Annotated in this window: 53 protein-coding genes, 1 pseudogene and 2 other annotated features (1 of these 56 running past the window's edge); of the genes and pseudogenes, 14 read left to right on the top strand and 40 right to left on the bottom strand. The window is 28.3% G+C overall.

The features are described 5' to 3' along the window. On the top strand, positions 1-22 hold the 3' portion of the coding sequence (locus ACQ3F0_RS19175) for an NAD(P)H-dependent oxidoreductase (protein ID WP_428867201.1). The gene continues 536 nt to the left of window position 1, outside the view; only the last 22 of its 558 coding nucleotides appear in the window; the start codon falls outside the window, past its left edge; it ends in the stop codon at positions 20-22. Positions 23-56: 34 nt separating this feature from the next. Next, positions 57-716 (top strand): hypothetical protein, encoded by a 660-nt coding sequence (locus ACQ3F0_RS19170; protein ID WP_428867199.1) that lies wholly within the window; start codon positions 57-59, stop codon positions 714-716. A 112-nt stretch (positions 717-828) separates the two neighbouring features. Here the strand turns inward: ACQ3F0_RS19170 and ACQ3F0_RS19165 are convergent, their stop codons facing one another. Then, positions 829-1,986, bottom strand: a complete 1,158-nt coding sequence (locus ACQ3F0_RS19165) for an SEC-C metal-binding domain-containing protein (RefSeq protein WP_428867198.1) — start codon at positions 1,984-1,986, stop codon at positions 829-831. A gap of 259 nt (positions 1,987-2,245) precedes the next feature. Between ACQ3F0_RS19165 and ACQ3F0_RS19160 the strand changes: the two genes are divergently transcribed. Then, positions 2,246-3,196 carry a M15 family metallopeptidase gene (locus tag ACQ3F0_RS19160; protein WP_428867196.1) on the top strand — a complete coding sequence of 317 codons (951 nt, stop codon included), beginning with the start codon at positions 2,246-2,248 and terminating at the stop codon, positions 3,194-3,196. Between the two features lie 246 nt (positions 3,197-3,442). On the opposite strand, the gene ACQ3F0_RS19155 is transcribed toward ACQ3F0_RS19160, so the two are convergent. After that, positions 3,443-4,765, bottom strand: a complete 1,323-nt coding sequence (locus ACQ3F0_RS19155) for an aminotransferase class V-fold PLP-dependent enzyme (protein ID WP_428867195.1) — start codon at positions 4,763-4,765, stop codon at positions 3,443-3,445. Between the two features lie 273 nt (positions 4,766-5,038). Between ACQ3F0_RS19155 and ACQ3F0_RS19150 the strand changes: the two genes are divergently transcribed. The 4 genes from ACQ3F0_RS19150 to ACQ3F0_RS19135 are packed head-to-tail and all read left to right on the top strand — an operon-like array spanning position 5,039 to position 7,574. Then, positions 5,039-5,416 (top strand): GntR family transcriptional regulator, encoded by a 378-nt coding sequence (locus ACQ3F0_RS19150; RefSeq protein WP_428867194.1) that lies wholly within the window; start codon positions 5,039-5,041, stop codon positions 5,414-5,416. A 5-nt stretch (positions 5,417-5,421) separates the two neighbouring features. Next, positions 5,422-6,276, top strand: coding sequence for an ABC transporter ATP-binding protein (locus ACQ3F0_RS19145; RefSeq protein ID WP_428867193.1), 855 nt, complete (start codon positions 5,422-5,424; stop codon positions 6,274-6,276). A gap of 4 nt (positions 6,277-6,280) precedes the next feature. Next, positions 6,281-6,916 (top strand): ABC-2 transporter permease, encoded by a 636-nt coding sequence (locus ACQ3F0_RS19140; protein WP_428867191.1) that lies wholly within the window; start codon positions 6,281-6,283, stop codon positions 6,914-6,916. Between the two features lies 1 nt (position 6,917). Continuing rightward, positions 6,918-7,574 (top strand): ABC-2 transporter permease, encoded by a 657-nt coding sequence (locus ACQ3F0_RS19135; RefSeq protein ID WP_428867189.1) that lies wholly within the window; start codon positions 6,918-6,920, stop codon positions 7,572-7,574. Positions 7,575-7,641: 67 nt separating this feature from the next. On the opposite strand, the gene ACQ3F0_RS19130 is transcribed toward ACQ3F0_RS19135, so the two are convergent. From ACQ3F0_RS19130 to ACQ3F0_RS19110, 5 genes are all read right to left on the bottom strand, one after another. Continuing rightward, on the bottom strand, positions 7,642-8,262 hold the full coding sequence (locus ACQ3F0_RS19130; protein ID WP_428867187.1) for a hypothetical protein: 621 nt from the start codon (positions 8,260-8,262) through the stop codon (positions 7,642-7,644). Between the two features lie 30 nt (positions 8,263-8,292). Continuing rightward, complete coding sequence (locus tag ACQ3F0_RS19125) at positions 8,293-9,009, bottom strand: DUF624 domain-containing protein (RefSeq protein WP_428867185.1); 717 nt, start codon at positions 9,007-9,009, stop codon at positions 8,293-8,295. A gap of 35 nt (positions 9,010-9,044) precedes the next feature. Beyond that, positions 9,045-9,734 (bottom strand): tetratricopeptide repeat protein, encoded by a 690-nt coding sequence (locus ACQ3F0_RS19120; RefSeq protein ID WP_428867183.1) that lies wholly within the window; start codon positions 9,732-9,734, stop codon positions 9,045-9,047. Between the two features lie 742 nt (positions 9,735-10,476). Continuing rightward, the gene (locus tag ACQ3F0_RS19115; RefSeq protein WP_428867181.1) at positions 10,477-11,289 is read right to left on the bottom strand and encodes an NADase-type glycan-binding domain-containing protein; all 813 of its coding nucleotides are present in this window, start codon (positions 11,287-11,289) and stop codon (positions 10,477-10,479) included. 187 nt (positions 11,290-11,476) lie between these two features. Beyond that, positions 11,477-11,701: a Spo0E family sporulation regulatory protein-aspartic acid phosphatase gene (locus tag ACQ3F0_RS19110; RefSeq protein ID WP_428867179.1), complete on the bottom strand. Its 225-nt coding sequence runs from the start codon at positions 11,699-11,701 to the stop codon at positions 11,477-11,479. Positions 11,702-11,917: 216 nt separating this feature from the next. Between ACQ3F0_RS19110 and ACQ3F0_RS19105 the strand changes: the two genes are divergently transcribed. Further along, positions 11,918-12,163, top strand: coding sequence for a helix-turn-helix domain-containing protein (locus ACQ3F0_RS19105; protein ID WP_428867177.1), 246 nt, complete (start codon positions 11,918-11,920; stop codon positions 12,161-12,163). 135 nt (positions 12,164-12,298) lie between these two features. Next, positions 12,299-12,517 carry a helix-turn-helix domain-containing protein gene (locus ACQ3F0_RS19100; RefSeq protein ID WP_428867176.1) on the top strand — a complete coding sequence of 73 codons (219 nt, stop codon included), beginning with the start codon at positions 12,299-12,301 and terminating at the stop codon, positions 12,515-12,517. 26 nt (positions 12,518-12,543) lie between these two features. Here the strand turns inward: ACQ3F0_RS19100 and ACQ3F0_RS19095 are convergent, their stop codons facing one another. The 3 genes from ACQ3F0_RS19095 to ACQ3F0_RS19085 form a co-directional block, all read right to left on the bottom strand. Beyond that, a complete protein-coding gene (locus ACQ3F0_RS19095; protein ID WP_428867174.1) occupies positions 12,544-14,721 on the bottom strand; it encodes an EAL domain-containing protein in 2,178 nt (725 codons plus the stop codon). 191 nt (positions 14,722-14,912) lie between these two features. Further along, positions 14,913-15,926: a UDP-glucose 4-epimerase GalE gene (gene galE, locus ACQ3F0_RS19090; RefSeq protein WP_428867172.1), complete on the bottom strand. Its 1,014-nt coding sequence runs from the start codon at positions 15,924-15,926 to the stop codon at positions 14,913-14,915. Between the two features lie 190 nt (positions 15,927-16,116). Next, positions 16,117-17,226, bottom strand: coding sequence for a phosphotransferase enzyme family protein (locus ACQ3F0_RS19085; protein ID WP_428867313.1), 1,110 nt, complete (start codon positions 17,224-17,226; stop codon positions 16,117-16,119). 343 nt (positions 17,227-17,569) lie between these two features. On the opposite strand from ACQ3F0_RS19085, the gene ACQ3F0_RS19080 reads away from it, so the two are divergent. Further along, a complete protein-coding gene (locus ACQ3F0_RS19080) occupies positions 17,570-17,866 on the top strand; it encodes a DUF4339 domain-containing protein (RefSeq protein WP_428867171.1) in 297 nt (98 codons plus the stop codon). A gap of 174 nt (positions 17,867-18,040) precedes the next feature. Here ACQ3F0_RS19080 and ACQ3F0_RS19075 read toward each other — a convergent pair. The 10 genes and pseudogenes from ACQ3F0_RS19075 to ACQ3F0_RS19030 form a co-directional block, all read right to left on the bottom strand. Beyond that, positions 18,041-18,391 (bottom strand): annotated as a pseudogene (locus ACQ3F0_RS19075) (methyl-accepting chemotaxis protein); the annotation flags it as partial. A 403-nt stretch (positions 18,392-18,794) separates the two neighbouring features. Beyond that, a complete protein-coding gene (locus ACQ3F0_RS19070; RefSeq protein WP_428867169.1) occupies positions 18,795-20,858 on the bottom strand; it encodes a methyl-accepting chemotaxis protein in 2,064 nt (687 codons plus the stop codon). Between the two features lie 90 nt (positions 20,859-20,948). After that, positions 20,949-21,440 (bottom strand): chemotaxis protein CheW, encoded by a 492-nt coding sequence (locus ACQ3F0_RS19065; RefSeq protein WP_428867168.1) that lies wholly within the window; start codon positions 21,438-21,440, stop codon positions 20,949-20,951. Positions 21,441-21,753: 313 nt separating this feature from the next. After that, positions 21,754-22,791 (bottom strand): methyl-accepting chemotaxis protein, encoded by a 1,038-nt coding sequence (locus ACQ3F0_RS19060; RefSeq protein WP_487250445.1) that lies wholly within the window; start codon positions 22,789-22,791, stop codon positions 21,754-21,756. After that, a complete protein-coding gene (locus tag ACQ3F0_RS19055) occupies positions 22,773-22,934 on the bottom strand; it encodes a hypothetical protein (RefSeq protein WP_428867167.1) in 162 nt (53 codons plus the stop codon). Before ACQ3F0_RS19055 ends, ACQ3F0_RS19060 begins: the two co-directional genes overlap by 19 nt. 100 nt (positions 22,935-23,034) lie before the next feature. Continuing rightward, on the bottom strand, positions 23,035-24,297 hold the full coding sequence (locus ACQ3F0_RS19050) for a helix-turn-helix domain-containing protein (protein WP_428867166.1): 1,263 nt from the start codon (positions 24,295-24,297) through the stop codon (positions 23,035-23,037). Between the two features lie 97 nt (positions 24,298-24,394). Then, the gene (locus ACQ3F0_RS19045; protein WP_428867164.1) at positions 24,395-25,690 is read right to left on the bottom strand and encodes a helix-turn-helix domain-containing protein; all 1,296 of its coding nucleotides are present in this window, start codon (positions 25,688-25,690) and stop codon (positions 24,395-24,397) included. A gap of 248 nt (positions 25,691-25,938) precedes the next feature. After that, positions 25,939-26,115: a YtxH domain-containing protein gene (locus ACQ3F0_RS19040; RefSeq protein WP_428867162.1), complete on the bottom strand. Its 177-nt coding sequence runs from the start codon at positions 26,113-26,115 to the stop codon at positions 25,939-25,941. Positions 26,116-26,421: 306 nt separating this feature from the next. After that, entirely contained in the window at positions 26,422-27,345 is a 924-nt protein-coding gene (locus ACQ3F0_RS19035; protein WP_428867161.1) for a ribonuclease H1 domain-containing protein, read from the bottom strand. Position 27,346: 1 nt separating this feature from the next. Beyond that, a complete protein-coding gene (locus tag ACQ3F0_RS19030; RefSeq protein WP_428867159.1) occupies positions 27,347-28,390 on the bottom strand; it encodes a YkvA family protein in 1,044 nt (347 codons plus the stop codon). 678 nt (positions 28,391-29,068) lie between these two features. On the opposite strand from ACQ3F0_RS19030, the gene ACQ3F0_RS19025 reads away from it, so the two are divergent. Then, the gene (locus ACQ3F0_RS19025) at positions 29,069-30,811 is read left to right on the top strand and encodes an ATP-dependent metallopeptidase FtsH/Yme1/Tma family protein (protein ID WP_428867157.1); all 1,743 of its coding nucleotides are present in this window, start codon (positions 29,069-29,071) and stop codon (positions 30,809-30,811) included. Between the two features lie 106 nt (positions 30,812-30,917). Here the strand turns inward: ACQ3F0_RS19025 and ACQ3F0_RS19020 are convergent, their stop codons facing one another. The 6 genes from ACQ3F0_RS19020 to ACQ3F0_RS18995 all read right to left on the bottom strand — a co-directional run bounded on the left by ACQ3F0_RS19020 (position 30,918) and on the right by ACQ3F0_RS18995 (position 37,448). After that, positions 30,918-32,546 (bottom strand): SulP family inorganic anion transporter, encoded by a 1,629-nt coding sequence (locus tag ACQ3F0_RS19020; protein WP_428867312.1) that lies wholly within the window; start codon positions 32,544-32,546, stop codon positions 30,918-30,920. A gap of 270 nt (positions 32,547-32,816) precedes the next feature. Then, positions 32,817-33,815 (bottom strand): rhomboid family intramembrane serine protease, encoded by a 999-nt coding sequence (locus tag ACQ3F0_RS19015; protein ID WP_428867156.1) that lies wholly within the window; start codon positions 33,813-33,815, stop codon positions 32,817-32,819. A gap of 77 nt (positions 33,816-33,892) precedes the next feature. Then, positions 33,893-35,683 (bottom strand): oligoendopeptidase F, encoded by a 1,791-nt coding sequence (gene pepF / locus ACQ3F0_RS19010; protein WP_428867154.1) that lies wholly within the window; start codon positions 35,681-35,683, stop codon positions 33,893-33,895. 257 nt (positions 35,684-35,940) lie between these two features. Then, complete coding sequence (locus ACQ3F0_RS19005) at positions 35,941-36,348, bottom strand: DUF6762 family protein (RefSeq protein WP_428867152.1); 408 nt, start codon at positions 36,346-36,348, stop codon at positions 35,941-35,943. Between the two features lie 131 nt (positions 36,349-36,479). Further along, positions 36,480-36,830 carry a single-stranded DNA-binding protein gene (locus ACQ3F0_RS19000; protein ID WP_428867150.1) on the bottom strand — a complete coding sequence of 117 codons (351 nt, stop codon included), beginning with the start codon at positions 36,828-36,830 and terminating at the stop codon, positions 36,480-36,482. A gap of 66 nt (positions 36,831-36,896) precedes the next feature. Then, positions 36,897-37,448: a manganese efflux pump MntP gene (locus ACQ3F0_RS18995; protein ID WP_428867149.1), complete on the bottom strand. Its 552-nt coding sequence runs from the start codon at positions 37,446-37,448 to the stop codon at positions 36,897-36,899. A gap of 393 nt (positions 37,449-37,841) precedes the next feature. Next, positions 37,842-38,025 (top strand) — a binding site (T-box leader). Positions 38,026-38,206: 181 nt separating this feature from the next. Between ACQ3F0_RS18995 and leuS the strand changes: the two genes are divergently transcribed. Then, on the top strand, positions 38,207-40,657 hold the full coding sequence (leuS, locus tag ACQ3F0_RS18990) for a leucine--tRNA ligase (RefSeq protein WP_428867147.1): 2,451 nt from the start codon (positions 38,207-38,209) through the stop codon (positions 40,655-40,657). Positions 40,658-40,742: 85 nt separating this feature from the next. Here the strand turns inward: leuS and yjbM are convergent, their stop codons facing one another. The 6 genes from yjbM to ACQ3F0_RS18960 form a co-directional block, all read right to left on the bottom strand. Beyond that, positions 40,743-41,534 carry a GTP diphosphokinase gene (gene yjbM / locus ACQ3F0_RS18985; RefSeq protein WP_428867145.1) on the bottom strand — a complete coding sequence of 264 codons (792 nt, stop codon included), beginning with the start codon at positions 41,532-41,534 and terminating at the stop codon, positions 40,743-40,745. A 124-nt stretch (positions 41,535-41,658) separates the two neighbouring features. After that, positions 41,659-42,345 (bottom strand): metallophosphoesterase, encoded by a 687-nt coding sequence (locus ACQ3F0_RS18980; protein WP_428867144.1) that lies wholly within the window; start codon positions 42,343-42,345, stop codon positions 41,659-41,661. A gap of 234 nt (positions 42,346-42,579) precedes the next feature. After that, complete coding sequence (tyrS, locus tag ACQ3F0_RS18975) at positions 42,580-43,800, bottom strand: tyrosine--tRNA ligase (protein WP_428867142.1); 1,221 nt, start codon at positions 43,798-43,800, stop codon at positions 42,580-42,582. 253 nt (positions 43,801-44,053) lie between these two features. After that, positions 44,054-44,319: a binding site (T-box leader), on the bottom strand. 183 nt (positions 44,320-44,502) lie between these two features. After that, positions 44,503-44,913, bottom strand: a complete 411-nt coding sequence (locus ACQ3F0_RS18970; protein WP_428867141.1) for a hypothetical protein — start codon at positions 44,911-44,913, stop codon at positions 44,503-44,505. A gap of 140 nt (positions 44,914-45,053) precedes the next feature. Then, on the bottom strand, positions 45,054-46,208 hold the full coding sequence (locus ACQ3F0_RS18965; RefSeq protein WP_428867139.1) for an AlbA family DNA-binding domain-containing protein: 1,155 nt from the start codon (positions 46,206-46,208) through the stop codon (positions 45,054-45,056). Between the two features lie 252 nt (positions 46,209-46,460). Next, the gene (locus tag ACQ3F0_RS18960) at positions 46,461-47,012 is read right to left on the bottom strand and encodes an ECF transporter S component (protein WP_428867137.1); all 552 of its coding nucleotides are present in this window, start codon (positions 47,010-47,012) and stop codon (positions 46,461-46,463) included. A 378-nt stretch (positions 47,013-47,390) separates the two neighbouring features. Between ACQ3F0_RS18960 and yidA the strand changes: the two genes are divergently transcribed. Further along, positions 47,391-48,206, top strand: coding sequence for a sugar-phosphatase (gene yidA / locus ACQ3F0_RS18955; protein WP_428867135.1), 816 nt, complete (start codon positions 47,391-47,393; stop codon positions 48,204-48,206). 93 nt (positions 48,207-48,299) lie between these two features. Here yidA and rpsA read toward each other — a convergent pair whose 3' ends face one another. From rpsA to ACQ3F0_RS18930, 5 genes are all read right to left on the bottom strand, one after another. Further along, positions 48,300-49,481 carry a 30S ribosomal protein S1 gene (gene rpsA, locus ACQ3F0_RS18950; protein ID WP_428867133.1) on the bottom strand — a complete coding sequence of 394 codons (1,182 nt, stop codon included), beginning with the start codon at positions 49,479-49,481 and terminating at the stop codon, positions 48,300-48,302. Between the two features lie 111 nt (positions 49,482-49,592). Continuing rightward, on the bottom strand, positions 49,593-51,050 hold the full coding sequence (locus ACQ3F0_RS18945) for a 4Fe-4S dicluster domain-containing protein (protein ID WP_428867131.1): 1,458 nt from the start codon (positions 51,048-51,050) through the stop codon (positions 49,593-49,595). A gap of 14 nt (positions 51,051-51,064) precedes the next feature. Next, positions 51,065-52,240, bottom strand: a complete 1,176-nt coding sequence (locus ACQ3F0_RS18940; protein ID WP_428867129.1) for a SpoIIE family protein phosphatase — start codon at positions 52,238-52,240, stop codon at positions 51,065-51,067. Beyond that, positions 52,237-53,949, bottom strand: coding sequence for a [Fe-Fe] hydrogenase large subunit C-terminal domain-containing protein (locus tag ACQ3F0_RS18935; RefSeq protein ID WP_428867127.1), 1,713 nt, complete (start codon positions 53,947-53,949; stop codon positions 52,237-52,239). The genes ACQ3F0_RS18940 and ACQ3F0_RS18935 overlap by 4 nt, the downstream gene beginning before the upstream one ends. Position 53,950: 1 nt before the next feature. Further along, entirely contained in the window at positions 53,951-54,238 is a 288-nt protein-coding gene (locus ACQ3F0_RS18930; protein ID WP_428867310.1) for a (2Fe-2S) ferredoxin domain-containing protein, read from the bottom strand. A gap of 437 nt (positions 54,239-54,675) precedes the next feature. Here ACQ3F0_RS18930 and uvsE point away from each other — a divergent pair, with 437 nt between their 5' ends. Then, entirely contained in the window at positions 54,676-55,914 is a 1,239-nt protein-coding gene (gene uvsE, locus ACQ3F0_RS18925) for a UV DNA damage repair endonuclease UvsE (protein ID WP_428867125.1), read from the top strand. Positions 55,915-56,015: 101 nt separating this feature from the next. Here the strand turns inward: uvsE and ACQ3F0_RS18920 are convergent, their stop codons facing one another. The 3 genes from ACQ3F0_RS18920 to ACQ3F0_RS18910 form a co-directional block, all read right to left on the bottom strand. Then, positions 56,016-56,144, bottom strand: coding sequence for a hypothetical protein (locus ACQ3F0_RS18920; RefSeq protein ID WP_428867123.1), 129 nt, complete (start codon positions 56,142-56,144; stop codon positions 56,016-56,018). A gap of 351 nt (positions 56,145-56,495) precedes the next feature. Then, positions 56,496-56,813, bottom strand: a complete 318-nt coding sequence (locus tag ACQ3F0_RS18915) for a HesB-like protein (RefSeq protein WP_428867121.1) — start codon at positions 56,811-56,813, stop codon at positions 56,496-56,498. A 92-nt stretch (positions 56,814-56,905) separates the two neighbouring features. Beyond that, positions 56,906-57,298, bottom strand: a complete 393-nt coding sequence (locus tag ACQ3F0_RS18910; RefSeq protein ID WP_428867119.1) for a hypothetical protein — start codon at positions 57,296-57,298, stop codon at positions 56,906-56,908. Positions 57,299-57,671: the final 373 nt, after the last annotated feature.

The raw sequence follows: 57,671 nt of genomic DNA, 5'->3' as shown, positions 1-57,671 counted from the left end.
ATTGCAAAATATGTTATTATAACAATCACCTCAATTATTAAGTAGGAGGATGTATAATGAAAAAAATAAGTCTCGTTAATGCAAGTCCAAAGGGTCAAAAAAGTACTTCAAATTACCTTTTAAAAGAGTTTAGTAGATTATTAGATGCTGATGAGTATGAAGAAAATTTTATTAATATTACTTCTTCTAACAACAATAACACCTTTGACACTCTTGCAAATAGTACAATTATAATTTTAGCTTTTCCTCTTTATATTGATTGTCTTCCGGCTGTTTTAATTAACTTTTTGAATAAATACGAAAGTCACTTAAATAATCACAATAATTTGCCCAAAGTATATGCTATAGTAAATATGGGTTTTCCTGAACCTGAACAAACCAAAACAGCTCTAGAAATTGTAGAAAATTTTTGTATAAAAACAAATCATTCATATCAATACGGACTTGGTATTGGTATGGGGGGAGCAATAGGAACAAATCCAAAATCTCGTTTGAATAAAGGTATTACAAAGCCTATTTATTCTGCTTTTGTGGAGATGGTTAATAGTTTTAATGCGGATAATACAAATACTTGTACTGATTGCATAAAAGAAAATCAATATGTTACTCCAAGCGTCCCAAAATTCTTATATATTTTTTTAGGGTCTCTAAGCTGGATTAGACAAGGTCACGAAAATGGACTAAAGAAAAAAGACTTACTAAGAAAACTTTACTAAATCAAAAGAGAGCAATAAATTATTGGAGATATAGAATAATTTATTGCTCTCTTCTATCAATTAGATTCAATTTTCGAAAGTTATGAAAAGTTGAGAACTGTCCCTAATTAGTTTAACCGCAGCATTTTTTGTATTTTTTACCACTTCCGCATGGACATTTTTCATTTCTACCTATTTTTTTCTCTCTTCTAATTGGTTTTGTAACTGGTAGGGGTTTTCTATTCGTTAAAGTATATTTAGATTTTTTTTGGAATTTTTCTCTGATTTCTTTTGGCGTATTGCCCTTTAGATTCCACATTCTTAAATTATCACTTAAACCATTTACGAGATTTCTTAATTTATTTTTTTCTTCTTCACCATTTAACTCTATATTTTCAGTTAGAATTTCAATAGCTTTTTTAGTTTCAACTGAATTTTGAACTCTAAATATAAATTCCCATATTAATGTTTTTGCTTTTACTTCGTCAACATTCTTTTCTCCAACTAAAAAACTATAAAGCTCTTCCCCTTGAAAATTAAAATTATTTTCATAGTGTTCTTCAAATAACTTTGGTGTAAGAGGATAATATTCTAATTCTTTTCTAACAGTTTGTTCTTTTAAAGTGCTTAAAATGTTTTCCAGGTTTACATGGTATATATAAGGAGAATTAATTTTGAAATTTTCACCATATTTATCTTCTAAAATTAAAGATGTATTATAGTTAATATCATTAGCTAAATCTATTGAATCAAAGCTTGTCTCAATAATTTTCTCTAAATCTAGTTTATTTATAATTCCATAGTAATGAATATAAGCTGCTATTAGAATAGTATATTTTTTTCTCTGTAACATATACTCTTCTATTTCTTTAGATTTTACTATGTCCTTTATTGTTCCCATAATATTTATAGGTACTATTATTATTTTTAAATTATCTTCTATTGTGCCGTAAAAAGCTAATCCTAATTCTTTAAGGTTAATAGCTATTCCATACATATCTTCATTATAAGGTATGTAATTTCCTTGGCCTTTTTCGAATTTCTCTATGATAGTCTTTAAAGCTTTGTAAGCATCATAAATTAAATTTCCAGTTATGTATTCTTCATCAATTTCCTTTGCTTTGTTACCCAGTACTTCTACTAAATCTGCTTTTTTTAGCTTACTAACATTAGTAAGTTTTAAATGCTTTCTAATTTCAATTAATTCATCTTTTTTTAATTTAATTAGACATTCTTCATAAGTCAAATTTAAATCAATTTCTTTAAATATCAAATTTCTTTCAGTACTCATTAATCAATTCCTCCTATATTCTTTCGTTAACCTGTGTGTCAAAAATTTTTTGATACTTTAATACAATACATATTTTATCTTGTATCAAAATATCTTTAGATTTTTTCCACCCTAACTATTTAATCATATTACATAGAATTTAACAAGGTAGTCAATAGTATTTAGTTTATGTTATCATGTAAGTAATATAATTATAGATTTATATTTTGGGGATTATTTATAAAAATATAAATTATTTACTGCCATCGGAGGAAAACTAATGAATCTTATTTTAAGGAAATACTCAATATTACTATTTATACTTCTCATTTTAACTAGTTGCTCAACTAAAAATGAAAAGAATTCAAACCAACTTACTAATTATAAAGAAAATGTATTATCAAAAGAGGAAAACCATTTACTAAGCGAACAAACTGTAAATAATAATGTTAATTCTAAAGATTTATCTACGCTTCATAAATATCTTAATTCTAGTGTAATTGATATTATTTTTCAATTTAATAATGATTTCAATAAAAAAAATATTGAAGATACTAATGAAAATCTCTCTTTGGATAACGAGGAAGAAGATGAAACCCCTACAATATCTAAAGCTTACGAATTACCTAAAGGTTTCGTTTATATAGATGATGTTATTCCAAATATTCTTATTGATGCTAAATACTATACTGGCGATAATTTTATAGGTAGAAAAATCGACGGATATGAAGCTAACTTAGCTATATTGAGCGTACAAGCTATAGAATCATTAGCTAAAGTTCAAAATGATTTAAATTCAAAAGGGTTAGGACTAAAAATATATGACGGCTATAGACCTCAAGTGGCAGTAGACCATTTTGCAAAGTGGGCTGTTGATTATGATGATACATTAATGAAAGCTGAACATTACCCTAGAGTAAAAAAATCCACTCTGTTTAAATCAGGATACATTGCGCACAAATCAGGACATTCTAGAGGAAGTACAGTTGACTTAACAATTATTAATTTAGATACAATGGAAGAATTAGACATGGGAACTTCTTTTGATTTTTTTGGAGTAGAAGCTCATTTTTACTATAAAGGATTGACTAAACTACAAAAAGAAAACCGAAATTTATTAAAATCTTCAATGGAAAAATACGGTTTTCGTTATTATAAAAATGAATGGTGGCATTATACTTTAAACAATGAACCTTATAAGAAAAAATATTTTAATTTTGCTGTAAAATAATCATATTCTTTAATGTAAAAAGTAAAATCATTTTTTTATACACAAATACAACAATATTTCATAATGTAATGGTGTAAATAACTTATGTGGGATTAGAACATAGACTATATTATACAAGATTATTAAAAATCGAAGATGCAGCAGCGGAATCTTCGAAAAATAAAAAGAAATGATAAAATGCCAGGTTAAGTATAAATTAATACTTATACCTGGCAATAATTAATACTATCTAAATATGGTTTACATTTATTGATAATACTTTTCTCTATTCTTAATGAGTTTTTCTAAATGATATATAAATCTATTTATTTCTTCAAAAGTATTATAAAATCCAAAACTTATTCTTACCATACCAGGTTTATGACTATTTGTTCTAATTCTTTCTTTAACTTCTTCATCAGTCATCTTTAATAATCTTTGTACATATGGATGTGCACAAAAACATCCATCTCTAACAGATATACCACCTTTGTATGATAAATATTTTGCTACAGTTTCGTGAGAAAGTCCTTCTATATTAAAAGTTATAATACTAACTCCATCACATTTTTCTCCCGAATCTTTTCCATAAATTTTAGAACCCTTACAGAAAAATTTTATATGCGGTAATTGTTTCATCTTATTTACTGCATATTTTGTTAATTTCTTTTCGTATTCTTCAATATTTTTCATACCAATTTCTGATAATGCATTCATTGCAGAGGCCATTGCCGCTGCTCCAACTGCATTAGGTGATCCTGGTTCATCTTTTAAAGGACTCTTATCCCATTTTATATAATTATGTGTAACTATTTCTACATTTCCACCACCTGGATAATCAGGTGCTACCCCTTGAAATATATCCTTTGGACCAATTAACACACCACATCCAAATGGCGCATACATTTTGTGTCCTGAAAATACCAAAAAATCAAGATAATCATTTTTGCTTTTTCCGCTCATATTAACATGTGCATGTGGAACTAATTGTGCTCCGTCCACCATAATCATAGCACCATATTTATGAACTATGCTTGCTATCTTATAAATTGGATTTTTATACCCTGTTACATTTGAAGCTCCTGTTACAGTAACCAATTTTACAGCTCCATTATAATATTGTAGTTTTCTTTCCATATCTTCTAGAGATAAAACACCGAATTCATCTATATTAATATAATCAATCTTAAATTTTCTCCAAGGCAAGTCATTAGAATGATGTTCCATATCTGTAGAAAGTATCACTGCATCTTTATGATTTGTATATAAAATATTGGAGAGCTTGTTTATAGCTTCTGTAGCATTTTTCACAAAAATAACTGTATTCTTTTTAATATCTGCACCTACGAATTTCGCTACAATTTTTCTACATTCATCATATAGTTTGGTAGATGCCTCTGATTTGAAGCCAAATCCTCTATGAGATGAAGAATATATAATTAGAAACTTAATTACATCACTTATGACCGTTACTAAAGCTGGCGTAGTTGCAGCGTTATCAAAATTAACAGCTTGTATTTTTTCACCATTTTCTAAAGGGACTTCGTAATCTACTCCATAAATTAACTTTCTAAAATCTCTAATTTTCATACTATCACAGTCCTATTTTTTATTAGCCTAATTGACTTAATACTTTATAAGTTCTATTAACATTTTGAAAAATTTTTAAAGTGCTTAGTATATACTATTATAATTATTAAGGGACGGTTCTTAACTTTCCGTAACTTTCATAGAATTCTTTGTTCTTTTCTGATTTATTCAAAATTCATATTGACAACAGTATATTATTGCGTGTATACTGTTAATAGACATTATATACAGTATATATAATATATACGGAATTTAATTGTAAAGGAGATAAATATGCGAATTTTAATATCTAATTCATCGGATAAACCCATATATGACCAGATTGCAGAACAAATCAAAAACCTGATAATTAAGAATGAATTAGAGGAAGGGATTGCACTGCCGTCTATAAGAAGTCTAGCAAAAGAGCTCCAGATAAGTGTAATTACTACCAAACGTGCTTACGAAGAACTTGAAAAAGAGGGTTTTATCGAAACTGTGAGGGGCAAAGGCTCTTTTGTTGCTGCTCAAAATAAAGAACTATTAAGAGAACGAAAATTAAAAATAATTGAAGATCAATTAGCAGCTGCAGTAAGAGAAAGTAAATTATTAGGATTAACATATGAAGAAATCGCTGATATGCTAAAAATATTATTTGAAGAGGTGGAGTAAATTTTATGGAAAATATTTTAGAAATAAATGATTTGAGAAAAGTATACGATGGTTTTACTTTAAAAAATATTAGTTTTGATGTTAAAAAAGGTTACATTATGGGTTTTATTGGACCTAATGGAGCTGGCAAAAGCACAACAATTAAGCTAATAATGAATTTGATAAAAAGAGATTGTGGTAATATTAAATTATTTGGTCTTGATAATATGAAGGATGAAAGAGCTATTAAGGATAGGATTGGTTTTGTGTACGATGAAAGCCGTTTTTATGAAAATTTTTCTATCAAGCGAATGAGTAGCATGATTGCTCCTTTTTATAGCAAATGGAATCAATTTACCTTTGAAAAATACCTAAAAGACTTTGATTTAGACCCAAAAAAGAAAATTAAAGATTTGTCAAAAGGAATGAAAACCAAATTTTCTTTAGCTATTGCTCTATCACATGATGCTGAGTTTATAATTATGGATGAACCTACTTCTGGACTAGATCCTGTTTTTAGAAGAGAAATATTAGAAATTCTCCATTCAATTATTGAAGATGAAAACAAAAGCATATTCTTCTCAACTCATATTACTTCTGATCTTGATAAGGTTGCTGACTATATTACTTTCATTAATAACGGAGAAATTATTTTTTCTCAAGAAAAAGATATTGTAATGGATAATTACGGTTTAGTAAAAGGTGGTTTAGAGTTATTGAATGAAAAAACTAATAAAAATTTTGTGGGCATTAGAAAAAATTCTTTCGGTTTTGAAGCTTTAACACCTAACAAGAGAGAAATTAGAAAAATTTTTAGGGATAATATTTTAATAGAAAAACCAACTTTAGAAGATATTATGGTTTATTCAGTTAGGAGGTAAAATAATGTTTAAATTAATATTCAAAGATTGGTCCTTAATGATTGAGAAATACTCTATTGTAATGTTGATTTTCTTTACTTTAGTAATACTTGCTTCAGGAAATTTTGATCTAACATCTAAGATTAATATAATACTTGTTTATGGTGCTTTCTTAATACCAATAACATCATTTACTAATGATGAAAGACAAGGTACAGATATATTTTTAGTTTCTCTTCCTCTAACTAAAAGTGACTTGGTATTATCAAAGTATGTTGGACTGCTTTTGAATCTATTAATAGGTATGATATCTGTTTTTATTATTTCCAAAATAGGAACATTCATAGGCTTTACCAGCTGGTCATTTGTCGACTTTAATAAACTTATTAAATCTGCAGCTGGAATTATAATAATGAGCTCAATTCTATTTCCTGTAATTTTCAAGTTTGGCTATAACAAAGCAAAGATATTTAATATGATAGTATTTATTAGTATATTTTGTTTTTTCAACTTAATTTTTAGTGATAATACATCTTCTAGTTTAGTAAAACTAATGAATTCTCCATTCATCAGTTTTGGATTTTTCCTTTTGGCTGGTATCATGTTTTATGTTTCAATAAATATTTCACTTAAGATTTACGATTTAGGAAAGGAGCGATAAAATGCTGAATTTATTATCTAAAGACTTGATTTTAACTACAAAATTTAATGTTTTTATCCTTTTATATCTGGCAGTTATTTCATTTTGGGGAGCCACTACCCCTATGTTATCTTCTTTGATATATATTATTATGATAGTTTTGACTGTGTATATTTTCAGCTTATATTCTAATGGATATGAGGACAAAAATAACTCATATATAATGTTAAATAGTCTTCCCTTAAATCGTGCTCAAATTGTTTTATCAAAATATTTTTCTTTGTTGATATACACCTTAGTTGGATGCAGCTTATTAATAATATTAACTAGAATATACCCTCTTCTTGGATTTAATTTAAAAGGACGCCCTGCAAACCTTACTGATTGTACAGTGGCATTTATAATAATATGTATTGGTTTTTCATTTTACTATCCAGTTTATTTTAAATTTGGAGGAGATAAACTTAGATTTTTTAATACTTCAGTCTATCTGACATTAATTCTTTTACCAACTTTAATAAAAAAAGTTATTTCCTTTGACAAATTCATGAGTTTTACTAAATGGATCTCCACATTTAATTTAGATGTTATTAAGATAATTTTTCTTTTAATATCAATTAGTTTATTAATTCTTTCGTCCTTTGTGTCTGTTGTTGTTTTTGGTAGAAGAGATTTATAGGGGACGGTTCTCAACTTTTTAACTAGTATTAAAAGTTGAGAACCGTCCCTAGCGTGTCCTAATTAAATTAAGTAGTAAATATATAATCAAAAAAATCTACTATTTGTTCTTGTCTAGTTGAGGATAAAGGAACACATACAATATACTCTCCATTAGTATATTCTGATTTATTAAATATTTTGTTTCCTTCTAGATAGACTCCAAAAATTTTACCATCCTTCTCCACTAACTTAACTCCATTTAAATCTAAATTATCAATCTCCCCTAAATCAAAAAAGAATTCTTTAGGCTCATATTGTTTAAAAATTTCTTTATGCATTAATATCACATCCACTTGTTGAGTTGCAATTTTAGCCATAAATTTTTGAACCATATTATAATCCATTTCTAACATGTTATTATTTTGTTTTTTAGTTAAAGAATAATAATCCACATAAGCTATTTTTTTATTTTCATTTTCTCCATATATTAATGAAGTTATCTCTTCATCAATTTCATTAATCTCATCAGCACTAAGATATCCCCCTATTACTGAAACATTGAATTCATATTCTTTAGCAGTTATCATATTATGTATAAATGATCCCACCACAATTATTACTATTAAGCTTCCAATTATGTGTAATTTATAATAATCCCAAATATACTCTCTTTTTTGTTTTTTTGTCATTTTACTTAAATCAACCATTATACCATTCCTTCTATTTATGTAGACTTATTATTGAAGTAGGTTATCTTTATCTTCATCTTTATCATTTTGGATAGTTTCTAAATTTTCTTCAATATCATTTAATATTCCTTTTTCAAGATACATTATCGCAAAACAAATTAAGCTTGCTATAACTAACATTAGATAGCTTATTTTAAAAACCATATAACCTAAAATAACAACTATACCCAAATTAGTTAATGCTATATGTATATTCTTTATAAAATATTTTATTGATATTCGTAAAAGGTCCTTTACTTTAAAATAAAATCTTGAAATAATAGGAAAAATAAATAACCCTAGCGATACTACAAATACTCCTAATATTTGTGCTAATATTAATAAAATCTTGGAATTAAAATTTGTTTTAACATATATGATATCAATATATACTATAGTTAATGTGATAATATATAATAACCAATAAAAAATTCCTTCGAAAAAATTAGTTTTATAGGCTTTAAAAAAGAATTTCGTGAAATTAATATCTTTTTCACGGACTATTTTTCCCATACTGCTCAATAAAGCTATCAATGCAGGTCCTATCGGAATGCTTGCCAATAAAAAGAATAAGGTAAATCCCGGTTGTGGATTTAACATGAAAGTAATGAATATAAAAATAAATGGTATATTTAGTAATACAAAGTAAATGTTCCCTAAAAGAAACCAATAAAGATAATTAGTTATAGTAAAAATAGGCCCTTCTCCGAACTGTCTTTTATTCATATAACCCTCCTGAAAGTTTTATTTAATTTAGTTAATTATTTTATTTCCGCAATTTTATTTTCGATATCTTCTTCTGTCAAAGTACACAAGAATGAAATTTTTGTCTCCAACGCTTTATTTAACATTTCTACCGCTTGCTCTTTCTTGCCTTGTTCTAAAAGAACTAATCCATAATTGTAAAAAGGCTCTGGAAAATTAGGTTTTTTTTCGAACAATATTTCATAAATTTCTTTTGCTTTATCGTATGATTTATTTAGATAGTAGCTCTGCCCTAAATTATCTAGTATTACATTATCAGAATTATCGTAATCGTATGCCTCCAAATTAAATTCCAAAGCTTTATCATATTCACCGTTCATCATATAAAAACATCCTAGATTTTGGTATATATACGTAGCTTTAATATTGTTATAATGCAGTTCTTCAAGTATATTTATCGCTTCATTCAAATCCCCTTTTTTGTATTGAATAACAGCTAAGTTTCCTTTTAGGATTATCTCATCTTTTACACTTAGTTTTATTTTTGATATTTCATGAAAAATTTTTTCTGCTTCATCAAGTCTTGCGTTTTTTAATAATAAATTGCCATATATAAGTCTTGTATTATTTGAAGCTAACTTAGGTTGTGAAGCTTTTTTATAATTTTCAATGCATTCCTCTATTTTACCTTGAGAATATTTTCTATTTCCTTTTATTTTCATAATCCAAGAATATAAACTAAACATCATTATTCTCCTAACTTCAATTACTTTATTATGTTCAATTATCTCAATATTATATTAATATTTTAATGCTATCACTATTATATCAGTATTTCAATTGGATAAACTTACAGAATTAAATCTCTATTTTTGGTGACGGTTCTCAACTTTTTGTATTAAGTAATGAGTGATTAAAAAAAATACAAAAGAGAAGAACCTGTTTTAGAGGAAGATTTTAGAGTAAACTTTCTACGAAAGACAAACATACTATTGCTATGTCTGTATATATTCATAACAATCCAAAAGATATTAGAGGTTACCGAAAAACCGCAGAAGAATATAAATTCTGCAGCTTTGGCATTTATGCTGGTAAAACTCAAAATAAGCATGACATTCTTGATCCTCTTGTTATATTAAGTTATTTCAGCAATAAAATCACACTTAAGAGAAATATCTCTTATAAAAAAATCATTACATATGTTAGTACTAAACTCGGAATCAGTAGTTATAATCTATATATTAAATATAACAGGAATTCCTGTGAGTTTTGAGCATTTTGTATCTATCTTATGCGTTGTTTCGGAAATCTAAAATTATATGATTTCGCTTTTACATTCACTTACTTTTATTTTGTTTATGCTGTGTACAAGCTATAAAATTCATACATTGTAATAAATCCTTAGCTTAATACAATTTAATTTTTCATTGTATATATTCACTTTTAGTAAATTTTTGAGTAAAAAATAGATAAAGTTAAGAACAGTCCCTATTTCTTATAAACGAATTTTAGTTCTGAAATACAAGTGTCTTCATATTTCGAACCTTCGTAAACCGCTAAAATTGTTACAGTAATTCCAGTTGTTTCATAAGTTTCAGGAAATTTTATTAAAAACCCATCATTATAATTATCATTAAAGTCTACATAAAAGCTTTCATAATCAGCAACATCTATTCTCAAAGTTTTTGGACGATTGTTCTGATAATATAGCTCTTCAGTTTTTTTATAACCATTTTGAATAAGAATTCCATTAATCTTTTTAGGAGAATTCAACTTAATCTCAATCCATTCGCCAACACCATCACCTTCAACCCCTTCATTCCATGCAGTACTATTTTTGAAATCATTAATATAGTCTGCTGGATATGATTTACCTTTATATATTAAGTGTGACGATGAGTTATTATTGTATTCTTTATAAATGTTATAATCATCTAAAGATATTTCTGACTTTTCAATAGGTGTTAATGTTATTATACTAGTATTCTCCGTTTTAGATTTATCAATATTTTCATCTCCCTGGGAGTCAATATCGTTACTATTGCTGTTTTGCTGTTTTTTTGATTCACTGGTTTCAGTAGATTTATCAATTTTTGTAGAGAAGTTATTGTCATTATTTGATGAACTTGCTAACCATTTACTAGAAGTTACACCATATGCAATAGCAAAAACAATTACTGCTGCAAAAATTACACTTATAAAAATTTTTATAGTTTTATTACTCCTCTTAGATTTCTTATTTTTGTTTCTTCTATTTTTTCGACCTCTTCTATTTCTATGATAACTTTCATTATTGTCCATCTTATCAACTCCATCAAGTATATTTATTCTGAATCCACTGCTTATTTTATTTTATTCGACAATATTTTTTATTTTCCTTCTTAATATTTTTTTCTTAATTAAAAAAAAGTGGTTTCTAAATACCACTGGAATGAAGAGATTTCAAAATACATCAATGTTAGGACAAAAACTAATGATCTAATTTTAGTCATATATGGAAAACATTATTATTTGTTATTTTCATATATATTATTATTAATCTATCTAATAATTGACTTATATATAAAGTTTCTTTTTGGCATTGATTAGGTTGTATAACTAAATCATTCAATATATCTCTAAATGCTTCTATAAATATTTCCAGTTCTTTTATAGTAATCATCAAATCTAAAATAACTTTTTTCTCTACTTCTTTTATTTCCTTAACACTCACCTAATCCTCCTCCAAAACTCTATCTAAATTAAACTTAACTAATATCTTGTGAGATTATATAACAAATCATTCATAATAATATAAAAAAATTGTTTTTATTATAAATTTTTCCACTATACTATATTATAACAAATTTTTCTTATGATGACTATAGTCTGTAGACTAATTTTTACATTTATTTTAAAATTAAAGTTAAAGGATAAAGGAGATGAGTATATGAACATAGCAGAAGCATTTTCGATACAATTAAAAAAATATAGAAAACTTCAAAATTTAACCCAGGAATCGCTTGCTCTCAAATCCAACCTCGATAGGACTTATATCAGCCTATTGGAACGTCAAAAAAAAAAACCAACATTAAATGTTGTATTTAAAATTTGTAACTCTTTAAATGTTAGTACTAGTGATTTCATAAAAGAGATGGAAGAATATATGAAATCACCTATTTTTGAAATGAAATAATGATCAAATTTGCTAACAAAATTATTTATGGATAAATTTAACTTGTTTATTACAACAAAATCTATTATATAATTATAATATAAGAAATTATACTCTCCCAATATAACTACACACTTTATTTCTGGAGATGGTAATATGGATACTAATACTAAGTTAGCAATATCTTTAAAAAAGTATTTAACTGATAAAAATCTATCTTTAGATGCTTTATCTACTAAAAGTGGTATTGAAAAATATTACATTAAAGACATACTTACATGTAAAGTTGACCCTTCATTGGATATATTAATGAAATTATGTCATTCACTAGACATAGAATTAAGTACCTTAATCAAAGAGATTGAAAGATTTTAAAAAATAGCCTTGATAGCTTTTTATTCTTATATGTCTAAATTTTTAATAATTGAAATTATAAAAGCTAAAGTTCCATTTACATCATAAATACATTCACTATACCATTGACATCGAACAATACCGTTATTTTTTGTGATATTATTATTGATTGAATTTATATTTGTGCCACTTAATGTTTTGTGAACAAAATTTAATATTTCTTCCTCAGAAGATTTATGCGCTAATAATTCTAAAATATTTTTCCCAACTGCTTCAGTTTCGGTCCATCCAAATACTATTTCTGCATGCTTATTCCACTCTTGAATTATCATATCCTTGTTCCATTTTATAAATGCTAATGGAGCATTATAAAACATCATTTTATAAGCATCATTTTTTACCATAATTTCTTTAGTATCATTATAAATAGGGGTTTTCCCTATATTTTTTTGCTCGGAATAATCTATACACCTTTTGTGAAAAGAAAACTCTTTAAAAAATAATTTTTCAATTTCTTTAGCTTCGCAAGGTTTACTAATAAGAAATCCTTGTAGCATATCACAATTTTTATTTTTCAGAAATTCAAACTGTTTTAAATTTTCAACACCTTCTGCAACAATATTCATTTGAAGATTTTTTGCCATTGCAATTATTGCTGAAACCATTAAAGCAGTATCTACGTTTTCATTTATTTCACTTACAAAAGCCCTATCTATTTTTAATGTATCCAATTTTAAATCTTTTAATTTAGTCAAAGATGAATATCCTGTTCCAAAATCATCCATAGCCCACTTAATTCCCATTTTCCCAAGTTCATTTATTATAGCCAAAGTTAAATTAAGATCATTTATGGCAACACTTTCTGTTATCTCAAACTCTAAGTTATTGGGATTTACACCTGTATCATTTATTATTTTCTTTACATTCTTTACAAATGACTTCTGTTGAAATTGCTTTGGAGATATATTTATAGACATAGTAATGCCATCAATTCCTTTATCATTCCAACTTTTAAGCTGCATAGCTCCCTGCTCAATAACCCACATTCCTAAATTAATTATTTGATTGCTCTCTTCAGCTAAAGGTATAAAAATCCCTGGTGAAATAAACTTCTTTTCAGGATGTATCCACCTAAGTAGTGCTTCAACTTTTATAATTTTTTCAGAATTAGCATCTATTATAGGCTGATAATATAATACCATTTCATTATTTTCTATCGCTTTATTCAAATCTTTTTTCAGTCTTATTGTTGACTCAATATCTGGATTATACAAGAAAATATTTTTATTCGACATATACCCACTTTTCATAGAAATACGCAATTTTTGAATTAACGAATCGCAAGACCTTCCTTGTTCAGGATATACTGCAATTCCCATACTCAGTACAATTGACAGTTCAGTATCATCTATATATATGGGATTACTAAAAGCATCTTCAATTTTATTGCAAATCTCAACTATGCTTTCTATGCTTGAATAATTAAAAATTCCCAAAAGAAATTCATGATCATTTAAAAGTATATTTACATCTTTTTTAGAGACATGTTTTTTGATTATAGTATCTAAAATTCTTAAAATCTTATTTAATCTAGCTTGTCCACTAATTTCATATATTTCATCTATATTTTTTATAACAATATATACAACTCCATATTGATTACCCTCTTCTTTAAGAAATTCTTCAATTTTCATCTCTAAAAATTTTAGATTATACAATTCTGAATCTTGGTGTCTATAACATAAATCCTTTAATTTTTTCTCCGAATTCTTTATTTCAGTAACATCAAGACATGTGCCACCAATAAGCATTCCATGCTCATTACTATTAATAGGAAATTTTGTAGTCCAAAGTACTCTTACTTCTTTTTTTTTATCATCGTAAATCTTATTTTCATAGCTAACTATTTTATTTTGTAGTACTTCCTTATCTAAAGTACTGAAATTACAATTATTGGACATAGGCATTTTATTATCATAATGGTTAACTTCAAAAAAAGTTTCTTCTTCATACTTTAAGAGATTTTTCAAATAATTATTAACAAAAATTCTTTCCCCTTTAGAATTTTTTATAAACATACCAGCCCCAATGTTATCTGAAAATTGTTTGAATTTTTTCTCACTATCTTCTAAAGCTGTTTCTAATTTAATCTTTTCCTCCGAGTCTTTTTTTGAAGAAGTTAGATAATTTTTTATGTTTTTTGATTTCATACTATTTTTACCCATATTTCCTCCAATTTGAATATAATTTTTAATAATATTATAATATACCCCTTACTATTTTGTCAATTTAAAGTAATTAGTAGAAATTATAGTAATATTAAATTTTCATATCATTTAAATAACTCTTTTTATCTTAAGTTGAAACAAATGCTTAAAATTTTTCAAAAAAAACCGACCTTATTGGGTCGATTTTTCTATTCTCCATATCCATTAGGGTTCTTTGATTGCCAACGCCACGAATCCCTACACATATCATCTAATGTTTTAATTGCTTCAAATCCAAGTTCCTTCTTTGCAAGAGTATTATCTGCATAGCATGCTGCTATATCTCCAGGTCTTCTATCTACAAATTCATATGAAATATCCTTACTTGATTCTTTTTGAAACGCTTCAATCATCTCTAGAACACTATACCCTTTTCCTGTACCTAAGTTATAAGTAACTATTCCTGGATTGCTGTTTAGTTTTTGTAATGTCTTCAAATGTCCTATAGCTAAATCTACTACATGTATGTAATCTCTAACTCCAGTTCCATCATGTGTTTCGTAATCACTTCCAAATACACTAAGTTTTTTTAGTTTACCAACAGCAACTTGAGATATATACGGAACCAAATTATTCGGAATTCCATTTGGGTCTTCACCTATCATTCCACTTTCATGAGCTCCTACTGGATTAAAATAACGTAAAATTCCTATATTCCAACTACTATCAGATTTATATAAATCCCTTAAAATCTCCTCTATCATTAACTTCGTTCTCCCATAAGGATTAGTTGCACTCAAAGGAAATTCTTCATTTATAGGTACTGTGTGAGGATCCCCATAAACAGTTGCTGATGAACTAAATACTAAATTATTCACATTATATTTTTTCATAATTTCACATAAATTCAATGTACTAATTATATTATTATTATAATACTTAAGTGGTATAGTTACCGATTCTCCCACAGCCTTAAGACCAGCAAAATGTATAACTGAATCTATATTATTAGATTTAAAAATATCTTCTAGAGCTTTTTTGTCAAGCAAATCTACTTCGTAGAATTTAAAATCTTTGCCTGTAATCTTCTTAACTCTCGACAAAGCTTCAATATTACTATTAATAAGATTATCAACAATAATTATTTCATATCCTTCTTTTAGTAATTCTACACAGGTATGACTTCCAATATAACCTGCACCACCTGTTACTAATATCACCATATAATACCTCCTGTTATTGTGAATAAATACTATTTAAACAAAAACATTTTTTAACGATATATAAATTATTTATTAGGGTTATTTGTAAATTCGTCCCATATACAACAATACTTTACCATGGTTTGATTAAGATTGTAAAGATTCATATTTTACTTATTTATACAGTCCTTTAGTTACTACAGTTAATAAACTAAGCTAAATAATTTACGATTTTCTTCATTTCTTCAAATTTTTCTTCCATATCTTCCACCATCTTAAACTGTGTTCTAGCTCTGTCTAAATTATGATTTTTCCTATGAATTTTGAAGTATACATCCCCATTAATGTAATCCGTTAAAAATCTCATCCCACATTCGAAAGTCATAAGTTTAGCTGAAAAAGGTAAGTGTTCTAATTCTATTTTAGAAAGAGCCTGCCCAAAAACTTCAAGATAACCTTTTGTATAGCTTTCAAATAGATTAATATCCATGCACACTTTTGATAAATCTCTTTCATCTTCTTCTGCTGGGTTTGCTCCAGAGCGTATAGAATCCCCAAAATCATATAATGATAATCCAGGCATCACCGTATCAAGGTCCAGAATGCATATTCCTTCTCCTGTAATATCATCAATCATGACATTATTAAATTTCGTATCATTGTGTGTAACCCTAGTTTTAAGTTTCCCTTGCTTTTGAAGACTTATAAGAACATCAGTCTCTTCAGCTCGTTTCATAACAAAATCTATTTCATTTCTAATATATTTAACCCTATCCATTACATCATTACTAACTGCCATTAAGAAATCCTTATACCTTTTTTTAGTATTATGAAAATCTGGTATACTCTCGTGTAATGTTTTAACTGGAAAGTCTAGAAGCATTTCCTGAAACTTTCCAAGAGCCCTTCCTGCATTATAAAAATGGTCTAAATTTTCAACTACTTGATATGTTTTAGCACCTTCAATAGCAATATAGCTTCTCCAATAGTCACCTTCACTACTTTTATATAAATTACTACCATTTATCGTTTTAATTACATTTAGAGTCTCACGGTTACAATCTCCTCCTTGTTCGATTATCTTTTTCCTTAAATGATTAGTTACATTCTCAATATTTTCCATTAAGTTTTTAGGAGATTTAAATACATCTATATTGATTCTTTGAATTATATATCTATGAATTAAATTATTTTCTTTCTTAAAATGTACTTCAAAGGTATCATTAATATGTCCTTTACCAAAAGGTTTTACATCTATAAATTCACCCACAAATACAAACTTGTCAACAATATCTTTAAAAATAAAATAATCTTTATTAATCATTTATCCCTCCATTATGATTTAAAGCTAAAAATGACTTTTTTAACTCCTCGATATCTTAACATTAAATATTATACCATATTTAGTCTTTTTTTGTATAAAGTACTTTTGTAAAACTTCTGTATTTGTATAAAAATTGGTATTTTTTTAAATAATAAGCAATATATTTCTACAAAATTTAATTTAGGCAAATTTTAAATACTAAATTCAGTGTATCTATAACAAATAGAAAATATTATTTAAATTTTTTTCTGTATTTGACAAAAGCAGATAAATTACATCGTAGTAAATTTATTGAAATTAAGGTATAATTTTTTTAGGAGTTTTATTAAGAGGTGATTATATGATAGAAAAGAAATGGTTTTATTATTTGAATGAGCATAAATATGGTCCTTTATCAGAAAATGAACTTAAAGAGAAATTCAAAATGAAAGAACTTGAGCATATTACGTTAATATGGAAAGATGGAATGACAAGTTGGCTACCTGCACACAAAGTAGATATCTTCTTGGAATGCTTGAACTTACCTGAAGAATTCAAGCTAAAGAAAGCCAAGCTTTCTATTCAAAAACTTTTTTTTGTAATTTTAACATTAGCTTGTGTATCAATACTAGCTTTTTTAGCTATTAGTAAGTTTTAGTACAGAAGGGGACGGGTCTCAACTTTCTGCAAAGTTGAGATCTGTCCCCTTCTGTTTTCAAATTAGTTTTAGCTTAATTCAATTCTAGATAAATGTGTTATATCTTTGTCTCTATTTTCAATATTATTAGTGGTATCACTATTATTCTTTTTAAGTTTAAATGCGTTAATTTGCTATTTGATTAACACCGATGGCTTGTTCATTAGATGCTTCCGCAATATCATTTACTAAATTTGTAGCTTTTGAAACACCTTCAACTATTTTATAAAGAGCCTCTGCTGTATTGTTAGCAATTTTAGAACCCTCTATTAATGCTGTTGTTTCTTTTACTGCATTTGCTGAGCGCGCTGCAAGATTTCTCACTTCTTCTGCAACTACCGCAAAACCTTTACCATGTTCTCAGGCTCTTGCAGCTTCAACCGCAGCATTTAAGGCAAGTATATTTGTTTGGAATGCTATTTCATCAATATAATTTGCAATCCATGTACCAGATAAAAAATCTTCTGACTCTTTTATATCCTTAAGTCTTTCTTTCACCGGTTCATATAATGGATGTGTTCAAATCTTTTCTCTACGACTAACTCCTTTTATATACTCAGTTATTTGTTTATTTGTTACAGATTGATTAGATATGATTTCAACTGCCTCAAATACATTAGATATATCATCAACTATTCTTTTCGAATTTAAAGATATTTTTTCTTCAATATCTTTTCTTAACTGATTTTTCGTATTGTCACTCCTCTGATTATGCTATCTAATAAATATTGAAATTTATTTTTAAATTACTAAGTTGTCCTAAAAATAGGGCACCAAAATCGATGCCCTACTATCCTACAACTTCTATTTTATATAATGTACCTTTTAAATCTTCCTTAAGAAGTGACCCTTTCACTTTTCAAGAATCGTACCATCTTAACGTCCCCTATTAATATTTATCAAATTCATTATCACTTAATTCAATTTTTACAGGTTGTGTTAAATCTTCATTTTTGTTATCAAATTCCTTAGAAACACTATTATTCTTTTCCCTCATACTTTCAATCATTTTCAAAACATCAGGGTTTAAATCCTTCAATTCTTTCATTTTTTCAAAATCGGATGATTGATTATTTTTTTTAAGTTTAAATGCACTAACTTGTTCTTTAAGCATTTCAGCTTGGCTTGAAAGCTGTTCACTTGCAGAAGCCGTTTCTTCAGATGTTGCCGAAGTAGTTTGTACAACACTTGCTATTTGATTAACCCCTTGATTTACTTGATCAACCCCAATAGCTTGCTCATTTGATGCTACCGCAATATTTCCTACTAAATTTGTAGCTTTTGAAACACCTTCAACTATTTTATAAAGAGCTTCTGCTGTATTGTTAGCAATTTTAGTACCATCTTGAACTTTATCAATAGAGCCTTCTATTAATGCTGTTGTTTCTTTTGCTGCATTTGCTGAACGTGCTGCAAGATTCCTTACTTCCTCTGCAACTACTGCAAATCCTTTACCATGCTCTCCAGCTCTCGCAGCTTCAACTGCTGCATTTAAAGCTAATATGTTAGTTTGGAATGCAATCTCATCAATAACCTTAATGATTTTTGAAATATTTTTTGAAGAATTATTTATTTCTCCCATTGCTTCTAACATTTTCTGCATTTCTAGATTACCTTCTGCAGCATTCACTTTAGCTTCCTCAGTAATCCCCTTTGCTTCATTAGCATTTTCCGCATTATGTCTTGTTTGTGAAGCAATTTGTTCGATAGAAGCTGTTAATTGTTCGATAGAACTTGCTTGCTCAGTAGCTCCTTGGGATAAAGCTATACTAGAATCAGATACTTGTCTAGAACCCGAAGCAACTTGTTCCGAAGCTTCATTAATATTCGAGAGTACTTCATTCATATTATTTGCCAAAGATTCAAAAGCCTTAGCCAAATCACCAACTTCATCTTGTCTATTTAAAAATACTTTTGGAATGTCTATAGTAAAATCACCACCAGCCATCATTTTACTATGCTCTGTTGCTTGCTCTATAGCTTTCATATTTTTTGCTATAATAAAATAATTTAAAGCAATTAATGCTAAACAAGCAATTATAAATGAAACAATTAAATTTAGTATTGTACGATTTAAGGGAGTCATCATCTCATTTTCATTTACAAGAGATAAAACTGCCCATCCATTAATATTTATTGGTTCATATGCCAAATAATATTTTACTTCATTATAAGTTACTTTTTTGATATCACTTTCTCCATTAAGAGCCGCTGTTACATATTCTTTTAAAACGCTATCATCTGTAGCTTTTTCATTAATTACTTTAGAGGAATCTTCTGTGTAAATATACGTCCCCTCAGCTGATACTAAAATATTTTTTCCTTTTTTCCCAATTTTATATTGCTCCATGATACCCGGTATACTGTCTAATGCTATAGACGAACTCACTACACCAATTATTTCATTATTGTCTCGTATAGCTTGTACTCCTGTAACCATAACTTCTCCTGTCGCTAAATCCTTATAAGGGTCAGTAAATCCTACCCCATTAGTAGAATTTGCTATATTATACCACGGTCTTACCTTAACATCATAATCTTTATTGGATATTTCTCCATTGTCACCAATAAAAAAGTTTGTTTCGTAGTTTGCAATCCATGTAACCGCCAATAAATCATTGGATTCCCTTATACTTTTAAGAGTTTTTGCTATAGAATCATGCAATGGGTGAGTTATAATTTCCTCTCTATTACTAACTTCTTTCAAATAGCTTGTCAATTCGTTATTTGTTGCCATTTGCTTTGTAATAGCTTTATTTTGTTCAAATATTGTTGCTATATTGTTAACCACCACTTCTGAAGTCAAATCTATTTCTCTTTCTATATCTTCTAATAATTCTGTTCGTACACTATTATATATAAGAAATCCAGTTATAATAAATATACTTACTATAGATATTGCAATCATCGCACTTAATTTTCTGGCAATTTTTCTTTTAAAAAATTTCAACATTTTAAGTCCCCCTTCTAATTTCATCATATTACAATTATTTACGAGCATTATATTTATAATCAATAAGCTTTGAAACTTCGTTATCTAAAATCATAAATTCGAGAGACTATCTACTACTTCTTCATCTAATAGTTTTTCACAATCTAAAATCAATATGATATTATTTTCTATTTTTCCTATATTTTTAATATACTTTTTCCCTGATTTATTGATTTTTGGCGGCGAAATAATATCTTTATCTGGAATAGAAAGAACTTCTGATACTTCATCAACTATTAGCCCTATAGCTATTTTCCCAGTATCTATGACAATAATACAGGTTCTGTCATTATACTCTACTACATTTTTTTTGAATTTCACCCTTACATCCATAACAGGAATAATGTTTCCCCTTAAATTTATAATTCCTTTTATATATTCTGGCAATTCTGGAACTTCTGTAACTGGTTGAATTCCGACTATTTCTGTAACATGCAAAATTCCAATACCATATAATTCTTTTCCCAATGAAAAAGTAAGAAATTTACCCTTTTGTGTATCCTCATTTTGTTCAAACTGCTCTTCAATATTTTTTCGTCGCATAATGTCACCCCTTTTCGCGTTTGTTTAATTTTTTTTTAAATTATATTAAAGATACTATTATTTAATATTATATTATATAATTTAAACTATTCCAAGACATTTGTTACATATTAATGAACTTTTTATGAATTTTTGAACTTTATCATTCTCATAATTTTCTTAGTAATCTTTACATTACGGCTATTATAATATAGCTAAACTAATACGCTAAATATTATTAAATATAAATAAACTAATTTCTAAAAACTTAGTTTCAAGTTTTCAAAAATTAGTTTTCTTAATTTCTTTATAAATCAATAAGAATAATTATCTACTAGTACTTCTCAAATTCTGAATCACTTAATAAGATTGTCTGTACATCATCCTTTGTTTTTTCTTTTCCAGATTGAATACAGATATCCTTATATTCTATACTCATATCTTGGAGAATTCTAAGTACTTGAGGATTAATCTCGTCCATACCTTTATAATCAAATGTTTCATTTTGATTTTTTAGTTTAAATTTACCCACTTGATTTTTGAGCATTTCTGCTTGACTTAAAAGCTCTTCACAAGCTGAAGCTGTTTCTTCTGATGTTGCAGAAGTATTTTGTACAACATTAGCTATTAGATTTATTCCTTCATTTACCTGATTAACTCCAATAGCTTGTTCATTAGAAGCAACTGCAATGTCTCCCACTAAATTTGCCGCTTTTGAGGCACCTTCCACAATTTTATAAAGAGCTTCCGCTGTATTGTTAGCAATTTTAGTACCCTCTTGAACATTGTTAATAGAACCTTCTATTAATTGTGTTGTTTCTTTTGCTGCATTTGCTGAACGTGATGCAAGATTTCTTACTTCTTCAGCCACTACAGCAAACCCTTTCCCATGTTCCCCTGCTCTTGCAGCTTCAACTGCAGCATTAAGAGATAATATATTTGTTTGGAAAGCAATTTCATCAATAACTTTAATTATCTTAGAAATATTTTTTGAAGATTCATTAATTCCTTCCATTGCTTCCAGCATTTTTTGCATTTCAACATTCCCACTCGCTGCTCCTACTTTAGCTTCCTCTGTAATTTCTTTTGCTTTATTTGCATTTTGTGCATTTTGTTTTGTTTGAGCAGTTATCTCTTCTATAGTCGCTGTCAATTCCTCAACAGAACTTGCTTGTTCTGTAGCTCCTTGAGAAAGCGCTACACTTGACTGAGAAACTTGTTCTGATCCTGAAGCCACTTGCTCTGCTGCAGTATTTATATCCGATAAAATTTCATTTAAAGAACCAATTATATTATTTAAAGAAGTTTTTATTTCAGCAAAATCTCCTTTATATTCTATCGTTGTCTCTACCTCTAAATTACCATTAGATATTTCAGTAAGTATATCAACTTGCCTTCAGCTAGGTTTTCTATATCTTCAAGAAGCTTATTTACTTCTACCTTTTGGTATTTTGCTTGCTTCTCAGCAACTTTTGCAGCTTGTTTTACATCAGTATGATCAATTATAGATTCCATAGCCCCAATTATCTCACCGCTATGATTCTTAATTGGGATATTAGTTGTTTTTGAATTTTTATAATACCTAAAAACACAAAAGAAGCCTTTCGGCTTCTTTTTATAGTTTATCTTTAATATTTCTAGCTAAAGTAAAATATTTCACTGAATCATTTACATTTTTCATATCATAATAAAACTTACCCATTTCCATGTATCTAAAATATATTTCTTTTAAATTGGCAAATTTCTTTAAGAAATCTAAGGAAAGATTTAAATACATTTCTGCATAATATAAGTTTTTCTGCCTTATTAAATATTTTGATTTAAAATAATAAGCTCGTTCAATTAATCTTTCTCTATCTATTTGAATTGCTAAATCTAATGCAGTTTCTATATATGTAGACGAATCTTTATCCATATCAAATTCAATCAATATTTCAATAGTTTTTATCAGAAATTCTGCATACTTTTCCTTTTGTGTTTTATCATATTCTGCTACTGACATTTCTATGTATTCTAACCCTTTTTCATATTGCCCTGTCTTAATAAATTCAATTGCAAAATCTAAAGAAGCTTCTGCTTTACGACATTTATCATTATCATAGCACTCGTATGTTAATTCAATATACTTTTCACATTTTGACTTGTCCATTCTTATTGCCAAAACTCCTAATATTTGAGCTGTTTGTCCTTTAGTTATTTTACAGTCTACCTTTTTATTTAACTCCTCTAATAACTTTCCTAGTTCAAATGCTTCATTATAGTTTTTTAAATGAAAATGACACATTAATTCATAATAATTAGCTTGATTAATAAGCTTGTCATTATTTAATCCTTTTTCTTTTAATTGTTCTTTAATAGATTTATAATAATTTAATGCTTGAACATATTCTCCACTTTTATAAAAATATGTTGCAGCATCAAAATAATAAACCATCATATTATGCTCAGATGTTTTATTACTAAGCTCATAATGTAATCTAAAAATGTCAATCACTTTACAAAAATTCTTCTTTTCTATCATAAATTCAAAAAGTTTATGAGTTAAATCAAAACCCAAAAAATAAAATTTGTTTTTATGTGCTAACTCAGCATATTCCATAAGTTTTTTTATATAGTTGTTTTCATCGAAATTTATATTTTTTTCAATTTGGGTAATGTTTTCTACTATTTGTTCATCAATACCCTTCTTTAATTTTAAATAGTCAATACCTAATTTTTTTGACAACGTTTTTAATATCCATTCTTCTGGTTTAACTTTACCATTTTCAATACAGCTGAGTTTTGATACAGATAAGTCTTTTCCACATAGATTTTTTAATGTTAATCCTTTATATACTCTTGCTCTTTTTATCTTTTCCCCTACGGTTAAAACTTCCATCAAATCACCACTATCCCAATAAACTTATATTTTAAAGATTGGCTAAAAAATTTCGTTATTATTTGTGTAAATATTATTTTAACAATCCTTAAAATTCTTACAGAATACCTAAATCCTTAAATTTTTCTACTCCTGAATTCAAGAATCTTGCTGCTGCTTCACTATTTCCTATCTCTATATAAAATTTCCCTGCTTGAATAGATATATCAGCATAATCTTCTTTAAGCTCTTTTTCTTCTGCAAACTTTAAAGCTTCCATTAAAGTATTTTCAGCTTCTATAATATCGCCTTCTAGCATATCTATTCTATGCTTTAATGTATAATACTGTATCATTTTATTTTCATCTATTTTGTTCGAAGTGTTTTTTATATTTTCCAAAGTTTCTTTTGAATTTTCTACATCTTTTATTTTTATATAGTTTTCACAAATATTTATTAGTGTTTCTATGAATTTATCATCTTGATACTCAGATCTAATTTTAGCAGCAACTTTATAATGAATAAATGATTCTTCAACATTATCAAATTCGTAAAAAAGTTTCCCTAAACTATTCTCAATTTCTGAAACATAAAGCAAATCATCTACTTCTCTAAAAATCTTCAATGCTTTATTTGAATATTCAACCGCTTCGTCAATATTACCATTTTTATTTGAACTTTCGGCTAAAAGTAACAATGATTTTGCATATTCTTTTTTATTGCCCACTTGTTCAAACTTTTGCTTTGCAAGAAATGAATAATTAACTGATTTTTCCACATCATCCAGTTTGAAATAAGTAACTGCTATATAATAATAAATTTGCCCAATGGTAAGATCATGAGTTAGGTGGTTATCTAAATACACATTTTCTGCTTGTTTAAAATAACTACAAGCCGAATGGTATGCTTTCATATCCAGAGTAATTCTTCCTAACTTAATATATGCTTTTACTATATCTTCGAAAAAATTGTACTTGATAAATATAACATTAGCTGAGAGAAATAATTGTTGAGCTTGTGCATGATTATCTCTCAAAAGTTCAATTTTTCCTTTTAAATAAAGTGCTCTAGCTTTTTTATATTCCAAAATATACTTATCCGCATAAAATAAAGAGCTCTCTATGTATTGCTCTGCAAGGTCAAAATTCCTGGTTAGTATATGTGAGTCCGCAATATTTTCAAAATAACCACAAATTTTCTCAGCTTGACTCTCTTCTGTTTCCATCAAATATTCAATAGATACATTCAGGATATCAGCCAAATACTCTAATAAATCCATACTAGGATTTGATTTACCTGATTCTACCAAACTGATTTGTCCTGGAGTTATTCTGTCACCAGCTAAATCTTTAAGTGTCATATTAAGTTCTTTTCTTCTTCTTTTAATTTTCTCTCCTAAAGACAGTATCTCCATACTCTAATTACACTTCCTGTTCATATAAATTTGGAATTAAGTTTAAAATCCAACATATATTTTAAACTTAATATTATTTTTTCTTTCAAATATTTAGCCTTATAGCTCCTTTTTTAATGAAATTGAAAGAAGGCCTTAAATTAACTATAATTATACCATAATAAAGTATTATTCTGCAAAATAATAAGAAAATTATTCCATAAAACATAAAAAGAAGAGCTATAACTCTCCTCTTTTTATGTTTTTGGTTATTTCATGTAGTTCATCATACTATCATATACATCTTCAGCAGTATTTAGAAATCTTTTACTACCACGAATTATTCTTTTTCTTGTAGATCTTTTCATTTTTGGTGCAGCCATAAGTCCTGCTGCTGCGCCTATTACAGCTCCTGCTGTTATACCTTTTATAAATCTTGCACGCATTTTGCTCACTCCCCAAGTTAATTTAGTTGCAAGTTTTAAATTATAAGTTTTGTATTCCTTTCAATAAAACGAAAGCTATTGACTCAAAATAAATATTCTTCCCCTTTTACGAAGTAAAAACACCTTATTTTAGCCAGTAAAGTAATTCCTTAACTAAGTTAAGAAATTTAACATAAACTTAATTAATTAGCTTTCTAAAAAAAACTTCTAAACTTACCACTACTACTTACAACTTGTATAAAAATTTTAACTAAAAATTCTTATATACCTAGTTTGTGTATTTTTCATGAAAAAATGCAATTCTATTTAGATTAATTCCAAAATAATATTGTGTAATTTTTCCCTATCTAATCCTTGTAAATATTCTTTAACACTTTCTTTACTATCAATTTTTTTTAGATTATAAATTATTTTAATAATTTCATCTAAATCTTCTTTTTTTTCTTTTTCACATTTATTATAATTTGTATCTACAATTTCTATTCTTTCACTTAACTTTGTTCCAATTATTTTTTCTATATTAGTTTTTTGTTTTTCATCTATAACTTTTAAATTTTCATTATTTAAATATCTTTTAATTTCACCAGTTGATTTGATTCCAAGTGCATACTTTGCTAATTCATCTGCCATTTCATTAAACAAATCTCCTGTGTGACTATCAACTTTTACAAAAGATACATTAATATAGTTATCCTTCATCAATTTGTTGATTTTTTCATAATACTCAACTGATGATGTTTCTTTTCTCTCCCAAAACCCTGTAGCATGATATGCTACACCAACATAATCGTGAAATATAGCAATTTCATTAATACTATTATCTTTTGCAAATTCTACAGCTTTTATCGCTCCTTCTAGTTCGCCAGCAACTTGTCTGTTATTATCCTCTTCTTTATTTTTGCAAGCTTTCATATCTAAATGATATATAACTCCTTTATACGTTATAACAAGCCCATATGAATATGCTTTTGTATCATTATGATAACTTCCATCTACATATGCGTGGAAAATATTCTCATTATATGTGTCATCCTTTTTATTTAGCAATTTATTACCAAGTTCTAAAAATTGAAGAGCTTCTTTTTCTGTTTTAAAACTTTTATATTTAGCCCCTTTAACCCCTTTTACAGCCGAAGAGCACTCCTTCCATGTTTTAAAAATTTTATCTTTTATCTCTTCTTTTGTTTTAGGATCAATCCCATATTTTACAGCATAAAACTTTGTTGTCATCCTATCTTCTCCTCTTTTTTTTGCGAATTGAAAATACTGTTTTAATAATTTTAATAGCCTTATCTTTTCCTAGAAAAGCACTAATATATTTGCTTCCTTCTCTTACCTTTGCTATTATATCATCATCACCCTGCCAGTTGTCAAAAACAATTTCCTTGTCTAAATTTTTTAGTATTTTTTCTAAAACTATAAACACTATTGCAACATCGTCTATTTGACCTAGTATAGGAATTGCATCTGGTATTATGTCTATTGGCAGTGCTAGATAAGTTATTAACCCACCAATCATAGCTCTAGTCTTTAAATTGATTCTCTCATCTTTAATTAGCCTGTATAGCAAAACAATAATATCTGGTATTATCAATACATATTTAGTTATTTTTTTATATTTTTCTGGCGTTTTATCTTTAAACTCTACTCTTATTTTTTGATATGCTTCATTTTTATTATTAGTATTTTTATCTTTAATATTATCCTTCTCCTTATCATCATTGCTATCAGAAGATTCCTCTTCATTACTATTAATTTTGTCACCATTATCTGAAGAATTACCATTTAATAATTCTTTTTTTAGCTCGTCCAGAGTCATTGCTTTTTTATCTTCAGAATAAACGATTTTATTTAGTTCTAATTCCATTATATTATTGAAAAGGAATATATGTTTTATTATAAAATCAACTTGCGGTATCATCCTAGACATTTTATTAAAGTCTATTTTTAACAGTCCATCTTCAAATCCTATACCTACACTATCCGTATTAGCAAGTCCTTTTTTTAGTACCAAGTTAATAAGAGGCATACATATAGGTATCACTCCAACTTTTGCACTACATATTTTCACACTAAGAATATTGTCCACTGCCCCAGCAAAAGCAACTGCTGCTTTAAATCCAATTTTAATTTTTTTATTATATGACCCATAAATATTTAGGCTATTATCAATTTTAATTTTGCTTATTTCTAATCCTTCTTCTTCTATATTCTCTTTTATCATTCCTAATAAATCATCTTCAGTTAATCTTACTACTACGTTCGATATGTTCATTGCCGTTCCCCCTATTTATAAATTGCGAAGTATTTTATAGTTAAGAGTTATAGATACCTCTCGCAAGTGAAAGCTTTTAATTATACAAAAGATTAAATGACTTCCTTTTACATCAGCAAAAGTTCCTTATTGCCGTTAGCGAAGCTAACAAAAGCTTAGTTAAAGATTTTCTCCATGAAAATCATCATTAACTCTTAACTTTTAACTCTTAACTAATCTATTTTGCCTTTTGTTTCAATTATAAAAATATAGCTAATCTTTACAACTAATAATTCCATGCTTTTCTACAATTCTACCCATATTAATGTAATTTAATCAAGTTTTAACATACACTTCTATTATAGATAATATAGTTTGCTGTGGCAAACAAAATTATCTATAAATTAATTTGTATTTCCAATAATTACATTGGTAATAGTTATGATATTCATTGGACAAGTAAATAAAAATATTATATTATGTTTATGACATAGTTGATCTAGTTTGTAGTTCACAATTTATTTGTGCCCAAATTTAGATTAATTTTTTTAAGACTCGAATTACATTTTTAAACATATTTTACCTTATATGTTATAATCGTTTTTTCATGCAAACCTCGGAAATCAGTTGTAAATTATAAATTTTGAAGACTTTCAACTAAAATACCACGCGCTCTGCGTATTAAAGGATGGTGCTTAAATGAACAAACTGAAGAAAAAAATTCTTATTTTACCCATTATAGTAGCTACAATATCCATTATCTCTTTAGTTATATTTTCATTTATTTATGAGCCTGTAGGCTATAAACCTTACAATGAATTCTTAACAGATTTGAATAAGAACACTATTGAAAGTGTATATTACACAAGTTCACCAAAAATCACAGTAGAGCTCGCCGACGGAACATTTTATGAAACTGATAATCCAAGAGTTGATACTTTTAAAGAGTCTGTTTTAACAAAAGGTGTTGAAGTGTTAGAACAATCTTATGTATCTCCATTTAAAGTAATACCTGTAGCATTATTAGGAGCTTCAGCTGCATTTATGTTAATAATGATGTTGAAAGGCTCAAAACTTTCCGCTAAAAAACTTAGATCCGTTGATACTCTCCAAGCTGAAGCTGTAGAAGGTATGATACTAAATTTTGAAAGTGTTGCTGGAAATGATGAAGCTAAAGAAAGTGTGAAAGATATAGTAGATTTTCTGAAATCACCAGAAAGATATGCTTCCTATGGCGCTAAAATGCCAAAAGGAATAATTCTCTATGGTGAACCTGGAACCGGTAAAACTTTGCTTGCAAAAGCAGTAGCCGGTGAAGCTGATGTTCCATTTTACGCAGTTTCAGGATCTGATTTTATCCAAGTATACGTAGGGGTCGGGGCTTCTAGAATAAGACAACTTTTTAAAAAAGCAAAAGCTCATGGTAAAGCAGTTATTTTCATTGACGAGATAGATGCTATTGGTAAGAAAAGAAGTGGTAGCGCTTCTGGTGGTTCTGATGAGAGAGATCAAACTCTAAATGCACTTTTAACTGAAATGTCTGGTTTTGGTGAGCAAGAAGGAATCGTTGTAATTGCTGCAACAAATAGATTGGACATGCTCGACAACGCTTTATTACGTCCTGGCCGTTTTGATAGACATATTGAAGTTACACTCCCAGATATCGGAGCTAGAGAAAAAATAATGAAACTTCATATGAAAAATAAACCTTTTAATGAAATTGACCTTAATAATTGGGCTAGAAAAACTTCTCATTTTTCTGGTGCAAAACTTGAACACCTTATGAACGAAGCTGCAATTTGTGCTTGTAAAGAAGGTAGTGAATTTATAGATGACATGCATATAGATAGAGCTTTCAATATTGTTATAGCAGGACATGAAAAGAAAAACAGATCTCATTTAAGAGAAGAAGATAGAAAAATAACTGCTTATCACGAAGCAGGTCATGCATTAATATCTTTAAAAATGCTTCCTGAAGAAAAAGTATCTAAAGTTTCAATAATTCCAACCACAAAAGGTGCTGGTGGTTATACAATGAGTATTCCTGAAGATAAAATGTACCAAAATAAAGATTATATTATGAAAAGAATTATGGTTCTTTTAGGTGGAAGAGCTGCTGAAGAAATAATTTTCGGTAAAGAAAAGATTACAACTGGCGCATATAGCGACCTAAAAAGAACTACTGCTACAATCAAGAATATGGTTACAAGCTACGGGATGGGAGATTCACTAGGATTACTTACCGAAGAAGAACTAGGTCAATTATCACATGATGACAAGAAATCCATACTAGATGAATGTAAAAACACCGTAGACAATCTATATTCTGATGTAAAAGACATATTAATTAATAACATAAATGGACTCCATTTAACTGCAACAACCCTACTAGATAATGAAACACTTGGTGGGGAAGAATTAGAGAAAATACTCCAGAATTAACATTCTGGAGTATTTTTTCTAGTTATAAGGTGTAAGTTGTAAGTGTTAAGTTAAGGTATCCAGAATTGTGCATTGTAAAAAAGTATCATTAACTTAGAACTTATAACTATAAGATACGCTCTCTTTCAATTGCTTTATCTACACTTGCTAAAATATTTTCTTCATTTATTAGATCTATAAACTTATTTTTATTTAGAACTTTCAATGGTTGTACTTGAAGTCCAGTAATGATAATTCTAGTATGATGTTTTTTACAAATATCATATATCATTTCTAATGCATGATAAGCTGTTATATCTATTATTGGAACTTTTGACATATCTATTATTAGTACTTTTGGAAGGAATCCAATTTCTCTTATAGCACTTATAAATTTATCTGCTGCACCAAAGAAAAAAGGTCCATCTATTTCATATACTAAAATATTTTTATTCATTTTATACTTGTCCACAATTTTAGGTTCTTCCTCATCTTCATCTAATACACATTTAACGTCCGTTACTTCAGACATTCTTTTCATGAATAATAGAGAAGCTAGTACCATACCAACTCCTATAGCAACTACCAAATCCAAAAATATAGTTAAGAAAAAAGTTGTAAGAAATACAAGAGTATCACTTTTAGGTGCTGTTTTTATCATTTTAAATGACTCCCATTCACCCATATTATATGAAACCATAATTAAAATAGCTGCTAAGCATGTCATTGGTATAAGTTTTACATATGGCATAAATAATAACATTATAATTAATAAAGTTATTGAGTGTACAATTCCTGCAATAGGTGTCCGTCCACCATTTTTAACATTTGCAGCTGTTCTTGCTATTGCACCAGTAACAGGTATCCCCCCAAATAATGCTGAAAATATATTAGCTACTCCCTGGGCTACTAGCTCCATATTGGAACGGTGCTTTCCACCTATCATTCCATCTGCAACAACCGCTGATAGTAATGATTCAATTCCTGCTAATACAGCAATGGTGAATCCCGGAAACATAAGCTCTGATATTAATTCAAATGTTATGTTAGGAAAAGTAATGTGAGGAAGCGATGCCGAAATACTTCCGAACCGACTTCCTATTGTCTCCACATTTAGATGAAAAAATTGTACTGATAAAGTGGCAAATAATAAAGCAATAAGTGTACCTGGTATTTTTTTGTTTATTTTATGCCAAAATATAATTATCAAAAGAGACACTAACCCTATAACTAAAGTATTTATATTTATAGTATTCATATTATTAAAATAACAAATCCATTTATCTATAAATTCAGATGGTACATTTGTTAAGTTTAATCCTAGAAAGTCCCTGATTTGAGTAGAAAAAATAGTAACCGCTATACCACTGGTAAATCCAGTAGTTATTGTATAAGGAATAAATTTTATAACCTTTCCAAATTTCAAAATTCCCATGAGAATCAAAAAAAATCCTGCTATTATAGTAGAAATTATCAGACCACTTGGACCATATTTTTGAATAATGCCAAAAACAATAATTACAAATGCACCTGTAGGACCACCGATTTGAACTCTACTTCCACCTAATAGCGAAATTATAAAACCACCAATTATCGCTGTAAACAATCCCTTCTCCGGTGAAACTCCTGATGCAATTCCCAGTGCTATCGCTAATGGTAATGCTATAATTGCTACAATAAAACCTGCAACAAAATCTTTGAAAAACTGTTCTTTACTATAATCTTTTAAACATGTAACTAACTTTGGAACCATCATAATTTTAATGTGTATTAGAATATTTTTATACTCCAATACCCTCCTCTCATAAATAACCTTGTAATAACAACTCATGATTATACGCCTATTTTTGTTAAAATTCAACATATAAAAACTTTCAATAATAAAAAAATAAAAACTAAATTTACATAAGTAAACTTAGTTTTTTATTCTTTTACTATTATCTTTTATATTATTACAATCTTTCATATAGGAATTTATGCTTAATTTACAATTTACAACTAACCCTAACACCTAAATGAGGTAAAACTATCTTAATTTCTTTAGCCCTAATGCTAAAGAAATTAATGTTCCACCAACTAATCCTCCAAGATGTCCAAAATTATCAATATTAGGTAAAGCTAATCCCAAAAAAGCATTTAATGCTATTACAGAAAGTATATTGGATACCATTTTAGTTCCAATTTTATTTCTCATTTTGTATGCAAATATTAATGTTGCGCCTAATAACCCAAAAATTGCTCCAGAAGCGCCTACAGAAACACTTGCAGAAAAAGAAAAACTAAAGATTGAAGCAACAAACGCCGATACAAAATAAATAATCAAGAACTTAATCCTACCATACACTTTTTCTACTAATGGTCCAAGAGCATTTAAAGCATACATATTAACTGCTAAATGAATAAATCCTCCATGTAAAAATGCACTTGTTAATAATCTATAATATTCTCCACCTCTTATTAAGGAATTAACTTTTGCACCAAAATAAATAAGAACTTCAATATTAGAATCAATAAAATTCCCAGAAAATATACTCGTTAGTATAAACATTAATACATTTATAGTAATTAATACATAGGTAGCAGTTGCAGCTGTATCAATTCCTCTTTTCCGTTTTGTATCATATTTTTTCCTATTATCTAATAAATTATTTAATTGAAGAGCTATTACTTCTTCTTCTCTAGTAAAAAAATAAATTCTTTCATTTCTATTACTTATTACAATAACTCTTTCTGTAATATCCTTAGTGAAATTACTATCCAACCATCTTTGATCATCAGAAAAAATTATTTTAATTAGCTTTAAATCACTATATTCCCAATAAGTTCTACTCCTGTAGGTCTGTTCATCTATTTTGAAAAAATCAGTATCATCTAAAAAAACCATAGCAACTTTCTTATCACCTTCATATCTAAAAACACCCCAAAATGTTTCATTCATGTCTCTAGAAGAAAATTGTTCTGTTTTATATCCATAATCCTGTGACATTATATCCATCAAATATTTTATTGTTGCAAATTTATTCATAATAAAAAACCCCCGGATTCTATGATAACATAAAATAAACAGCAATACTTACATTGCTGTTTATTGTTAACGAAAATTTATAATTCTTCTAACATATCAAGGAGCTCATCGAATCTTTTAATCGTATCTTCTATTGGTTTAGGCGACATCATATCAACACCTGCATTTTGTAAAATATTAATTGGATAATCTGACCCACCACTTTTTAAGAAACCTATATATTTTTCAACTGATTCTTTTCCATTTTGAAGAATCATATTAACAAATGAGTTTGCAGCTGCATAACCTGTGGCATACTGATATACATAAAAGTCTCTATAAAAATGTGGAATTCTAGACCATTCCATTGCAATTTCATCATCAACAATCATATCTTCTCCAAAGTATTTAACGTTTAATTCCTTATATATTGAGCATAAATCATCAGCAGTAAGTGGCATACCTGCATCAATTTTTTCATGGGTAATTTTTTCAAATTCTGCAAACATAATTTGCCTAAATACTGTAGTTCTTATCTGCTCTAATTGTTGGTTTATTAAAAATAACTTCTTGTTCTTATCCTTTTCCTTGTCAATTAAATGATTTATCAATAAACATTCATTAACAGTTGATGCAACCTCTGCACAAAATAGAGTGTAATCTGCATATACATATGGCTGCTCTCTTCTTGAATAATATGAATGTAACGAATGACCCATCTCATGGGCAAAAGTAGAAACATCGTTATATGTATAATTATAATTTAATAGAACATAAGGCATTGTATCATATGAACCCCAAGAATAAGCTCCACTCTTTTTATTTTTGTTTTCATACTTATCAATCCATCTATTATCTATACCTTCTTGAAAAATTGATAAATATTCTTTTCCCAGCGGTTTTAATGCTTCCTTTACAATTTTTATACCTTCATCAAATTTAATATGAGTATTTGGCATATCAATAACCGGCACATATAAATCATACATATGCATATCATCTAACCCCAATAATTTCTTCTTGGTTTTCACATATCTATGCAAGCTACCTAAATGTTTATTAATTGTCTCAACTGCATTTTCATAAACTTTCACAGGAATGTTATTAGGTTTTAATGATGCTTCCATAGAGTTTGAATAATTTCTTGTTTTTGCATTGAAAGCAAAATTTTTAATGGAAGAAGTTAAAGCGGTTGCCATTGTATTTCTAAATCCTTTGTATGTATCAAATAGTGCTTTAAAAGCCTCTTCTCTTACTCTTCTATCTTTAGATTTAATGTAAATAGAATAATTTCCTTCTGTTAATTCTACTTTCATACCTTCTTCATTTGTTATATTAGGTAGTTTCAGGTCCGCATTAGAAAACATATTGAAAATATTAGAAGGTGCTGATAAACAATCTGAAACTGAAGCCATAAGTTCTTCCATCTCTATACTTAATGTATGTGCTTTTCTTCTTAATATTTGGTCGAACATAAACTGATATGTTTCAAGTTCCGGATTTCTAGCTATCTCAGATTTTAACTTATCTTCATTAATAGATAAAATTTCTGGTATAAAAAATGCTCCCTTTGCCATAAGCTCAGATAAATAAACTTGTATTTTACCTTTTAGGCTTTGAAAAAGAGTATTAGTTGTATCTTCATCAGATCTAAGAAACGCATACACTAACAACCTTTCTGCTAACCTTGAAATATTTTCATCTAATTTTAAATATTTTAAGAGTTCTTCACCTTGTGATAACTTTCCTACATACTCAGTAATTTTTTCTGCCTCTTCCTTTAATTTTGTAAAATCGACTTCCCATTCTTCTACATTTGAATATACTTCTTCAACATTCCATTTATCTTCTGCTTTTATATCTTCTCTTTTTTTTATTTCTAATGACAAAGTTTTAACCTCCCTTTTTTCAGTCCACAATTCATAATTAAAACAAATTGCGAACAAGTTCGAAATTTATAGTGACAGGTTACAAGTGATAAGTGCCAAGTTCATGATACCTTTCGTAAACGAAAGCTCTTAATTCAACAAAAGCACCTTATTCCATTTAGCGGAGCGAACAAAGGTTTAGTTAAAGATTTTCCATAAGAAAATCATCATTAACTTGTCACTTGTAACTTATCACTGTTTTAGTTCGCATTTTATTTCTATTCTTCCTCTTCCTCATAATCTGTTTTATTTTTTTCAGCTTCTTCAAAAGCTTTTATCATTTCTTCTTTAATTAATATGCATAGTTCTGATAATTTCTCAGCCATATCTTTACGTTCTTCTATATAATCTAGTTTTACAATCCATGTTGGATTATATTCATCATCTTTTTCTTCAATATTGTACCCTTTCTCTTCAAATACATCCAAATCAAAAAAGTCATATAGAGCTGAATACTCCCAATCTTCAACATCTCTTGCTGGATAGAAGTACACAAACACATCTTCTTCATTATAGAAGAATTTTCTTATATATTCTCCTCCATCTTCAACTTTATAACTATCTAATTCCTTTATAAATTTATTATCTTTATCAACTTCCATTAATACTATTGATGAAAACTCCATATAATCCTCCTCAATTCATAACAAATTCTTTTTCTTTAGATTACTTCATAAATCTCATTTATTCAAGTTATTTTTAGGGTAAATACTATAAATACTTAAACAAAAAGATGCGATTCCCCCGCATCCTTCCTTTAACTAACTTCTTTAGCTTCCTGCTCTCTTTTCTTAGTTTCTAAAAATTGAATTCTTTCAGCTCTAACTTCTGGAATTTGTTTTGTAATACCATCACTAATTTTAAAATTTCTATTTCTTAAGCTTCCAATAATACTAATTAAAGTTCCCTTTCCAGTATACTTATATAAATTCTCAGCATTTTTATTCCAAGCAGATACTGGAAGAAAATCTACAATCTTTTCTCCTGTATTCTTGTTTATCCCACTGTTAACAGCTATCGTAAAGTTTACTACTGGTACTTTGTCTTCTCCAACTTCTTTTAACTCTAAATCTTTTGTAATTCTTCCAACCAACATTATTTTATTCATAATGACCTCCAAATTTGATTAATTTATTTGAAGTATATCCAGTTGAAAAATTTATAAACATTTATTTTAGAAAAATATCATTTTTATTCCAAATATAATTAGTATAATTCCACCTAGATAGTCTGCGTATTTAGCGACTACATCAATTTTTCTTAAATACTTTGATATTAATAAAGCTAGAGTACACATTATTAATGTTATTATTCCAATAAATACTGTTTGAAGAAATACATTTATATGATTCAATATATTATTTAGAACAGTAAATCCTATAACTGCAGCATCTATACTTACTGATATTCCTAAAATATAGTACATTTTTCTATTATTTAAAACCTTACAATCATCCTTATCTATTCCTTCTTTTACCATTAACACTCCTACAATAGCAATAATTATTCCTCCTACTATTTTAGGTACCGCTACTATATAAATATTAAAGATTAGTCCTGCATATGCCCCCAAGTATGAAAATAAAAATTGAAAAAAACCAAATGAAAGTATAAATAAAAATTTGTTTTTAATAGGTAAACTTTTATTTAATCCTATACATAACATTACTCCAAAAGCATCTAAGGATAATGCTATTGCTATAAAAAACAATGAATATATATCCAAATTAATCTCTCCTTTTACAATTCACAGTTAACATCACACAATTATGAAAATGTTTCTCAAGCGAAAGCTTCTAATCATTTTTTCCTTTGAGAATCTAATAAAAACTATAATTTAATATTTTACCAATGACAATCAACATAAATAAGTAAATATTAATTTTATCTTCATATTATATCATATATTTACCAATTTTGTTCTATATTATTTCCTTTTGTATAGCAAAAGTACCTTATATCAATCTGATGAGCAGATAAAGGCTTGGTTAAAGATTTTCTGCAGAAAATCAACCTTTACTGCAAACAGTACACTGTGAACTGACAACTGTAACTATGAGCTATTTTTCACTTGACAGCTATTATATGATAAATTATAATTATGTGATAAAGAAATATTTTATTAGCTATGAAGGAGAGTATTAGCATATTTTTGTTAATAAAGAGAGCTATCGGTTGGTGAAAGGTAGCAATGAGAGATGTGAACTTACTCTGGAGCTTTGTCGGTTAAAACCCGTTATACTGGAAAAGGGAGGCTTTAGCCTAACAAGAGTGGTACCGCGGAAAATGCTTTCGTCTCTTGTTTGGGGGATGGCTTTTTTTGTTTGAATAGAATTATTAAAACAAACATTTGTAAGTTATAATCATAAGTTAAAGTTTTCAATATATGAAAGATGTTCATAACTTATCACTTATGCCTTACAACTTACAACAATTATTGCTACGCAATTTACAAATACATTCGTTTATTAGGAGGAATTTACTATGGGTAAATACGGAACTGCTATTGATAAAAAATGGCAAGACAAATGGGAAAGTACTGGTTTCCATAAATTTGATGAAAATGCTCCTGGAGAGAAATTATATACATTAGAAATGTTCTCTTATCCTTCTGGTGCAAAACTTCATGCTGGACACTGGTTCAACTATGGTCCTACTGATTCATGGGCTAGATTTAAAAAAATGCAAGGATATAATGTTTTCCAACCAATGGGATTTGACGCATTCGGCCTACCTGCAGAAAATTATGCTATAAAAACTGGAATTCATCCAAAGGACTCAACTGAAAAAAATATTGAAAACATGGAAACCCAATTAAAAGCTATGGGAGCAATGTTTAACTGGGATCACGAAGTTATAACTTGTATGCCAGACTACTATAAATGGACTCAATGGATTTTTGCTACATTATATAAAAATAATCTTGCATATAGAAAAAATGCTCCTGTTAATTGGTGCCCTAGCTGTAATACTGTACTTGCTAATGAGCAAGTAAAAGAGGGTTTATGTGAAAGATGTGATACTGAAGTAATAAAAAAAGATTTAACTCAATGGTTCTTGAAAATCACTGATTATGCTGAAGAATTATTACAAGATTTAGATAAACTTGATTGGCCTGAAAAAACTAAAGCTATGCAAAAGCATTGGATAGGCAAATCAAAAGGTGCAGAAGCTACCTTTAAGATTGAAAATACTGATTTAACTTTTGATGTATTTACAACTAGAGTTGATACTCTAAATGGAGTAACTTATGTTGTTTTAGCTCCTGAAAGTCCATTTGTAGACAAAGTTGTTACTTCTGAAAATAAAGAAGCTGTTGAAACATACAAACTTGAAGCTTCTAAACAATCAGATATTGAAAGACAATCAATTACAAGAGAAAAAACTGGTGTATTTACTGGAGCTTATGCAATAAATCCGGTTAATGGAAAAAGAGTTCCTATCTGGGTTGCTGACTATGTACTGGCAACTTATGGTACTGGTTGTGTAATGGCTGTACCTGCACATGATGAACGTGATTATGAATTTGCAAAGAAGTTTAATTTACCAATAGATAGAGTTATCAAAGGAAAAGATGGAGAAGATGATTCGCTTCCTTATACAAACCATGGAACTTTAGTTAATAGTGGTGAATTTGATGGATTAAAAACTGCTGATGCTAAAGGCGCTATAGTTAAAAAACTAAGTGAAGATGGTCTTGGAAGATGGAAAATAAATTATAGACTTCGTGACTGGCTCGTATCAAGACAAAGGTATTGGGGTGCTCCTATTCCTATCATTCATTGTGAAAAATGCGGCTCAGTAGTTGTCCCTAATGAGCAACTACCTTTAGAACTACCATATAATGTTGAATTTACTCCTGATGGAAAATCTCCACTTGCTAAATGTGATGAATTTATTAATACAACTTGTCCAACTTGTGGTGGTCCTGCAAAAAGAGAAGCTGACACTTTAGATACTTTTGTTTGTTCTTCATTCTATCAAATGAGATATGTTGATAATAATAACAGCGAAATTATATTTGATAGAGATAAAGTAAATAAAATGCTTCCTGTAGACAAATACGTAGGTGGTCCAGAACATGCTTGTATGCACTTACTTTATGCTAGATTTATTACAAAAGCGCTTAGGGACTTAGGTTATCTTGATTTTGATGAACCATTTAAGTCTTTGACTCACCAAGGGTTAATTTTAGGTCCCGATGGAATGAAAATGAGTAAATCAAAAGGAAATACAATTTCCCCTGATGATTATATTACTGAATATGGTGCTGACGTTTTTAGAATGTACTTAATGTTTGGATTTGCTTATACTGAAGGTGGCGCTTGGAGTGATGATGGTATCAAATCAATGCATAAATTTGTTGACAGAATTGAGAGAACTCTTGATGGATTAAGGGCAGATTTAGAAAACACTAAAAACACTAAAGATACTATGGAAAAAGAAGAAAAAGAATTAAACTATGCTAGACATTATGCAATAAAACATATTACAATTGATACAGATAAATTCCAATTCAACACTGCTATAGCTAGATTGATGGAATTTGTTAATGCTTTAGTTAAATATACAAGTATAGAGAATAAAAATAAAGCTTTCTTAAAAGAAACTCTAAAAGATTTTGTTCAATTAATTGCACCATTTGCTCCTCATTTTGGTGAAGAACAGTGGGAATTACTAGGTGAAAATTTTTCAGTATTTAATAATGGGTATCCTACTTTAGATGAAACAGCTTTAATCAAAGATGAAGTGGAAATAGCTATCCAAATTAATGGAAAAATCAAAGACAGAATTAATATACAAACAAATCTTTCTCAAGATGAAATAAAAGATGCAGCAGTTAATTCTGACAAAATAAAAGAAACCCTTGAAGGCAAAGAAATTAAAAAAGTAATTGTTATAAAGGGAAGATTAGTAAATATTGTTGCAAAATAAATTTTACAACTAAGCTTACAAATAAGAATTGAATAAAAACGCTAAATTTCTCATGAAACTTAGCGTTTTTATATTTTACATAATTTTATGTTTTGAAAAGCTTTAGTGTATTTTCTACCCTTTCTTTCAATGCCGCTAGTTGTAGTATATTTCCATCACTAATAATATTATTCAATTCAGTCTGATATCCTTTAGCTTCAATCATCCTTCCAATAGACATTAATGTTAAAATATGGTTACTTATATCTGATACTAAGCTTGATTTTACCTCAAAGAGTTTTTGTGCATCCATTATTTCATCTTTGATATCAAGCACGAGCTCATCTAATGTAAATGCAGCATCTGCTGCTGCTTTCAGTCTATTTTGAATCTCTTCTGGAATTCTTTTCTTGTACTTATAATTCAAGGAGTGTTCTATTGTAGCCCAAAAATTCATAGCTAATGTTCTTATTTGAAGTTCCGCTAAAATATATTGTTCTCCAAATGCAGTATACACAGGGTATTTAATAATAATATGATAACTCCTATATCCACTTTCTTTAACATTTGCTATATAATCTTTTTCATACATTATCTGCATATCTTTTCTTGTTCTTATTATCTCTACAACTTTATATATATCATTAACGAATTGGCACATTATTCTTATTCCTGCTATATCTTCCAATTCATACTCAATTCTATCTAATGGTATATCAAATTTTTTAGCCTTTTCTAATATACTTGATATTTCTTTTACTCTACCAGTTACGAATTCAATAGGTGATATTTCATTTCTTTTTCTATATTCTCTTCTTATGCTTTTAAATTTAATTTTTAATTCCTCAACTGCTTGATTATAAGGAATTAATATTCTTTTCCACTCTCTTGTTTGCATATAAAAAACCCCACTTTTTATGTTCTAATGTTGATTGGCTTATAGAATAAAACTACCGCCAATCTACTGTTTTTAACTAACACCTCTTTACTAATAATATAAATAAAATTCAATCAAATTTTGATTATATTATTTTTATTGGGTCGAAATCAATATAGTCACAAGAAGTAAAAATATACTCTATATTATTATGTAAGCCCTGAAAAACATTTGTCAATGACTTTCCATGAAGATGTCCATAAATAACTTTTTCAATTGGATAATTGCTAAATAGTTCTGTAAATATTGATTCTTCAAAATTATCATTAACTGGTGGATAATGCATCATAACAATTATTTTATTGTAGCCACCTTTAACAGCAGCATCAAGGGAAAGTTTGAGTCTTATAATCTCTCTATTTATAATTTTTTTATCGTGTTGAGATTGTGAACTGGTTCCAAATAATGACCAACCTCTTGAACCACAAATGGCATAGTCCTCATATATATAATAATTATTTTGGATAAATTTCATATCTTCATATAATTTATTTAGCTTTGATATACTCCCCCACCAATAATCATGATTCCCTTTACATATTATTTTTTTACCTGGCAAATTATGAATCCATTCTAAATCTTCCATACCTTCTTTCATACTCATTGACCAAGATATATCTCCTGCAATTAAAATAGTATCTTCATTAGTAATTTTATTTAACCAGTTTTCTTTAATTTTGATATGATGGTTTTCCCAGTGAACCCCAAAAATATCCATAGGCTTATCCGTCGTCAATGCTAAATGAATATCTGAGATAGCATATAATGCCACTTTATCACCCCATTTCTAATTCACAATGCACAGTGCACAATTGAGGAATCGAGTCTTTTTGTCAAAGAAAAAGGAATTATTAAATCTTTTTCTTTAATTAAAAACTTTCGTGTCAACGAAAGGTGTAAATAATTGTGCATTGATAAAAAGTTTGCATAAAATAAGGTTTCAAATAAATGCATATAATAGCATTTATTCAAAACCCTTTCTCACATTATTATACTACATTCTTCTCTATTCTACCACGATTTTAAAATGTTTTTTCTTACCTCTTTGAATCATTACCATTCCATCTTTAAAGTCTGCTTCTGTTATAAGAGCAGCAACATCAGTTACTTTTGCTTCATTCAGTTTTAGTCCACCTTGCTCAATCAATCTTCTACCTTCTTTTTTAGAAGGAAAAACTTTCGCTTCAGCAAGAATGTTAATAATTGTATCTCCTAGTTGTTCCTTTGAAATTGTAACAGTAGGAACATTTTTCAAATCAACTCCGCCTCCAAATAATGCTTCTGCAGCTTCTTGTGATTTTTTAGCTTCATCTTCTCCATGAACAAGCTTTGTTACTTCGTAAGCAAGCACTTTCTTTGCTTCATTTATTCTAGATCCTTCTAAAGATGATAATCTTTTAACTTCTTCCATAGGAATAAATGTTAATAACGATAAACACTTTTCTACATCAGCATCTGCAACATTTCTCCAGTATTGATAGAAATCATATGGTGTAGTTTTTTTAGGATCTAGCCATAATGCTCCTTTTTCTGTTTTACCCATTTTTTTGCCTTCACTATTAGTAAGAAGTGTACATGTCATTGCAAAAGCAGGCTTTCTTTCTTTTCTTCTAATTAAATCCATTCCTGCAATCATATTAGACCACTGATCATCTCCACCAAGTTGCATTTGGCAATTATATTTTTGATTCAATACTAAGAAATCATATCCTTGCATTAGCATGTAGTTAAATTCAAGAAAAGATAATCCTTTTTCTAATCTTTGTTTGAAACACTCAGCAGTCAACATTCTATTTACTGAGAAGTGCACTCCAATCTCTCTTAGGAAATTAACATAGTTTAAATCCAAAAGCCAGTTAGCATTATTATCTAATATAGCTTTATCATCAGAAAAGTCAATAAATCTAGAAAGCTGACCTTTTATTTTGTCAACATTACTATCAATTTCTTCTTTTGTCATCATTTTTCTCATATCAGTTTTACCTGATGGATCACCTACCATAACAGTACCTCCACCAACTAAAGCAATTGGTCTATGTCCTGCTTTTTGCATATGTGACATAAACATTATAGCTATAAAATGTCCAACATGTAGACTGTCTGCTGTAGGATCAAAGCCTATATAAAAAGTGATTTTTTCCTTTCCTAAAAGTTCTTTGATTTCTTCTTCATGAGTGGTTTGTTTTATATAACCTCTCTCCATTAACGTATCAAATACATTGTTCATTTATATACACCCCTTTTTTGCGCTATTGAAATAAAAGACGAAACAAGTTGTCGGTTGACAGTGCTCAGTTGTCAGTAAAGGACATCTTTTACTAAAGTGAAAGCTTTTAATTTAAATTTCTTTCCTTTTGCGTTAGCAAAAGTACCTTATTCCAGTTAGTCAACCTAACAAAGGCTTAGTTAAAGATTTTCTGTAAGAAAATCATCCTTTACTGTCAACTATAAATTGTGAAAATAAAAAACGCCCCTTAAAACTAAGGGACGAAAATTTCCGTGGTACCACCCAAATTGATATATTTATATAAAAATATACCCACTTGCTAGGACAGCTTAAAAATAGTAAAGTTATTTTTAAATGATCCTCTTTTCTTTAACGCAGAATTACGTAACAACCTAATAAGCTTTTTGCCTTTCAGAATAAAGCTTAGGAATGTATTTCCACCTATTTCATAATCGACTCACAGCACCGCCGACTCTCTGAGTAATCCAAAGATGTACTTCTTTCCATCATCGCTTTTATACAATATATTAACTATCAAAGATAATTATATACATTTAGATTCAAGATTGCAACTTTTTTTTCATAATAAGAATGGCCGCTTGTAAAAAGCGGCCAATTAAAGTGACTAAGGAATACCTAAAATAACTTTTTCTTTTTTCCCATTAAAGTTTTAAACATTTCAACATTTATCTAAAATTATATTTAAGCAACATATTTTCGTAAATAGGCAGGCAATTCATTTTCGCCATAGTTAACATTTATATAAAAGTCCACATTATATTTTTGGGCTAATTTTTCCATTTTATAAAACAAATGTGCAGCATCCTCCTCTTCGCCTTCAACAATGTTGAATAATCCGTCTATGAACATAGTTTCAATATCATAGTCTTCAGAAAGAATCCCACACAAAAATCCATAAAAATTCATATAGTTATTCAATTCAAAATCTTCAGTAGCTACAAATCTAATTTTTCTATCCAACTGCAAAATTGGTCTTGAGTCATCGTCAATATATACAATATTTCCTTTAGCATCTTTAATCTTTTCATTAGCTAGTTTCAATAGTGATTTTGTTTTACCTATACCTTTTTTGCCGTAAAAAATATTTATCATTTTAACCACCCCTTAAGATTTATTTGGCTTTTTTACTTAATGAATATTATATTACTATTATACAATATTCTGAATATTTTTTCAATAAACGTTTACAGCAGTTCATTAACTGTTAATATCTTTGGTTAGCTATTGAACCATTATTTAAAGTAATTTATACTTGGATAAATTATTTTAAACTGATTCTCACTAATAACATTTAAAAATTTAACTTTGCCATGGTTTGAAAAAGCTTTTCTCATCCTAGTAAATCCTCTGCCACTTTTATTAAACTTATTACTTGTTTCCAACGTTATTAGTTTTTCGTATATCCACATATTTCTTTTTATATAATTATGAGAATTAGTTAATGGTGCTTTTGAGTTCTTTAATAATATACCAGGACTTACAACTGTAATATTCTTATAATCTATTACTACCTCTATCTCTTTATTATATGTAGTATAATCTCTATAAATTACTGCATTTTTTATTCCTTCAAAAACTGCATTTATAGGATACTTCTTTGGAAGAATAGCATTCAGCTTTTCTTCACACTGATTTAAAATACTCAATAAATCTCCTTGTATAAAATATATTTCATTAAAGTTATTATTTACCTTATTAACTAATCTAATCATATTATTAGGCAAATACCAAAAATTTATACGTGAAAAAACTAATAAACCACCCATAGTACATCTAAATTCTTTTTCTGAACTTTCTCTAGTTATAATCCCAGCTGAACTCATCAATATTTCTTTATTGTCTTCATTAATTTCAACATTGTGTTTTTTAAAATATTTTTTTACCAATTGCATATCTAAGTCATTTAAACCACTTTTTATCATAGGGCACAGTTCTGCATCCAAACTTAAGTTATCTTGCATTGCTGATATAATTTCACCTTTTCTCATAGTATCTGTAGTAGAACCTCTTCTAATATAAAACGATCCGTTTTCTCTGAATTGATAAGGCTTTTGATCACTTTGATAAATGGTAATAACCCCTATTTTTTTAGATTCATAACTAATTATTTCAAAACTCACTGGAACAGGTGGATCAATTCTTGAAGATATTACTTGCTGAATTTGTTCTTCACTAAAATCACTTTGTTCTATTCCTACAATTCTCTTAGTTTTATCCTCAACACCTATAATAAGGTATCCTCTTCCCCCTCTTGAATTGGCAAGAGCACATATATCTTTAGCAAATTCTTTTTTAGAACTTTCAGTAGAAAAATCTAGTTTTAATTTAAAATCTTGTTTCACATTTTCTTCATTTCCTAATAATTTTTTAAGTTTCTTAATATCCAAATTAAAACCTCCAGTTTATGTGCTCATTAAATATATATAATACTTCGTAAGTTTATATATATAAGTATCATTAGTAAACCTAATTTGATATTTTCTCTTTTTATAGAATATTATAACAAACCTTATAATATTCTTAAGTATATTATAAGACAAATATATTTAACACACTATAGTTAATTTAAAAAGCTGTTGACAAATTATGTTTGTCAACAGCCTAAGCTACCAAAAGGAAGCGTTTTATTTATTATAAATTTATAATCTTATTTTAGCTTTTAGTATCGTACTTAATGGTAATGCAATTACAATTGCAGCAGTTCCTTGTCCTATATTTCCAATAACGTCTTTAGCCGCAATAGCAACTGCTGATGCTAACGTAGGTGATTCCATTGTAACTTTGGCTAAAATTATTCCAGTTACAAAGTAACCACAAATCATCCAAATAGATGCTATGATAAATGAAAATAAGTTATTAAATATATTCTGACCTTGGTATTCTTTTCTAAATGCTATAGAACCAACAATAAATGCCATTGTCGCTTTTATTATAAAGGTGAATGGTGCCCACATAACGTATCCACTCAATAAATCAAAAAGTGTCATGCCAATAGCAGCTGATATAGCCCCATTTCTCTTTCCAAGTAATATTGCGCCCAACAACACCATACTATCACCAAGATGAACAACACCCATAAATGTCTTCAAATTTATCATTGATGTAGCTACATATGTAATAGCTGCCATAATCCCAACATAAACAACAGTCTTAGTATCAATATTTGATGCATTTTGTAGTTTTCTCTCCATATCAAATCCCTCTCTTATTTATATTAGTAAGTATTTGTAAATGAATTATACACAGCTAAACTACTGTAACTTTTTATTGATAACTTAAAAAGTTACAAGTTTAATCACTCACAAATATATACTTGTTTCTTATTTAATATAATTATATATATAACTATATTCTAAGGTCAAATGTATCGATACACTTCCTTTTTTTTATTTATTTTCGCAGTATACGATTACTTCAATAATCTTCTATTGCATTGAATCACAATTTAATGTAAATTGGTTATGAACTTATTAAATTTTTACTAATAAATAGATAAATTGATTATTTATTGTGTATTTTTAAAGAACTTTATTTAAACTGGGACAAAAATAATCCATGGTGGTGATATTATGTATAAATTAATAGCTTTAGATATGGACGGAACATTACTAAACGAAAATAGGGAAATATCAAAAAAGAATTTAAAATCAATACGAATCGCAATTGAGAATGGAATCAAAGTTGTTTTAGCTACAGGAAGACCTTTAAAGGGAATAGAAAATTTTCTTAAAGAACTTGATTTAATTGACAATGATAACTTTTCAGTATCTTTTAACGGTGCTCTAGTTCAAAATAACACAACTGGTGCAGTTTTAAGTAGAAATATTCTTACACATGATGATGTTAAATACCTTTATAATTTAAGTAAGATATTAAATGTTAATAGACATGCATTAACAAAAGATTCTGTACTAACTACTACTCATAACCCATATACTGATATTGAGTCAAATATAAACGGGATACCAATATATATTACAGACTTAAATAATCTTGATCCTTCAGCTGAAATCATTAAATTCATGTTTGTAGATGATCCTAATGTTTTAGATGAAGTTATTAAAAAATTACCTAAAGAAGTTTACGAAAAATATACTGTTGTGCGAAGTGCTACTTATTTTTTAGAATTTTTACATCCAGTAGCTAATAAAGGTGCTGGTGTGAAAGCTATAGCTAAAGAGTTAAATATTAAATCTAATGAAATTATTTGTGTAGGAGATGCGGGTAATGATATTCATATGCTCCAATATGCAGGATTAGGTGTTGCAATGGGAAATGCCTTCGATGAGGTTAAAGAAATTGCTGACTATATTACTAAATCGAATTCCGAAGATGGCGTTGCTCATGTTATAAATGAATTTATTTTGAAAAATAAAATAGCATAAAAACTATTACCAAAAACATTTAATAATTCTTAAAAAAAGGTCAGATTTAAGAATAACTTGTGTTAATCCTTAAATCTGACCTTTTTACTTTTATTACTTAAATAAATCTTTTAATTTGTCTCCGAATAAATCTCCTAAAGTTGTTCCACTATCTTCTTGGTTTTGTTCTTGTAGGAATTCTTGGTATTCTCCTGGCACTTCATCTGCTGCTTCTTTTATACTTAGGCTAATTTTACCGCCTTCTTTGTCTACTCCAAGTACTTTAACTTTTACATTATCACCAGTACTTAATTTTTCTGAAGGATCAGCTATTCTATCTTCACAAATTTGTGAAATATGTACTAAACCTTCAACACCTGGTTTTATTTGAACAAAAGCACCGAATTTAAGAAGTTTTATAACTTTACCATCTAAAATATCATTTTCTTTGATATCTTCCATTGCTTTTTTACGTGGATCTTCTTTTACATCTTTCAAGCTAAGAGATATTTTACCTGTTTCATTGTCAAAGTCAAGTACGAATACTTCTACTTTATCTCCTACAGAAACTATATCTTCAACTTTTTTTACTCTATCCCAAGATAATTGAGTAATATGGATTAAACCATCAACTCCTCCAAGATTAACAAAAGCACCAAATTTTGCTATTCTTGTAACAGTTCCGGCTCTTTTTTCACCTTTTACTAAAGAAGCCCAAGTTTCTTTTTTCTTTACATCTAATTCAGCTTGCTCTATAACTTTTCTTGATAGTATTACTCTATTTTTTTCTTTATCAACTTCAATAACTTTCACTTCTAAAGTTTTCCCTACGAAAGTTTTTAAATCCTTAATAAAGTTTACTGAAAGTTGAGATGCAGGTACAAAAGCTCTTATTCCTTTAATTGAAGTAACAACTCCACCTTTTACAGCTTCTTTAATTTCAACTTCAAAAGTATTTTCGCTACCTACAGCATTTTCTATTTCATCCCATGCTTTAATCGCTTCAGCTCTCTTTTGAGATAACAAAACATTGCCTTCTCCGTTATTAACTTTTATAACGTAAACTTCAATTTCATCTCCTGCATTAACTTTTTCTGCAGGACTAACTTCTGGGTCACCTGTTAATTCTGTACTATTTATGATTCCGTCTGAAATGTATCCAACATTAACCAAAACTTCATTTTCAGATGCTGAAATTACCTTTCCAGTAACTACATCACCTGCATGTATTGGTTCCATTGACTTTTCGATTTCACTCATCATTTCATTCATTGTATTTAAATTCTCTTCTGACACTTATATCTCTCCCTCTTAAATTATTCGTTCATACTCATACATTTAGTATTATACCACAATATAGCTTGTTTTAAAAAAGGTTTCCAATAATATTCTTGGAAACCTTTGATTTTATTTTCTTTTAAAATTAATATCTTTCAAATCAAGCACTCTTAGCGAATTAATTATATTCTTTTCATGAGCTAAGTTACCGTATTTATCTACTTCAGTTTTATCTTTAGTTCCATGACTTAGTGAAGCAGCTCCTCCTATACATCCTCCAGAACATGCCATTCCTTCAATAAAATTACCCTTACTTTTATTTACCTTCGCCATTTTCAAAGCAATATCACACGCTTTCAGGCCATCACAAACTATAGGTTTAAATTCCACATCTATATTTTGTTCTTCTATGATATGTTTAATAGATTCTGTAACTCCACCAGACCTTGCAAATATTCTGCCAAAGAATGAAGCATTATTTAACTTTCCTTCTTCACACTCTTCAACATTAATATCCATTGCATCCAACATTGCTTGAAGTTCTTCAAAAGTCATTACAAAATCAGTAAATCCTTTTAGTTCTTCTTGTTGAATCTCCATTTTCTTCGCTGTACATGGACCAATAAATACAACTTTTGCTTCTGGTTCAATATTTTTAATCAGTTTTGATATAGCAATCATTGGTGAAACAGAACTAGATATATTACCTTCTAGTGTAGGATAATTTTTCTTAATATGTGCTACAAATGCAGGACAACATGATGTAGTCATAAATTCTTTTTCATCTAAAACTTCCTTAAATTCCTTTGCTTCATTTAATGCAATTATATCAGCACCCAAAGCAGCCTCAACAACGTCATGAAAGCCAATTTTTTTGATACCAGTAACTATTTGTCCAATTTTCGTAGATGTAAATTGACTTGATATTGCAGGGGCTATCACCGCATATACCTTTAATTTATTATCAATTTTAGATTTCTTTAATAACTCTATTATTTCACAAACATAAGATTTATCTTCTATAGCTCCAAATGGACATTGATATACACAAGCTCCACATTGAATACATTTGTCGTTATCAATTGAAGCTTTCTTTTTGTTATCTATAGAAATTGCATTTACCCCACATGCCTTTACACACGGTCTTCTAACATCTGAAATTGCATCGTAAGGACATACGCTTTTACATTTACCACACTCAATACACAATTTAGGATTTATATAAGCCCTTTGACCTACATGAGTTATTGCATTAACTGGACATATATCCATACATTTATGAGCTATACATCCTCTACAAGCCTCTGTAACAGTAAATCTATTTATTGGACATTCATCACATGCAGAATTTAATACCTCTATTACATTGCTATTAGTTTTATCTCCACCTCTAGCTAGCTTTACTCTATCTTTAGTAATAGCTCTCTCTTTGTAAATACAGCACCTCATTCTAGGTGACTCTTCATTAACTATCATTTCAGGAATATTTTCAAATTTACCTTCATCAGGATCTTCAATTGCAACTTTACAAACTTCTTTTAGAATTCTATACTTTAATAATTGCACGTTACTTTCAAATTTTCTCATTGTCTCTGCGCCCCTTAATCTAAATATGTTACCTTTACCTCTTTACCTAATTCTTCTAATAACTTTGCTAATTCCCGAATTATTTTCAATTTAATATTTAAACCCATAGGGAAATCTGGGTTTTGGTGAGCTGGATTAACTGCCTTTCCTACCCACATATGAATATGTGTACAATTGTTTATCAAACAATCAGCTAATTTTGTTGCTCCATCTATACTTTCAAATCTATACTTTAAAGGATTTTCAGCATAGTACTCTTTATATCCTTTTATAATTTGTACTGTTTTTGAAAGAGTAAGAACACCTTCTGTTACCAAGTCAATACCTTGAATCTCTGCAATAGGAGGTACCTCTAAACCAATAGTATTCATATCCACTTCCAATTTTTCATCTAATTCTCTAGCAACAATATTTGCAGTAGTCCCACCACATACTATTTTTTTACCCTTGCATTTCATAAATCTTCTTATTACCCATTCATCGTCATCACTATCTTTAGGAGGTCCTGCTAGTAAATCAAGATACTCCGGTTCTCTCATCTTTATTGTCAAAACAGTCGTATCATCACCTGGTTTATTTTGGTATAGATCATTGCATGTTTCTAATAACTCTCTTGTTAAGTTAAATGCTGTAAGATTGTAGCTTTCTAGTTTCTCCATAAATTCAACAATATTTTGCCATTGCCATCCTAAATTTAATAGTCTTCCTACTCCAGCATGTATTGCTCCATCACTAAAGATTGTCAAATAATCATTAGGTTCCATTTTAAATGAACTTTTAAAAATTAGTTTTCCGTCTAATTCTACTGAAGTTTTATCTATATCAATACATTTATCTCTGCACATCATTACGAATGGTGGATTATCATATTCAATTACTTCTATCTCTCCATTCTTTCTAACTTGTATAATAGTAAATGTAGAATATGCAATTTCTCTTACACTGCATATAGGCAAAGTATGAGCAATTGTGTCCACAGTTTCTTCAAGTGTAGCGCCTTCCTTAAGCATTGTAACAGCAATTTTCGAGGTTAATGTTGCCAATATATTAGCTTTTACACCACTACCTAAACCATCTGCTAAAACTATTATCATGCCATCTTTTGTTCTTTCTATCTCAACATGATCTCCACATAGCTCTTCACCATGTTTATTTAAACTCTCATAGCAAAAATCTATGAAATAGTTCATAAATTATCACCATCTTCACTAGACATAAGTTTCTTTAATTTAGTTAATGTAACTTTAGTTTCCGCAGTTGTCTCTCCGAGTAAACTTGCAATCTCCTGAGCAACTCGCATCTGTTTCTCAATTACCTTTTGAGCTGCATCCATAGTTTCTTGTTTCATTACACCTAATTGTTTTTTTCTTTTTTCTTCTAATGAGATATCACTCATTATCATCATAAATATTTTTTCTTCTTCTAAATAAATAATATTTTCTCTAATAGAAACACCATACTGGAAATAATGAACCGTTTTTCCAAATATATTTTTTTTACTCTCATGTGCTTCTATGATATTATCATCATTTAATAATGTTAATATGTTTTTTTCTTTAAAACTATTTTTATTTAGCATGAAAATTCTTTCAGCAGTAGGATTATACTCCTTTATTATAAGATTCTCATCAAATAAAAATATAGCATTGGGTGTATGCTCAAATATTATATTTGTCATGCTTTCAGCTTTACTTCTCATATAAGGAACACACATTGACATCTCAGACATACCAGATAAAACTGCTATTGCCTTTTCTTTACATGTATCATAACCACAAGCTCCACAGTTCAATTCATCACTCTTCTGGAACTTGCCCATTTGCCTCATTATATCAAATATTTCCTCTTCATCATACTCTTTCTGAGTTATTTCATTATTAGTGAATTTTTGTTTCAAATCAATGTTTGATGATACCTTCATATCTACTTCTTTGCCAGTACAACTTTCGGAATATTTTCTAACTCTATTTCTTCTTACAAACAAACCTTTTTGATCCTTAGGATTTCCAGGTCCACCAATACATCCACCTATACAAGCATTCATTTCAACACAAACATTCTTTAAATTTCCTTCATCTATTTCATTCAACAACTCTCTACATTTACCCAATCCATCTACTTTTATCATAAAATACTCATCTTTTTTACTAATATCAAGTTGCGATATTATTGATCCAATTAATGGGTATGAACGTCCATTTTCTGAACTTTGCTTATCAAAATTTGTTGGCTTTAGTTCATTTAAATTAATATTTTCTTCTTCTAGCCATTGACTTAATTCCTCAAAAGTAATAACTGCATCTACTGAATCTTCATTATCTTTTGCTTCATATTTTTTTGATATACACGGACCAATGAAAACTACTTTTGCATCTTCGCCGTATTCATCTTTAATCATTTTACCATGAGCAACCATAGGGGATACTACTGGTAGCATATACTTTATTAGTGATGGATAATACTTTTCTATCAAATAATTCGTTGAAGGACAGCAAGTAGTTATAATACTTTCAGGTTTATTTTCATTAATATATCGATTATATTCTTTTGATACAACCTCTGCCCCTATAGCAGTTTCTTCTACAGCAAAGAAACCTATTTTCTTTAGCCCAGTTACTAACTGTTCTCCTTGTTCAACTAAAAAACTTCCAATAAACGAAGGAGCTATACTTACAACCACCTTATCCCCATTATTTATATAATCCTTAACTATTTCCATATCACTTTTTATATATCTAGCCTCTTGAGGACAAACTACTAAACATTGTCCACAAGCAATACATTTATCCTCCATAATTTCTGCTTTATCATCGAGAATTTTTATTGCCTTTACATGGCAAGATCGTAAACATTTATAACAATTTTTACAGTTTTGGCTATGAAAATTTATAAATTGCATTTTATAGCCTCCTTAGTATCTCTTTCTCAAAAAACTCGTTTACCTTATCTTTGTTTACTGAAAAGTAATTATCCTCATCTATTCTAACGGATACAGATTGAGTGCATTTTCCTAAACAAAATGCAGCTTTAATTGTAACTGAGTCTTCAAGTTTATTTTCTTCAACTAAATCAGTTATTTGCTTTATAACATCATAAGATCCTTTTAAGTGACACGAACTTCCTATACAAACGTAAACAACCATTTCTTTTTCCTCCCCTTTGTTAAATAACGAAAAAAGCTTCGTAATTTATAGTTATAAATTCTAAGTTTACTGCTTACACCTTACAACTAATTCCTATTTCCTCTCTCCATATTACTATATTGTTAATTATTTATCAATATATCATTGTTATTTTCATACTATTTATTTCATTTATTAATTTCAAGTATATCATGGTTAAACTATAAAAGTAAGTTGAACTAAATTACTTTTGTAGGATAAGAATATAAAAAATTTCAAAATTAAAAAGAATATATTCCCCTTGACACACAATTAAAACAATAATATAATTTAGTAGCATGCGTAAAGGTTGATATTAGTCTTTAATTTTAAAGACTTTCTGATTTTTGAAATTTTTAGCGAATTTATTAAACAGATACTGTTTGATAAGTTCGCTTTTTATTTTTAATATATACAGTTATTAATTTACGTAATAGTTATCTTTAATACGGTGGTGGATTAATATGAAAATAGGATATGCTTGCATTTCTTTAGGAAGTGGATATAAAACCACGAGACGTCTAACATTAAAAAACTTTTCAAAGCAAAATTTTAGAGATACAGCTTTATTAAATCTAATTGATTTTAAAAAAATTCTTCAATATAACATTGATAATAATCTATTTATATTCAGAATAAGTTCTGATATTATTCCTTTTGCATCTCATACAATAAATAACTTTCAATGGTGGAATTCATTTGAAAATGAATTAAAAGATATTGGTGATTTTATAAAATCCCATAACATCAGGGTTTCAATGCATCCTGGACAATATACTGTTTTGAATTCACCTAAAGAAAACGTAGTCCAAAATAGCATAAAAGATATAGAATACCATACGAAATTTTTAGATAGTCTCCAATTAGATTATTCACATAAATTAATCCTTCATATTGGTGGTATTTATGGAAATAAACCCGAAGCGCTCAAACGATTTATAAATAATTTTAGTAGATTATCATTAAGTGCTCAAAAAAGATTAACTATTGAAAATGATGATAAATTATTCACTCTAGAAGATGTTATTTACGTAAGTAATAAAATCAAAATACCTGTTATTTTTGATAATCTACATCATAAATGTAATCCCTCATTAGAAAACAAAAATATTATAGATATTCTTAATATAGTGGAGAAAACTTGGAGTAGAGAAGATGGTGCTGTAAAGATACATTACTCTCAGCAAAACTCCAATAAGCGGACTGGTGCTCATTCTACCTATATAAATCTTAAATCCTTTATGAATTTTTACCACTCTATAGAGGACTTTGATATTGATATAATGTTAGAAGTAAAAGATAAAGATATATCAGCAATTAAATGTTCCAATACTATTTTTTCCAATAACGACCTAGATTTAATAAAATCTCAATTTGAGAACTATAAATATACTATTAAAGAAAAAAGCTATTACATGTATAGTAACATCGAAAATCAAATTTCTAAAACTATTTGTTTCTATGATTTTTACAATATAATAGATTCTCTACTAGCCAATCCTTATGATTCGCTAAGCACAAGAAAAGTTTTAAATGAAATTATATATTTATTTTATGATATTGCTTCTTCAAGAGATAAAAATTACCTTGAAAAATTATCTATTGAGAATACTGATTATTCCAAAATAAAAGAAAAACTATCTAGGCTTTCTACTAAATACAATATTAAAAGTTTGCTCAGTAGCTATTACTTTTATTATTAGTTTACCAAAGCTTCAAATAATATTGATAGTATGGAATTTTAAATTATTAAAGCCTTAAAACAAAAGGAAAAGGAGTTATATAAACTCCTTTTCCTTATAAGTTAGCTACAGCTTCCACCACAGCTATCACAGCCACCATTATCAGCTTGATTTATTGGAGCCACTTTAAAACCTGTACCCATAAACTCTATTTTAATGTCTCCAAAGTTATTAAATAAGTCATCTTCCATAACAAATTTAATTCCAGTAGATTCATCTATAAAATCATTATCTTTTTGCTCATCCAGAGCAAGGCCAAAACTTGGGCCTGATCATCCCATGCCAGCTACAAAGATTCTAATGTTCTCAGGTGCTCCCTCTTGACGGTTATCAACAGCAGCCTTAATAGCTTCAATTGATTTTTCATCAGCAATTACATTCATGTTCATTATTTTCACCACCTTTTTTCACCTTTTTTGATTATAACACATTTACCCCTAAAAGGTATATTTTTTGCAATTTTTTTTATATATATACTAAAAAAAATCACATAATTCAAAATACATTAAGTTTTTGATGTGAATAATTATAAAATTACACATTTAATGGCATCCTCCACCACATGATCCACAGCCATTTGCACCTTCTATAGGTTTTACTGGTGAAACTTTATACCCTTCTCCAATCAATTCTATTTGGAAATCACCATAGTTTTCATATAAATCATTTGCTATTATAAATTTTATATCTCTAGTTTCATCTACTACGTCATTATCTTCAAATTTATCTATTGACAACCCAAAGGTAGGGCCGCAACATCCTACTCCTGCCATAAATATTCTCACTGGAACTGTGTTTTCTCTATTTTGTAAAGCTTCTTCTATGGCACTGTATGTGTTTTTGTCAATTTTAATATTCATCTAAAATCACCACCTTATATATTCAATACAGTTTATCTATATATACATGGTAAACCTTACAAGAATAATTGTCAATAGATATTTATTATTACTTAAGTTAACTCATTCATTTTTTCCTCTCTTTTTTCTTGCTTTTCCTTCAATATATTTAAATCTTGCATATCCATTGTCTCAAGATTATTTTCAATATAACCTTCTGTTGAAGCATAATTTTTTAATAAATTATCATAATCATTGTTCTCTAAATTTCCACCATAAACTACTCTATTTTTCAACTCTTCTATATTCTTTTTTCTATCTTTCTGAACCTCTTTTGCATGTTCAATACTTTCTGGTTTACTTATATCTGAGTGTTGTTCAAGATGCCTTTCAGTTCTTGCATAAGCTTCTGTAGTATTTATTATTTCGTCTATTCGATTAGCATTCTCTATCTTCTCGTTCATTTTATCAATTCTACTTTGAAGATTATCTTTTGATTTACTCATAATATCCTCCTTCAAATTTTTTTATCTTTTTTATTTTTTGTAATTTCCATAGTTTAATACCTCAAAATACTTTCCAATTAAAATTTTTAATAAAAAAATAAATAGCCATCTCCTTTTTCACTTCAGGATATGGCTATTTACCAAATTCTAATTCAAATTGAAACACATTTTCTTCTATTCAAAACATTCCTTTCTTACTAGCTAAAACATTTCTTAAATCTTAAATCTTAAATCTTAAATCTTAATTCTTAATTCTTAATTCTTAATTCTTAATTCTTAATTCTTAATTCTTAATTCTTAATTCTTAATTCTTAATTCTTAATTCTTAATTCTTAATTCTTAATTCTTAATTCTTAATTCTTAATTCTTAATT

The sequence above is a fragment of the Clostridium sediminicola genome, from assembly GCF_050402865.1.
In the GTDB taxonomy this organism is placed as follows: domain Bacteria; phylum Bacillota; class Clostridia; order Clostridiales; family Clostridiaceae; genus Clostridium_AF; species Clostridium_AF sediminicola.
Note: the sequence above shows the minus strand (reverse complement) of the source record. Positions and strands in the feature narration are given on the sequence as shown.

Coding starts and splice junctions, on each gene's coding strand:
- ACQ3F0_RS19170 (WP_428867199.1), top strand. CDS start 57: ATGAAAAAAATAAGTCTCGTTAATGCAAGTCCAAAGGGTCAAAAAAGT.
- ACQ3F0_RS19165 (WP_428867198.1), bottom strand. CDS start 1,986: ATGAGTACTGAAAGAAATTTGATATTTAAAGAAATTGATTTAAATTTG.
- ACQ3F0_RS19160 (WP_428867196.1), top strand. CDS start 2,246: ATGAATCTTATTTTAAGGAAATACTCAATATTACTATTTATACTTCTC.
- ACQ3F0_RS19155 (WP_428867195.1), bottom strand. CDS start 4,765: ATGAAAATTAGAGATTTTAGAAAGTTAATTTATGGAGTAGATTACGAA.
- ACQ3F0_RS19150 (WP_428867194.1), top strand. CDS start 5,039: ATGCGAATTTTAATATCTAATTCATCGGATAAACCCATATATGACCAG.
- ACQ3F0_RS19145 (WP_428867193.1), top strand. CDS start 5,422: ATGGAAAATATTTTAGAAATAAATGATTTGAGAAAAGTATACGATGGT.
- ACQ3F0_RS19140 (WP_428867191.1), top strand. CDS start 6,281: ATGTTTAAATTAATATTCAAAGATTGGTCCTTAATGATTGAGAAATAC.
- ACQ3F0_RS19135 (WP_428867189.1), top strand. CDS start 6,918: ATGCTGAATTTATTATCTAAAGACTTGATTTTAACTACAAAATTTAAT.
- ACQ3F0_RS19130 (WP_428867187.1), bottom strand. CDS start 8,262: ATGGTTGATTTAAGTAAAATGACAAAAAAACAAAAAAGAGAGTATATT.
- ACQ3F0_RS19125 (WP_428867185.1), bottom strand. CDS start 9,009: ATGAATAAAAGACAGTTCGGAGAAGGGCCTATTTTTACTATAACTAAT.
- ACQ3F0_RS19120 (WP_428867183.1), bottom strand. CDS start 9,734: ATGTTTAGTTTATATTCTTGGATTATGAAAATAAAAGGAAATAGAAAA.
- ACQ3F0_RS19115 (WP_428867181.1), bottom strand. CDS start 11,289: ATGGACAATAATGAAAGTTATCATAGAAATAGAAGAGGTCGAAAAAAT.
- ACQ3F0_RS19105 (WP_428867177.1), top strand. CDS start 11,918: ATGAACATAGCAGAAGCATTTTCGATACAATTAAAAAAATATAGAAAA.
- ACQ3F0_RS19100 (WP_428867176.1), top strand. CDS start 12,299: ATGGATACTAATACTAAGTTAGCAATATCTTTAAAAAAGTATTTAACT.
- ACQ3F0_RS19095 (WP_428867174.1), bottom strand. CDS start 14,721: ATGGGTAAAAATAGTATGAAATCAAAAAACATAAAAAATTATCTAACT.
- galE (WP_428867172.1), bottom strand. CDS start 15,926: ATGGTGATATTAGTAACAGGTGGTGCAGGTTATATTGGAAGTCATACC.
- ACQ3F0_RS19080 (WP_428867171.1), top strand. CDS start 17,570: ATGATAGAAAAGAAATGGTTTTATTATTTGAATGAGCATAAATATGGT.
- ACQ3F0_RS19070 (WP_428867169.1), bottom strand. CDS start 20,858: ATGTTGAAATTTTTTAAAAGAAAAATTGCCAGAAAATTAAGTGCGATG.
- ACQ3F0_RS19065 (WP_428867168.1), bottom strand. CDS start 21,440: ATGCGACGAAAAAATATTGAAGAGCAGTTTGAACAAAATGAGGATACA.
- ACQ3F0_RS19055 (WP_428867167.1), bottom strand. CDS start 22,934: ATGGAATCTATAATTGATCATACTGATGTAAAACAAGCTGCAAAAGTT.
- ACQ3F0_RS19050 (WP_428867166.1), bottom strand. CDS start 24,297: ATGGAAGTTTTAACCGTAGGGGAAAAGATAAAAAGAGCAAGAGTATAT.
- ACQ3F0_RS19045 (WP_428867164.1), bottom strand. CDS start 25,690: ATGGAGATACTGTCTTTAGGAGAGAAAATTAAAAGAAGAAGAAAAGAA.
- ACQ3F0_RS19040 (WP_428867162.1), bottom strand. CDS start 26,115: ATGCGTGCAAGATTTATAAAAGGTATAACAGCAGGAGCTGTAATAGGC.
- ACQ3F0_RS19035 (WP_428867161.1), bottom strand. CDS start 27,345: ATGACAACAAAGTTTTATGCTGTAAAATATGGGATTGATCCTAAAACA.
- ACQ3F0_RS19030 (WP_428867159.1), bottom strand. CDS start 28,390: ATGAACATATCGAACGTAGTAGTAAGATTAACTGAAGATGATTTATTA.
- ACQ3F0_RS19025 (WP_428867157.1), top strand. CDS start 29,069: ATGAACAAACTGAAGAAAAAAATTCTTATTTTACCCATTATAGTAGCT.
- ACQ3F0_RS19020 (WP_428867312.1), bottom strand. CDS start 32,546: ATGATGGTTCCAAAGTTAGTTACATGTTTAAAAGATTATAGTAAAGAA.
- ACQ3F0_RS19015 (WP_428867156.1), bottom strand. CDS start 33,815: ATGAATAAATTTGCAACAATAAAATATTTGATGGATATAATGTCACAG.
- ACQ3F0_RS19005 (WP_428867152.1), bottom strand. CDS start 36,348: ATGGAGTTTTCATCAATAGTATTAATGGAAGTTGATAAAGATAATAAA.
- ACQ3F0_RS19000 (WP_428867150.1), bottom strand. CDS start 36,830: ATGAATAAAATAATGTTGGTTGGAAGAATTACAAAAGATTTAGAGTTA.
- leuS (WP_428867147.1), top strand. CDS start 38,207: ATGGGTAAATACGGAACTGCTATTGATAAAAAATGGCAAGACAAATGG.
- yjbM (WP_428867145.1), bottom strand. CDS start 41,534: ATGCAAACAAGAGAGTGGAAAAGAATATTAATTCCTTATAATCAAGCA.
- tyrS (WP_428867142.1), bottom strand. CDS start 43,800: ATGAACAATGTATTTGATACGTTAATGGAGAGAGGTTATATAAAACAA.
- ACQ3F0_RS18970 (WP_428867141.1), bottom strand. CDS start 44,913: ATGATAAATATTTTTTACGGCAAAAAAGGTATAGGTAAAACAAAATCA.
- ACQ3F0_RS18960 (WP_428867137.1), bottom strand. CDS start 47,012: ATGGAGAGAAAACTACAAAATGCATCAAATATTGATACTAAGACTGTT.
- yidA (WP_428867135.1), top strand. CDS start 47,391: ATGTATAAATTAATAGCTTTAGATATGGACGGAACATTACTAAACGAA.
- ACQ3F0_RS18945 (WP_428867131.1), bottom strand. CDS start 51,050: ATGAGAAAATTTGAAAGTAACGTGCAATTATTAAAGTATAGAATTCTA.
- ACQ3F0_RS18940 (WP_428867129.1), bottom strand. CDS start 52,240: ATGAACTATTTCATAGATTTTTGCTATGAGAGTTTAAATAAACATGGT.
- ACQ3F0_RS18935 (WP_428867127.1), bottom strand. CDS start 53,949: ATGCAATTTATAAATTTTCATAGCCAAAACTGTAAAAATTGTTATAAA.
- uvsE (WP_428867125.1), top strand. CDS start 54,676: ATGAAAATAGGATATGCTTGCATTTCTTTAGGAAGTGGATATAAAACC.
- ACQ3F0_RS18920 (WP_428867123.1), bottom strand. CDS start 56,144: ATGGAAGATGACTTATTTAATAACTTTGGAGACATTAAAATAGAGTTT.
- ACQ3F0_RS18915 (WP_428867121.1), bottom strand. CDS start 56,813: ATGAATATTAAAATTGACAAAAACACATACAGTGCCATAGAAGAAGCT.
- ACQ3F0_RS18910 (WP_428867119.1), bottom strand. CDS start 57,298: ATGAGTAAATCAAAAGATAATCTTCAAAGTAGAATTGATAAAATGAAC.